At 71.0% G+C, this 57,202-nt stretch carries 47 protein-coding genes, 2 tRNA genes and 2 pseudogenes; 17 read left to right on the top strand and 34 right to left on the bottom strand.

Going from position 1 to position 57,202, the window contains the following annotated elements:
* Nucleotides 1-8: 8 nt before the first annotated feature.
* Entirely contained in the window at nt 9-1,085 is a 1,077-nt protein-coding gene (locus tag AB4Y83_RS19935) for an IS30 family transposase (protein ID WP_442297928.1), read from the bottom strand.
* Between the two features lie 147 nt (nt 1,086-1,232).
* On the opposite strand from AB4Y83_RS19935, the gene AB4Y83_RS19930 reads away from it, so the two are divergent.
* From AB4Y83_RS19930 to AB4Y83_RS19905, 6 genes are all read left to right on the top strand, one after another.
* Entirely contained in the window at nt 1,233-1,781 is a 549-nt protein-coding gene (locus tag AB4Y83_RS19930; protein ID WP_442297927.1) for an NUDIX domain-containing protein, read from the top strand.
* A gap of 171 nt (nt 1,782-1,952) precedes the next feature.
* Complete coding sequence (locus AB4Y83_RS19925; protein ID WP_442297926.1) at nt 1,953-2,456, top strand: SigE family RNA polymerase sigma factor; 504 nt, start codon at nt 1,953-1,955, stop codon at nt 2,454-2,456.
* Entirely contained in the window at nt 2,453-3,334 is an 882-nt protein-coding gene (locus tag AB4Y83_RS19920) for a hypothetical protein (protein WP_442297925.1), read from the top strand. Before AB4Y83_RS19925 ends, AB4Y83_RS19920 begins: the two co-directional genes overlap by 4 nt.
* 38 nt (nt 3,335-3,372) lie before the next feature.
* Nucleotides 3,373-4,419, top strand: coding sequence for a PHP domain-containing protein (locus AB4Y83_RS19915; protein ID WP_442297924.1), 1,047 nt, complete (start codon nt 3,373-3,375; stop codon nt 4,417-4,419).
* A 116-nt stretch (nt 4,420-4,535) separates the two neighbouring features.
* Nucleotides 4,536-4,608 (top strand) — tRNA-Glu (locus AB4Y83_RS19910).
* 99 nt (nt 4,609-4,707) lie between these two features.
* Nucleotides 4,708-5,664, top strand: coding sequence for a D-2-hydroxyacid dehydrogenase family protein (locus AB4Y83_RS19905; RefSeq protein WP_442297923.1), 957 nt, complete (start codon nt 4,708-4,710; stop codon nt 5,662-5,664).
* A 119-nt stretch (nt 5,665-5,783) separates the two neighbouring features.
* Here the strand turns inward: AB4Y83_RS19905 and AB4Y83_RS19900 are convergent, their stop codons facing one another.
* Entirely contained in the window at nt 5,784-6,974 is a 1,191-nt protein-coding gene (locus AB4Y83_RS19900) for a PucR family transcriptional regulator (protein ID WP_442297922.1), read from the bottom strand.
* A 99-nt stretch (nt 6,975-7,073) separates the two neighbouring features.
* Here AB4Y83_RS19900 and AB4Y83_RS19895 point away from each other — a divergent pair, with 99 nt between their 5' ends.
* Genes AB4Y83_RS19895 through AB4Y83_RS19885 form a run of 3 tightly spaced genes read left to right on the top strand, consistent with a single transcriptional unit; the run spans nt 7,074 to nt 10,135 of the window.
* The gene (locus AB4Y83_RS19895; protein WP_028785341.1) at nt 7,074-8,144 is read left to right on the top strand and encodes a ferredoxin reductase; all 1,071 of its coding nucleotides are present in this window, start codon (nt 7,074-7,076) and stop codon (nt 8,142-8,144) included.
* A gap of 13 nt (nt 8,145-8,157) precedes the next feature.
* Nucleotides 8,158-9,444 (top strand): fatty acid desaturase family protein, encoded by a 1,287-nt coding sequence (locus AB4Y83_RS19890; protein ID WP_442276336.1) that lies wholly within the window; start codon nt 8,158-8,160, stop codon nt 9,442-9,444.
* On the top strand, nt 9,434-10,135 hold the full coding sequence (locus AB4Y83_RS19885) for an HAD family hydrolase (protein ID WP_442276337.1): 702 nt from the start codon (nt 9,434-9,436) through the stop codon (nt 10,133-10,135). Before AB4Y83_RS19890 ends, AB4Y83_RS19885 begins: the two co-directional genes overlap by 11 nt.
* 163 nt (nt 10,136-10,298) lie before the next feature.
* Here AB4Y83_RS19885 and AB4Y83_RS19880 read toward each other — a convergent pair whose 3' ends face one another.
* Nucleotides 10,299-11,735 (bottom strand): GuaB1 family IMP dehydrogenase-related protein, encoded by a 1,437-nt coding sequence (locus tag AB4Y83_RS19880; protein ID WP_256796109.1) that lies wholly within the window; start codon nt 11,733-11,735, stop codon nt 10,299-10,301.
* Between the two features lie 199 nt (nt 11,736-11,934).
* Between AB4Y83_RS19880 and AB4Y83_RS19875 the strand changes: the two genes are divergently transcribed.
* Nucleotides 11,935-14,073, top strand: a complete 2,139-nt coding sequence (locus AB4Y83_RS19875) for an MMPL family transporter (protein ID WP_442276338.1) — start codon at nt 11,935-11,937, stop codon at nt 14,071-14,073.
* Nucleotides 14,074-14,144: 71 nt separating this feature from the next.
* On the opposite strand, the pseudogene AB4Y83_RS19870 reads toward AB4Y83_RS19875, so the two are convergent.
* A pseudogene (locus AB4Y83_RS19870) lies at nt 14,145-14,306 on the bottom strand (dihydrofolate reductase); the annotation flags it as partial.
* Nucleotides 14,307-14,496: 190 nt separating this feature from the next.
* On the opposite strand from AB4Y83_RS19870, the gene AB4Y83_RS19865 reads away from it, so the two are divergent.
* Nucleotides 14,497-15,519: a M12 family metallopeptidase gene (locus AB4Y83_RS19865; protein ID WP_442297921.1), complete on the top strand. Its 1,023-nt coding sequence runs from the start codon at nt 14,497-14,499 to the stop codon at nt 15,517-15,519.
* Between the two features lie 159 nt (nt 15,520-15,678).
* Nucleotides 15,679-16,200, top strand: coding sequence for a hypothetical protein (locus AB4Y83_RS19860; RefSeq protein WP_043647959.1), 522 nt, complete (start codon nt 15,679-15,681; stop codon nt 16,198-16,200).
* Nucleotides 16,201-16,225: 25 nt separating this feature from the next.
* Here the strand turns inward: AB4Y83_RS19860 and AB4Y83_RS19855 are convergent, their stop codons facing one another.
* Complete coding sequence (locus AB4Y83_RS19855) at nt 16,226-16,792, bottom strand: YceI family protein (protein WP_442276340.1); 567 nt, start codon at nt 16,790-16,792, stop codon at nt 16,226-16,228.
* Between the two features lie 238 nt (nt 16,793-17,030).
* Here AB4Y83_RS19855 and AB4Y83_RS19850 point away from each other — a divergent pair.
* Nucleotides 17,031-17,107 (top strand) — tRNA-Phe (locus AB4Y83_RS19850).
* Between the two features lie 667 nt (nt 17,108-17,774).
* Here the strand turns inward: AB4Y83_RS19850 and AB4Y83_RS19845 are convergent.
* The gene (locus tag AB4Y83_RS19845) at nt 17,775-18,596 is read right to left on the bottom strand and encodes a hypothetical protein (protein WP_442297920.1); all 822 of its coding nucleotides are present in this window, start codon (nt 18,594-18,596) and stop codon (nt 17,775-17,777) included.
* 43 nt (nt 18,597-18,639) lie between these two features.
* Nucleotides 18,640-19,491 (bottom strand): hypothetical protein, encoded by an 852-nt coding sequence (locus AB4Y83_RS19840; protein ID WP_442297919.1) that lies wholly within the window; start codon nt 19,489-19,491, stop codon nt 18,640-18,642.
* 208 nt (nt 19,492-19,699) lie between these two features.
* Between AB4Y83_RS19840 and AB4Y83_RS19835 the strand changes: the two genes are divergently transcribed.
* Both AB4Y83_RS19835 and AB4Y83_RS19830 read left to right on the top strand, forming a co-directional pair.
* Complete coding sequence (locus tag AB4Y83_RS19835) at nt 19,700-20,452, top strand: AfsR/SARP family transcriptional regulator (RefSeq protein WP_442297918.1); 753 nt, start codon at nt 19,700-19,702, stop codon at nt 20,450-20,452.
* A 24-nt stretch (nt 20,453-20,476) separates the two neighbouring features.
* Nucleotides 20,477-20,680 carry a hypothetical protein gene (locus AB4Y83_RS19830; protein WP_442297917.1) on the top strand — a complete coding sequence of 68 codons (204 nt, stop codon included), beginning with the start codon at nt 20,477-20,479 and terminating at the stop codon, nt 20,678-20,680.
* Nucleotides 20,681-20,705: 25 nt separating this feature from the next.
* Here the strand turns inward: AB4Y83_RS19830 and AB4Y83_RS19825 are convergent, their stop codons facing one another.
* From AB4Y83_RS19825 to AB4Y83_RS19715, 23 genes are all read right to left on the bottom strand, one after another.
* Nucleotides 20,706-22,904 carry a DUF6861 domain-containing protein gene (locus AB4Y83_RS19825; RefSeq protein WP_442297916.1) on the bottom strand — a complete coding sequence of 733 codons (2,199 nt, stop codon included), beginning with the start codon at nt 22,902-22,904 and terminating at the stop codon, nt 20,706-20,708.
* On the bottom strand, nt 22,901-24,895 hold the full coding sequence (locus tag AB4Y83_RS19820) for an ATP-binding protein (protein ID WP_442297915.1): 1,995 nt from the start codon (nt 24,893-24,895) through the stop codon (nt 22,901-22,903). Before AB4Y83_RS19820 ends, AB4Y83_RS19825 begins: the two co-directional genes overlap by 4 nt.
* Before the next feature lie 59 nt (nt 24,896-24,954).
* A complete protein-coding gene (locus tag AB4Y83_RS19815; protein ID WP_442297914.1) occupies nt 24,955-26,646 on the bottom strand; it encodes a hypothetical protein in 1,692 nt (563 codons plus the stop codon).
* Nucleotides 26,647-26,656: 10 nt separating this feature from the next.
* Nucleotides 26,657-27,118 (bottom strand): hypothetical protein, encoded by a 462-nt coding sequence (locus AB4Y83_RS19810; protein ID WP_442297913.1) that lies wholly within the window; start codon nt 27,116-27,118, stop codon nt 26,657-26,659.
* Entirely contained in the window at nt 27,115-28,239 is a 1,125-nt protein-coding gene (locus tag AB4Y83_RS19805) for a hypothetical protein (RefSeq protein ID WP_442297912.1), read from the bottom strand. The genes AB4Y83_RS19810 and AB4Y83_RS19805 overlap by 4 nt, the downstream gene beginning before the upstream one ends.
* The gene (locus AB4Y83_RS19800; RefSeq protein ID WP_442297911.1) at nt 28,236-29,765 is read right to left on the bottom strand and encodes a hypothetical protein; all 1,530 of its coding nucleotides are present in this window, start codon (nt 29,763-29,765) and stop codon (nt 28,236-28,238) included. The genes AB4Y83_RS19805 and AB4Y83_RS19800 overlap by 4 nt, the downstream gene beginning before the upstream one ends.
* A 158-nt stretch (nt 29,766-29,923) precedes the next feature.
* Nucleotides 29,924-31,147 (bottom strand): hypothetical protein, encoded by a 1,224-nt coding sequence (locus tag AB4Y83_RS19795; protein WP_442297910.1) that lies wholly within the window; start codon nt 31,145-31,147, stop codon nt 29,924-29,926.
* Between the two features lie 5 nt (nt 31,148-31,152).
* Nucleotides 31,153-32,847 carry a phage tail protein gene (locus tag AB4Y83_RS19790; RefSeq protein ID WP_442297909.1) on the bottom strand — a complete coding sequence of 565 codons (1,695 nt, stop codon included), beginning with the start codon at nt 32,845-32,847 and terminating at the stop codon, nt 31,153-31,155.
* A complete protein-coding gene (locus AB4Y83_RS19785; RefSeq protein ID WP_442297908.1) occupies nt 32,844-34,856 on the bottom strand; it encodes a baseplate J/gp47 family protein in 2,013 nt (670 codons plus the stop codon). The genes AB4Y83_RS19790 and AB4Y83_RS19785 overlap by 4 nt, the downstream gene beginning before the upstream one ends.
* Nucleotides 34,853-36,751 carry a hypothetical protein gene (locus tag AB4Y83_RS19780; RefSeq protein ID WP_442297907.1) on the bottom strand — a complete coding sequence of 633 codons (1,899 nt, stop codon included), beginning with the start codon at nt 36,749-36,751 and terminating at the stop codon, nt 34,853-34,855. Before AB4Y83_RS19780 ends, AB4Y83_RS19785 begins: the two co-directional genes overlap by 4 nt.
* Complete coding sequence (locus tag AB4Y83_RS19775; RefSeq protein ID WP_442297906.1) at nt 36,748-37,152, bottom strand: GPW/gp25 family protein; 405 nt, start codon at nt 37,150-37,152, stop codon at nt 36,748-36,750. The genes AB4Y83_RS19780 and AB4Y83_RS19775 overlap by 4 nt, the downstream gene beginning before the upstream one ends.
* Nucleotides 37,149-37,553, bottom strand: coding sequence for a PAAR domain-containing protein (locus tag AB4Y83_RS19770; protein WP_442297905.1), 405 nt, complete (start codon nt 37,551-37,553; stop codon nt 37,149-37,151). Before AB4Y83_RS19770 ends, AB4Y83_RS19775 begins: the two co-directional genes overlap by 4 nt.
* Before the next feature lie 30 nt (nt 37,554-37,583).
* Nucleotides 37,584-38,117: a phage baseplate assembly protein V gene (locus AB4Y83_RS19765; protein WP_442297904.1), complete on the bottom strand. Its 534-nt coding sequence runs from the start codon at nt 38,115-38,117 to the stop codon at nt 37,584-37,586.
* A gap of 4 nt (nt 38,118-38,121) precedes the next feature.
* A complete protein-coding gene (locus AB4Y83_RS19760) occupies nt 38,122-39,273 on the bottom strand; it encodes a phage late control D family protein (RefSeq protein WP_442297903.1) in 1,152 nt (383 codons plus the stop codon).
* Entirely contained in the window at nt 39,270-39,953 is a 684-nt protein-coding gene (locus AB4Y83_RS19755) for a CIS tube protein (RefSeq protein ID WP_442297902.1), read from the bottom strand. Before AB4Y83_RS19755 ends, AB4Y83_RS19760 begins: the two co-directional genes overlap by 4 nt.
* On the bottom strand, nt 39,950-40,129 hold the full coding sequence (locus AB4Y83_RS19750) for a hypothetical protein (protein WP_442297901.1): 180 nt from the start codon (nt 40,127-40,129) through the stop codon (nt 39,950-39,952). Before AB4Y83_RS19750 ends, AB4Y83_RS19755 begins: the two co-directional genes overlap by 4 nt.
* Nucleotides 40,129-40,638, bottom strand: coding sequence for a phage tail protein (locus AB4Y83_RS19745; RefSeq protein WP_442297900.1), 510 nt, complete (start codon nt 40,636-40,638; stop codon nt 40,129-40,131). Before AB4Y83_RS19745 ends, AB4Y83_RS19750 begins: the two co-directional genes overlap by 1 nt.
* On the bottom strand, nt 40,635-42,233 hold the full coding sequence (locus tag AB4Y83_RS19740) for a phage tail sheath subtilisin-like domain-containing protein (RefSeq protein ID WP_442297899.1): 1,599 nt from the start codon (nt 42,231-42,233) through the stop codon (nt 40,635-40,637). Before AB4Y83_RS19740 ends, AB4Y83_RS19745 begins: the two co-directional genes overlap by 4 nt.
* A gap of 10 nt (nt 42,234-42,243) precedes the next feature.
* A complete protein-coding gene (locus tag AB4Y83_RS19735; protein WP_442297898.1) occupies nt 42,244-42,699 on the bottom strand; it encodes a phage tail protein in 456 nt (151 codons plus the stop codon).
* A 31-nt stretch (nt 42,700-42,730) separates the two neighbouring features.
* On the bottom strand, nt 42,731-44,962 hold the full coding sequence (locus tag AB4Y83_RS19730) for a phage tail sheath family protein (protein WP_442297897.1): 2,232 nt from the start codon (nt 44,960-44,962) through the stop codon (nt 42,731-42,733).
* Between the two features lie 25 nt (nt 44,963-44,987).
* Nucleotides 44,988-45,635 carry a hypothetical protein gene (locus tag AB4Y83_RS19725; RefSeq protein WP_442297896.1) on the bottom strand — a complete coding sequence of 216 codons (648 nt, stop codon included), beginning with the start codon at nt 45,633-45,635 and terminating at the stop codon, nt 44,988-44,990.
* The gene (locus AB4Y83_RS19720; protein WP_442297895.1) at nt 45,632-46,213 is read right to left on the bottom strand and encodes a DUF4255 domain-containing protein; all 582 of its coding nucleotides are present in this window, start codon (nt 46,211-46,213) and stop codon (nt 45,632-45,634) included. The genes AB4Y83_RS19725 and AB4Y83_RS19720 overlap by 4 nt, the downstream gene beginning before the upstream one ends.
* A gap of 35 nt (nt 46,214-46,248) precedes the next feature.
* On the bottom strand, nt 46,249-46,839 hold the full coding sequence (locus AB4Y83_RS19715; protein ID WP_442297894.1) for an AfsR/SARP family transcriptional regulator: 591 nt from the start codon (nt 46,837-46,839) through the stop codon (nt 46,249-46,251).
* A gap of 945 nt (nt 46,840-47,784) precedes the next feature.
* Here AB4Y83_RS19715 and AB4Y83_RS19710 point away from each other — a divergent pair.
* Entirely contained in the window at nt 47,785-48,540 is a 756-nt protein-coding gene (locus AB4Y83_RS19710) for a hypothetical protein (RefSeq protein ID WP_442297893.1), read from the top strand.
* 190 nt (nt 48,541-48,730) lie between these two features.
* Here AB4Y83_RS19710 and AB4Y83_RS19705 read toward each other — a convergent pair whose 3' ends face one another.
* The 3 genes and pseudogenes from AB4Y83_RS19705 to AB4Y83_RS19695 form a co-directional block, all read right to left on the bottom strand.
* Nucleotides 48,731-49,792: an IS110 family transposase gene (locus AB4Y83_RS19705; protein WP_442297892.1), complete on the bottom strand. Its 1,062-nt coding sequence runs from the start codon at nt 49,790-49,792 to the stop codon at nt 48,731-48,733.
* A gap of 450 nt (nt 49,793-50,242) precedes the next feature.
* Nucleotides 50,243-53,458 (bottom strand): MobF family relaxase, encoded by a 3,216-nt coding sequence (mobF, locus tag AB4Y83_RS19700; RefSeq protein ID WP_442297929.1) that lies wholly within the window; start codon nt 53,456-53,458, stop codon nt 50,243-50,245.
* Nucleotides 53,459-54,186: 728 nt separating this feature from the next.
* Nucleotides 54,187-55,445, bottom strand: a pseudogene (locus AB4Y83_RS19695) (IS256 family transposase).
* Nucleotides 55,446-55,771: 326 nt separating this feature from the next.
* On the opposite strand from AB4Y83_RS19695, the gene AB4Y83_RS19690 reads away from it, so the two are divergent.
* Entirely contained in the window at nt 55,772-56,605 is an 834-nt protein-coding gene (locus AB4Y83_RS19690) for an Ltp family lipoprotein (protein WP_442297891.1), read from the top strand.
* Between the two features lie 229 nt (nt 56,606-56,834).
* Here AB4Y83_RS19690 and AB4Y83_RS19685 read toward each other — a convergent pair.
* Nucleotides 56,835-57,202, bottom strand: a 368-nt coding sequence (locus tag AB4Y83_RS19685) for a transposase (protein ID WP_442297890.1), incomplete at its 5' end; no start/stop codon positions are given.

Raw genomic sequence — 57,202 nt, 5'->3', positions numbered from 1 at the left:
CGGCGGTTTCAGGGCGTGTGCGCAACGTTGAGTAGTTCGTTGAGTTTATGGGCGGGGGTGTGGAAGCCGAGGGTGGCTCGGGGGCGGGTGTTGAGCAGTTGTTCGACGTGGGCGATCTGCTCGTCGGTGACGGTGGTGAAGCTGGTGCCTTTGGGGAAGAACTCTCGGATCAGGCCGTTGGTGTTCTCGTTGGTGCCGCGTTGCCAGGGCGAGTGCGGGTCGCAGAAGTAGACCTTGCAGTCGGTGGCGACGGTGAACCGGGCGTGGTCGGCGAGCTCGGCGCCCTGGTCCCAGGTCAGGGTCTTGGCCAGGTGGGCGGGCAGCGTGGTGATCATCGCGGTGAGCCGGTCGGTGACGGTGGCGGCGTCGCGCCGGCCCGGTAGCCGCGCGAGCATCACGTACCGGGTGGCCCGCTCGACCAGGGTGATCAGGGCGCTGGAGCCGCGGGCGCCGATGACCAGGTCGCCTTCCCAGTGCCCGGGGACGGCGCGGTCGGTGGCCTCGGCCGGTCGGGCGGTGATCGTGGCGTCCCCGACCCAGGACTTCCCGCGGGGCCGGGCGGCCAGCTTCGAGGCCGGTACGCGCGAGGTGCGCCCGCTGCGCAGGGCTTTCTCCCGGGCCAGCTCGGCGCGCAGGCTGCCGCGGCCTTGCACGTAGAGGGCCTGGTAGAGAGTTTCGTGGGAGATCCGCATGGAGTCATCGTGGGGGAACCGCGCGAGCAGCTCGCCCTGGATCTGCTGCGGGGACCAGTGCGAGGTCAATCCCTCGAGGACGACCGTGCGCAGGCCGGCGTGCTCGGGCCGGTCCAGCTTCCGCGGCTGCGGGCGGGCCCGGTTGGTGACGGTGCGTGCCTGGGCGACCCGTACCGAGTACACCCCGGCGACGCGGTTGCGGCGCAGCTCGCGGGTCACGCTCGAGCGATGCACGCCCAGCTCGGCCGCGATCCGGGCCGGGCAGCGGCCCTCACGTAGCCGCAGCGCGATCAGGACCTGCCGGGCCACCTCCAGTCCCGACACGCCCGCCTCGAGCAGCCCCAACGCCTGCTCCCGCTGACCTACCGAATACCGCCTCAGCCCTGCAGTCATCGTCCCGCCTCACACGACATCCGTGTTGCGCAGACGATCTGAGACCGCCCCCACCCGTCCGGGACGGGGCGCTCACTCGTGTGGGACGGGGCGCTCACTCGAGGGGAACGGGTGGCACGATCGGGGCATGCGCCTCGGAGACCCGTCGTGAGCTGGCCCGTGCGAGCGACGACGGTCGTCTACGAGAACCCGTGGATCCGGGTCCGGGAGGACGCCGTGACCCGGCCGGACGGCACCGACGGCATCTACGGGGTCGTCGAGCTGCAACGCCCCGCCGTCTTCGTCGTCGCCGTCACCGAGGCCGACGAGGTCGTCCTCGTCACGGTCGACCGGCACACCGTCGGCACCTCCGTCGAGGTGCCCGCCGGCGGCACCGACGGTGAGGACCCGCTCGTGGCCGCCCGGCGGGAGCTGGCCGAGGAGACCGGGCTCGTGGCCCGGGACTGGAGGGAGATCGGCACGATGAACGCCCTCAACGGCGTGTGCCGCGCGCCCGAGGTCGTCTACCTCGCCACCGGCCTCGCGCGGGTCCCCGGCGCCCCCGCCAGCGCGGCCCGCGCCGAGGAGGGCATCCGCGGCGTCCGGCGCGTCCCGTTCCGCGAGGTCATCGGTCTCGTCCGGGACGGCGCGATCACCGACGGCGAGACGATCGCCGCGCTCATGCTCACGCTCGTCGCCCTCGGGCGGGTCTCCTGAGCCCTCCCGGGAGCCCGCGACGCCCCGACGACCGGGCCACCCGGCATACGCCATCGCGGTGGATCGAGACCCGAGTGCAACGGTTCGCCGTGCCTTGGTGTCTAGGGGGTGTACGACACTGACAGCCAGACGATCGGCACCACAGATGACGACCGGGACCGGCGGGAGCACATGAGACGGAGGGACGAGGCGGCGTTCCGCAGCTTCGTGGAGGAGCGGCAGACGATGCTGCGCCGACGCGCCTACCTGCTCTGCGGCAACTGGGCCGACGGCGACGAGCTCGTCCAGGAGGCCCTGGCGCGGGTCTACGTCGCCTGGCCTCGCATCGCCACGGGGGCCGAGACCGCCTACACGAGACGCACGATGATGAACCTCTACCTCAACGACCAGCGCAAACGGCGGCGCGAGGTCCTCACCGACGAGGCGCCCGAGCCGGAGACGACCGACCACGACCGCGAGCTCGCGATGACCCTCACCGACCTGCTGCACGACCTCCCCGAGAAGCAGCGTGCCGTGCTCGTCCTCCGCTTCTGGGAGGACCTCACGGTGCCCCAGATCGCCGAGTGCACCGGCGTGGCCGAGGGCACCATCAAGAGCCAGATCTCGCGCGGGCTCGCCGCCCTTCGCGACCGGCTCGCCGAACCACCACTGACCGGGGCGGGAGCGTTTCCATGAGCGACGACACCACGAGCGGACCCGGCGCTGCGCCGGAGGAAGGTGAGCTGCAGCTGCGAAAGGCGCTGTCCACGATGAACGACCTCGAACCACCCCGCGACGACCTCTTCGCCCAGCGCGCCCTGATGCGCGGACGGGCGCGCACCTCACGCCGGCGCTCGACGCTCCTCGGCGCCGCTGCCGCACTCGTCGTCGTCGGTGCCGTCGGCGCCTCCTGGGCGGCCGGCAACCACGGCGCGTCGTCGAGCACCGCGAGCGCCGGCTCGGCCCCCGAGGTCATGAAGGACGCGACCGGGAGCGCCGGTGCCGACAACGGCGCTCGCGGACCCGGGACCCTCAGCGGCAGCCTGCCTCCGACGGCCGTCGACCTCGTGCCGTCGGCGCCGCCCGCCCGCGACACCACGCGCTGGTTCGGCACCCTCTCGACGCGGCAGACGAACGCCTTCACCGCCGTCGAGCCCACCGTGGCCGCGCGCTGGCCCGACGTCTTCTCGGGGGCGTATGCCGCCGACGCCCCCGGTGCCCGCGTGGCCGTCGTCGTCACCCGGCACGACCCCGACCTCGAGGCCTTCGTGGCCGCCGCGATGCCGTCACCGACCGATGTGGAGTTCGTCGTCATGAAGCACACCCTGGCCGAGAAGGAGAAGGTCGCCAAGGAGATCGTCGAGCAGCGAATGCTCTGGCGTTCCAAGGGGATCGAGATCATCGCCGTCACCCAGGACGCCCGCACCGACCGGGTGCTCGTGATGGCCGACGAGGGCTCCTCGGCCGGCCTCATCGCGCAGCAGTACGGCGACATCGTCCGGGTCGTCCCGGCGACCCAGACGCCCCCGGGCAAGTTCCCCGACGGGAGCACGCTGCCGCCCCTGCAGCAGTAGCAGGCGCCGCGTCGGCCGCCGCGGTTAGGCTGCTCGACATGGAGCAGCCGACCCCTCCGCAGGCACCGATCAGCCCGCTCGACGCGCTGCGACGCATCTGCTTCCTCCTCGAGCGCGGCCGCGAGAGCAGCTACCGCGTCGACGCGTTCCGCAAGACCATCGAGGCGATCACACTCATCAGCGACGATGAGCTGAAGGAGCGCGTCGAGGCCGGAACCCTCAAGCAGATCAAGGGAATCGGCGACTCGAGCGCCGCGATCATCGGCCAGGCGGTGCGCGGCGTCCTACCGGCCTACCTCGTCTCCGCCGAGGAGAAGCACGGCGCGCCGCTGACGACCGGGGGCGCCGAGCTCTACGCCGCCCTCCGCGGAGACCTCCACGCGCACTCCAACTGGAGCGACGGCGGCAGCCCCATCGAGGAGATGGTGCTCGCCGCCGTCGAGCTCGGGCAGGAGTGGATGGCGCTGACCGACCACTCGCCGCGCCTCACCGTCGCCAACGGCCTGAGCCGGGCCCGCCTCACCGACCAGCTGAAGCGTGTCGACGCCATCAACGCGAGCCTCGGCGACGCGTTCACGCTCCTTCGGGGCATCGAGGTCGACATCCACCTCGACGGCACGCTCGACCAGGACGACGACCTGCTCGACCAGCTCGACGTCGTCACCGCCTCGATCCACTCCAAGCTGCGGCAGCCCTCGTTCGAGATGACACCCCGCATGGTGGCCGCCGTGCGCAACCCGCACACCAACGTCCTCGCCCACTGCACCGGCCAGCTCGTGACGGGCAACCGCGGCAAGCGTCCGCCGTCGCAGTTCGACGCCGAGAAGGTCTTCCGCGCGTGCCTCGAGCACGACGTGGCCGTCGAGATCAACTCGCGTCCCGAGCGGTGCGACCCGCCCGACGAGCTCATCGAGCTGGCGCGCGACCTCGGCTGCCTCTTCACCATCGACTCCGACGCGCACGCCCCGGGGCAGCTCGACATGAAGTCGCTCGGCTGCGAGCGCGCCGAGCGCCTCGGCATCCCGGCCGAGCGCATCGTCACGACGTGGCCCGTCGACGAGGTCCGGGCGTGGGCCAAGGGCTGATCCGAGAGACCGCCCCGGAGGCGATCCGGCCGCCCCCGGACGGGGGTTCGGAGCCGATTTGGACGGTGCCAGAATCTCCCATATAGTTTCGACGTCCCAACGGATAGGTCGGGCAGGTCCCCATCGTCTAGCGGCCTAGGACTCCGCCCTTTCACGGCGGCAGCACGGGTTCGAATCCCGTTGGGGATACGCAGTACAGTTCGACACGCACCACCCAGTAAGGCCCCGTAGCGCAGTCATCAGAGAGCGGCGCTTCTCGCAGGTGAGGGTCCTCGTAGGCTGGGGTCCGTGCGGATCGCGGTGCTCGACGACTACCAGGGCGTCGCCCTGTCCAGCGCCGACTGGTCTCCGGTCACGGACCACGCCAGCACTCCGTCCACCGTCGACGTCTTCCGCGACCACGTCAGCGAGGTCGGCGCCCTCGTCGAGCGACTGGCCGGCTACGACGCCGTCGTCGTCATGCGCGAGCGCACCCCGCTCCCGGCCGCCGTGCTCGCCTCGCTCCCCCGCCTGCGGCTGGTGGTGACGACCGGCCGTCGCAACCCGAGCATCGACGTCGCCGCGGCCAACGCCGCCGGCATCACCGTCTGCGGCACCGAGAGCCTCGCCACCGCCCCCGCCGAGCTGACGTGGGCCCTCGTCCTCGGGCTCGCGCGGCAGCTCGTCCCCGAGGCCACCGCCGTGCGCGAGGGCGGCTGGCAGACGACGGTCGGCCGCGACCTCGCGGGGCACACGCTCGGTCTGTTCGGGCTCGGCCGCATCGGCACGCAGGTCGCCTCCGTGGGCCGCGCGTTCGGGATGGACGTCGTCGCCTGGAGCCGGAGCCTCACGGCGGAGCGCGCCGAGCAGGCGGGAGTCCGGGCGGCCTCCCTCGACGACGTGCTCTCCGGGTCCGACGTGGTCTCGATCCACCTCGTCCTGGCCGAGGGGACCCGCGGCCTCCTCGGCGAGCGCGAGCTGGCGCTCCTGCGCCCGGACGCTCTGCTCGTCAACACCTCCCGTGGCCCGATCGTCGATGAGCGGGCCCTGCTCGCGGCCCTCCGGCGCGGTCACCTCGGGGGCGTCGGCCTCGACGTCTTCGACGAAGAGCCTCTCCCCGTCGACCACCCGCTGCGCACCGCACCGCGCACGCTCCTGACGCCCCACCTCGGCTACGTGACGCGTGACGTCTACGCGACGTTCTGGGCCGGCGTCGTCGAGGACGTGACGGCATACCTCGACGGCTCCCCCATCCGCACGCTCTGACCGCTCATCGGGCGCGAGGTCGCGCGGCGGCTGCGCCCCGGCGACCCGAGCCGCGCGATCTCGCGCGCGACCTGCCCACGGGCGTATGCCGTCCGGCCGGCCCGAGCGCGCCCGTGGCCTCAGCGGTGGCCGGCGCGCAGCACGAGCTCGAGCTCGAAGCGGACCTCGGGGTCGTCGAGCGCCTCGCCGAAGAGCTCCTTGAGCTGCGCCACGCGGTAGCCGACGGTCTGCTGGTGGACGAAGAGCTCTGCCGCGATCGGGGCACGCTGGCCCTGGTGGCGCAGCCAGGACAGGAGCGTCTCGGTGAGGCGCTCGCGCACGGCCGGTCGCAGGCCGTCCAACGGCGCGAGGCGGGTGCGGGCGAGGTCGTCGGTGGCGAGCGGCTCGGCGAGGACGACGAGCTCGRCGAGGTGGTCCTCGACCCACACGGGGGCGCCGTCGGCGTCCGGCCGGTCCGGTCCGGGCGCGACGCCGTGGGCCCCCGCCGCCGTCGCGAGGTGCAGCGACTCACCCGCCTGCTGCCACGGGCGCGCCGGCCCGACGATGGCGCGCCGGCCCCTCAGGGCGCGCTCGAGGTCGCGACGGCGGGCCTTGCGGCTGAGGAACGGGAAGACGATGAGGACGTCCGTGCCTCGCTCGGTGACGAGGCCGTCGGGACCGAGCGCACCGCGCAGCCCGTCGACGTGCGGGAAGGGCACGAGGGCGACGACGACGACCTCGGGGAGGGTCCAGCCGACGGCCGCCGCGAGACGTGCCACGCCCCCGTCGCTCGAGTCGCCGCGCAGGATCATCTCGAGCAGCTCGCCGCGCAGCCGCAGCTGCTCACCGGCGCGTTCGGACTGCTCCTGAGCGTAGCCCTGCGCGCTGGCCGCGGACAGCTCGTCGATGTAGGCGAAGAGGGACTCGCCGAGGGAGAGGAGCACGTCGGGCGGCAGCTGCGACACGTCGACGGTGCGCGAGATCGCGCGGAAGGTGACCCGCGCGCCGTAGCGGTAGGCGGCGAGGAGGGACTCCAGGCTCCGCCCGGAGCGCACCTCCCCACGACCGAGGTTCTCGTAGACCCACTTGCCGTCCTCGGACAGCGCCTGGAGGCGGGTGCCCGGCAGGTCGAGGAAGCGGTTGAGGGCGACCGTGACACCCCGCCGGACGCCCTGACCGAAGCGGCCCTCCATCGGCATCGCGTAGACCGGGACGTCGCGCGGGATGCCCTCGATGATCGCCTCGACGATGTCGGTCACGACGGGACGCAGCACGGTCGTCACTTCGGCGGGGAGAGACAACCACGGCGGGTCGGACGTGGCGTACGCCACTTCGGCCTCCTGCCTTTTGTCGTCACGCAACAGTTTCCTACCCCAAAGAGTACGCGCCACCCCAAGATCCGGAAGCCCCTCGGCGAGGACCATAGGAGGATGACCCAGATCAGAGCTCTCCGGCGTGTGGCGTCGATCCTGACGACCCCGCTCGCGCCCGAGGACATCATCAATCTGGTCAACCCGCTGGCCTCGGCCCGGCAGCTGCGCGGGGTCGTCACGAAGGTGGTCCGCGAGACCCCCGACTCGACGACGATCCACTTCCGTCCCGGCCGCGGCTGGAACCCCCACGCCGCCGGCCAGTGGGCCCGCATCGGCGTCGAGATCGACGGCGTGCGCCAGTGGCGCAGCTACTCGCTGTCGGCCGCCGTCGGCCACGACCCCGCCATCACCGTCACCGCGATCGGCTTCGTCTCGACGGCCCTGGCCCGCAGCACCAAGGTCGGCGACATCCTCTTCCTCGACACCCCGCAGGGCGACTTCGTGCTCCCCGAGCACCCCCGCCCGCTCCTCATGCTGACGGCCGGCAGCGGCCTGACCCCCGTCATGTCGATGATCCGCACGCTCGTGCCCCGCCGACCCGACGCCGACGTCGTCCTCGTCCACTCGGCGCGCACCCGCGACGACGCGCTCTTCCACGACGAGCTGCTCGAGCTCGCCGACCAGTTCCCCGGCCTCACGGTCCGTCACTGGTTCACGCGCGAGGAGGGCGGCCGCCGCCTCGACCTGTCGGACGTCACCGACCTCGAGACGCTCTGTCCCGACTGGCGCGAGCGGGCGGCATACGCCTGCGGACCCACCGATTTCCTCGACGCGGCCACCGAGCTGTGGGAGCGCGACGGCGACGACGCGACGCACGCGGGCCTCACGATCGAGCGCTTCGCGCCCGTCCTGCTCGAAGGCTCCGGCGGCGAGGGCGGGCTGCTGACGTTCGAGAAGTCCGACAAGGAAGTGGAGGCGGGCGGCGACGTCCCCCTCCTCGAAGCCGGCGAGGACTGCGGCGTCGTCATGCCGAGCGGATGCCGCATGGGCATCTGCCGCAGCTGCCTCGTCCCGCTCGTCGCGGGCAAGGTCCGCGACCTGCGCACCGGCGAGGTCCACGGTGACGAGGGCGAGCTCATCCAGACCTGTGTCAACGCGGCCGCCGGACCCGTCCACCTGGACATCTGAGAAGGGAACCACCATGACAGCCACCACGAACCGACCGACGACGACGACCCTCGAGGCCGCCGCCACCGGCGTCGCCGAGGGCACCGCCCCGACGACCCGGAACCGGAAGCCGGTCCTCGCGGCGTCCGGCGGACCCGCCAAGCGGCCGAGCGCCGCCGCGCACCTCAGCGACGCCGACGTCGAGCAGCTCGGCAAGGAGCTCGACGCCCTGCGCGACCGCGTCATCGCGACGCGTGGTGCTGCCGACGCCGCCTACATCCGCCGCGTCATCCGCGTCCAGCGCACCCTCGAGGTCGCCGGCCGCGCCACGCTGCTCTTCTCGAAGAAGCGCACGGCGTTCGTCGCCGGCACCGCGATGCTCAGCGTCGCGAAGATCCTCGAGAACATGGAGATCGGCCACAACGTCCTGCACGGCCAGTGGGACTGGATGCGCGACCCCGACATCCACTCCACGACGTGGGAGTGGGACTTCGTCACCCCGGCGGCCGCCTGGAAGCACACGCACAACGACCTGCACCACACGTGGACCAACGTGCTGGGCAAGGACAAGGACGTCGGCTACTCGATCCTGCGCATGGACGAGGACCAACCGTGGCACCCCGGCAACCTCGGCAACCCGCTCTACAACATGATCCTCGCGCCGTTCTTCGAGTGGGGCATCGCCATCTACGACCTCGAGCTCGAAGCGGTCAAGGACGGGGAGAAGTCCAAGGACGACCTCAAGAAGGATCTCAAGGCCATGGGCCGCAAGGTCGTTCGCCAGTTCACGAAGGACTACGCCGCGACCCCGCTCGCCGCGGTCCCCTTCGGCTCGGGCAAGCAGGCGCTCATCGGCACCTTCACGGCCAACGCCATCCGCAACGTCTGGGCGCACTCGGTCATCTTCTGCGGCCACTTTCCCGACGGCGTCGACACGTTCACCGAGGAGGAGATCGAGGGCGAGACCCGCGGAGACTGGTACATCCGCCAGATGCTCGGCTCGGCCAACATCTCGGGCAGCAAGCTCATGCACCTCATGACCGGCAACCTCAGCCACCAGATCGAGCACCACTGCTTCCCCGACCTGCCGAGCAACCGCTACCACGAGGTCGCGGTCGAGATGCGTGAGATCTGCGAGCGCTACGGCCTGCCGTACACGACCGGCCCGCTGCCCAAGCAGGTCTACCAGGCGTGGGCCAAGGTCTTCCGCCTCGCCCTGCCGAACCGGCCGCGACCGCTGCCGAAGAACGCCGCCCGCGCCGTCAACGCCCCGGTCCCGCCGCGGCGTCCCGCCCAGCCGATGGTGGCCCGTGTCGGCTGAGGCGGGGGCACGACCGGTGCCGACGGCCGCCTTCTTCGACCTCGACCGCACCCTGATCCGAGGTTCCGCCAACTACCCGCTCGCGATCGCCGCCTTCCGCGGCGGTCACGTGCCGTGGAAGGACCTCGTCAAGGACACCGTCAACGCGATCTCCTTCCACCGCAAGGGATCCACCGACGAGGGCTCGGAGGCCCTGCGTGAGCGCATCCTCCGGGCGGTGGCCGGCATCCCGCAGTCGGACATCATCCACCTCACCGACGCGATCACGCCGGGCATCGTGCGCAAGGCCATCCCGGCCTCGATGGGCCTGCTCGCCGAGGCGCGCGCCACCGGCCACGACCGCATCGTCGTGTCGGCCTCCCCCATCGAGCTCGTCAGCCGCATCGCGGCCGCGCTAGGGCTCGAGGGCGCCGTCGCCACGCGCAGCGAGCTCGACGAGGAGGGCCGCTACACCGGGCACCTCAGCGGCGAGTTCTGTTACGGCGCAGGCAAGGTCATCGAGATCGAGAAACTGGCAGCCGAGCGCGGCTACGACCTCGCGCGGTGCGTCGCCTACAGCGACTCGGTCAGCGACCTGCCGATGATGGAGCGCGTCGGCGAGGCCGTCGCGGTCAACCCGGATCGTGAGCTGCGCGAGCTCGCCCGCGAGCGCGGCTGGCGCATCGTCGAGGTCGGCCGCAAGCGCCACTGATCGTGTATGCCGTCGCCTCCCGAGCGGTGACCGCGTGACGATCCGCGCTTCGGTGGGGTGATCACCGCACTGGACGGCGGATCATGCGGCAGGTCCCGTGCCGATCGTCCGCCGCTGACACGGGCCGCCGTCGGGCGCCGTCGGCCGCCGTCGGGCGCCGGCGTCACCAGGAGGTGTGGAGTGGGCGCCCTTCGGCGAACCCGGCCGTGCTCTGGAGCCCGACGACGGCCCGCTCGTGGAACTCCTCGAGCGTGCGCGCACCGGCATACGTGCAGCTGCTGCGCAGCCCGGCGACGATCTCGTCGATGACGTCCTCGACGGAGGGGCGTGCGGGGTCGATGTACATCCGGGCCGTGCTGATGCCCTCCTCGAAGAGGGACTTGCGGGCGCGGTCGTAGTCCGTGTCGGTCGCGGTGCGGTTGCGCACGGCCCGGCTGCTCGCCATGCCGAACGACTCCTTGTACTGGCGCCCGTCGTTGTCGGTGTAGAGGTCCCCGGGCGACTCGAGCGTGCCTGCGAACCACGAACCGATCATGACGTTGGACGCGCCTGCCGCGAGCGCGAGGGCGACGTCGCGCGGGTGCCGCACTCCACCGTCAGCCCAGACGTGCTTGCCGAGCTCCCTTGCGGCCGCGGCACATTCGAGCACGGCCGAGAACTGTGGCCGACCGACCGCAGTCATCATCCGGGTCGTGCACATCGCCCCCGGGCCCACCCCGACCTTGACGACGTCGGCACCGGCCTCGATCAGCTCACGCGTGCCGGCAGCAGACACGACGTTGCCGGCGACGACCGGCACCTGCGGGTCGAGCGCGCGCACCGCACGCAACGCGTCGATCATCTTGTCCTGGTGCCCGTGGGCGGTGTCGATGACGAGGACGTCGGCGCCGGTGTCGAGCACCTCGGCGGCCTTGGCCGCGACGTCTCCGTTGATGCCGACCGCGGCGGCCACGCGCAGGCGCTGCCTGGCGTCGACGGCCGGCTGGTAGAGACCGGCTCGGATCGCACCACCCCGGGTCAGGATGCCGACGAGCTCGCCGTGCTCGGAGACGACGGGGGCGACCTTGCGCCGCGCAGCCGAGAGCCGCTCGAAGGCCTCCTGCGGGTCGATGGAGTCGGGCAGCACGACCATGTCCTCGTGCATGACGTCGTGCACCTGTGTGTAGCGGTCGACGCCGGTCAGGTCCTTCTCGGTGACGATGCCCACGGGCTTCGGACCGTCGACGACGACTGCGGCACCGTGGGCCCGCTTGCCGATGAGGACGAGCGCCTCCCCGGCGGTCATGTGCCGCTCTAGGGTGATCGCCGTGTCGTGGACGAGGTGGCGCTGCTTGACCCAGCCGACGACGTCGCGGACCACCTCGACGGGGATGTCCTGCGGGATGACGGCGATGCCGCCACGTCGGGCGACGGTCTCGGCCATGCGCCGACCGGCGATGGCGGTCATGTTGGCGACGACGAGCGGGATCGTCGTGCCCGAGCCGTCGACCGACGACAGGTCGACGTCGAGGCGGCTCGTGACCGACGAGCGGCTGGGCACCATGAAGACGTCGTCGTAGGTGAGGTCGAGCTGGGGCTGGAGACCGTTGAGGAACTGCACGGGAACCCATGGTAGGCGGTTCCGGGGCGAGCAGCGGTCAGCACCCGGCCCTGACGGGGCCCCGAGGTCAGGGTCCTCCCCCACCTGACCCTGACGTGGACCCCCAACCTGGCCCCAACCCCTGTTCGCGCGGCCGTCGGCGGCCCTAGCGTTGATGGGGCTGCGACTGCGCGGCAGACTCCGGTAGGGGGCAAATGCCATGAATGACAACAGGATCGGCGATGTCGGGCGGCTTGCGCGCATCCCGTCCTCCCGGGTGACGAAGTGGCTCGTCGTCGGCTTCTGGATCGTCGTGGTCGCCTTCCTCGCCGGCCCGTCGTCGAAGCTGCAGTCGGTCCTCAACAACGAGGCCGCGTCCTGGCTTCCCGCGGACGCCCAGTCGACCCAGGTCGTCGACCAGATCTCGGCGTTCCAGAGCACCAACGAGTTCCCCGCCGTCATCGTCTACGAGCGGCCGAGCGGCGTCACGCCGGCCGACCTCGCCGCCGTGACCGCGCAGGTCGCGCGCTTCAACGCCCTCGAGCCGGTCAAGCGCGACTCGGTCGGCCCGATCCCGTCCGCCGACGGCCAGGCGCTCCAGGTCATCGTCCCGGTCGACGCCGGGGAAGCCGGCTGGGACTCCCTCAGCACCACGGCGACGCAGATGCGCGACATCGCCGCCAACGGGCCCGCTGGTCTCTCGATGCACGTCACCGGGCCGGTCGGCTACGGCGCGGACTCGTCGGAGGCGTTCTCCGGCATCGACGGCAAGCTGCTCTACAGCGCGATGGCCGTCGTGATCCTCATCCTGCTCATCACCTACCGAAGCCCGATCCTCTGGCTCCTTCCCGTCGTCTCGGCGGGCACCGCCCTGTTCGTCGCGCAGGGCGTCATCTACTTCCTCGCCGATGGCGACACCCTCACGGTCAACGCACAGAGCTCCGGCATCCTCACGGTCATCGTCTTCGGCGCCGGTACCGACTACGCGCTGCTCCTCGTGGCGCGCTACCGCGAGGAGCTGCGCCGTCACGCCGACCGGCACGAGGCCATGGCGGTTGCCCTGCACCGCGCCGGCCCGGCGATCCTCGCCTCGGGTGCCACGGTCGTCGCCGGCATGCTCTGCCTCCTCTTCGCGTCGATGAGCTCGACGAAGGGACTGGGCCCCGTCGCCGCGATCGGCATCGCCGTCGCCCTGCTCGTCATGCTGACGCTGCTGCCGGCCCTGCTCGTCGTCCTGGGCCGCTGGGTCTTCTGGCCCGTCCGCCCGACCCCGGGCTCCGTCGACGGCACCCGCGACGGGGTCTGGGCCCGCATCGGCGCCCGGATCGCCCGGGCACCGCGACGCACCTGGGTGGTGACGTCGCTCCTGCTCGCGATCGCGTCGCTCGGGGTGCTCCAGCTCAACGCGGTCGGGCTGCAGAACAAGGACTCCTACTACACGACGCCGCCGTCGGTGATCGGCGAGCAGATCGTCGCGAAGCACTTCCCCGCCGGCGGGGGGTCCCCGGTCCTCGTCCTCGCGAACGAGGCCGCCGCCGCCCAGGTGCGGTCGTCGCTCGAGGCGGTCGACGGCGTCGACACGGTCGCCGACCCGGTGACTCGGGACGGCCGGTCGCTCATCCAGGCCACCCTCGCCTCGGCCCCGGACTCCGACGCGGCGACCGCGACGCTCGACCGGATCAGGACGGCCATCGCGGCCGTGCCGGGTGCGAACGCCATCGCGGGTGGCGACACGGCGACCCGCGTCGACACGCTCCGGGCCAGCTCCGACGACAACGAGCGGATCATCCCCGTCATCCTCGGCGTCGTCCTGCTCATCCTCGTGCTCCTGCTACGCGCCCTCACCGCACCGATCGTCCTCATCGGGACGGTCCTGCTCTCCTTCGGAGCGGCAATCGGCCTGTCCGCGTTGGTCTTCCGGCACGTGCTGGGGTTCGCCGGCGCCGACTCCTCGTTCCCACTCTTCGTCTTCGTCTTCCTCGTCGCCCTCGGCATCGACTACAACATCTTCCTCATGACCCGTGTCCACGAGGAGGCGAAGAAGGTCGGGACGTGGCGCGGGTCGCTCGTGGGGCTCGCTGCGACGGGCGGGGTCATCACGTCGGCGGGGCTCGTGCTGGCCGGCACCTTCGCGGTGCTCGCGACGATGCCGATCGTCGCGTTCGCCGAGATCGGCTTCGCCGTGGCACTCGGCGTCCTGCTCGACACGCTGATCGTCCGCTCGGTCCTCGTCACCGCCCTCAACCTCGACATCGGGGCACGGATGTGGTGGCCGAGCCGGCTCGCCCGCACCGATGCCGCGACCACCGCAGCAGCCGAGCGTCCCGAGCCCGCCGCCGAACCGGCTCTTCAGGGTTGAGAGCTCGTCGCCAGCTGGATGTCGGGTGGCGCGTCGGGCACGGGGCAGCGACGCGCAGGCGCAGCCGGGGGCCCGATCCGGTGCCACCCGCTCGGCGACACCTGCAGCTCGCCACTCTCGTCCGACGGGACGTCACCGYCGGACAACCAGTCGAACAGCGGTCCGGGCTGGTCGTTCTCGTCCACGACGAAGCCGTCCACCGACACCGAGCCGTGCAAGACCACCGTGCCCACGGCGCTCTCCTCTGCTTCGGGGTGCCCCAAATCATCCATCGTGGGCTGTCGCTCGCGCAGGAGTCAACCGGCCCGCAGCGGCCCACGAGGGCAACCACACGGCATACGCCCGTTCGGCTGTGCGCGAGCGCGCGCGGGAGGACGATGGACGGTGGACGCGACTGCGCCCCGGACCGATTGGGGGAACGCCATGACGGATGCACCGCACGTGTGCTTCGACCGGATCCTTCCCAAGGACCTGATGCGCCCTCACCGGCGCGAGCGCGGCCCGGACGGTGCGGACCGCGCGATCTCGCCCATCGGCAAGGCGTGGATGAACGGCACGACGCTCACCGTCCGCTTCCTCGAGGGCACGCCCGCGCAGCAGGCCAAGGCCCGTGAGCAGGCCGCGTGGTGGCAGGCCGCGTGCAACATCTCCTTCGACTTCGGCAACCACCCGAACGCCGACCTCCGCGTCTCCTTCGACCCGAATGACGGCGCGTGGTCCTACGTCGGCACCGACAACAAGGGCATCCCGAGCAACGAGGCGACGATGAACCTCGGCTTCCTCGACGGTGGCACCGCGGGGCACGAGTTCGGGCACGCCATCGGGCTCGCCCACGAGCACTCGAACCCGGAGGGTGGCATCCAGTGGAACGAGCCGGTCGTCATCGCGGCCCTCGCGGGCCCGCCGAACCGCTGGGACGAGGCGAAGGTGCGCCACAACGTCTTCATGAAGTACGCCGTCGACCAGATCAAGGGGACGCAGTTCGACCCCGACTCGATCATGCTCTACGCGTTCCCGGCGACGTGGACCCTCAACGGCGTCGCGACGCACGCCAACGACGACCTGTCGTCGCTCGACAAGGCGTTCGTCGCGGGAGCAGCCATGTACCCCAAGGGAGCTCCCGTCGTCACCGACGCCGCGACGCTCACGGTCGACGGCCCGAAGGTCGAGGGCTCGATCGGCGCCGCGGGCGAGGAGGACCTCTACGCCTTCGACGTCGCGAGCGACGGGCTCTACGAGGTGACGACCCGCGGCTCGACCGACGTCTACCTCTCGCTCTTCGGACCGAACAGCGACACCGACCTCGTCGGCGAGGACGACGACAGCGGCTACGGCGTCAACGCGCGCGTGCGCGCCGGGCTGACCCCCGGCCACTACGTCGCCCAGGTGCGCCACTACCGGCCGAGCGGGACCGGCGCCTACTCGATCCGGGTCCGCCGGCGCTGAGCCGGCTCGCACCACAGAGCCCCCACAGCCCCGCGGGTCAGGCCACGCCGCTCCCCGAGGACGTATGCCGTCCGCACGCCACGCGACGGCATGCGTCCTCGCGCTCTGCCTCCGGCGTAAGGCGTTGACGACCGCCCGTAATGGAGTAATCCTGATTACATGATTACGAACGAAGCACTGGAGCGGGTGCGCGGCTGGTTCGTCGGCCGCCTGCCCGAGGAGTGGCGCAGCACGCCGCCCGAGATCACCGTCGACCGCGAGGAGATCACCGTCGTCCTCACCGTCACCGACGTCGACCTGCCCGACGGGTCGAGCGACGCCGAGCGTGACGAGGCCCGCGCCGGGCGCGCCAAGGCGTTCCGCGAGGACACCCGCGGTCGCCGCATCGAAATCGCCCGCGAGGCCGAGCACCGCTTCGAGCGCAAGGTGTCGTGGGCCGTCCGCGTCGGCGACCGCACGGAGCTGTTCACCCACGTCGCTGCGCCGGCGATGACCCGGCTGCGTCAGCCGGAGCGACTCGTCCTCGACACGCTCGTCGATGCCGGCGTCGCCAGGTCCCGCGCCGAGGCGCTGGCCTGGTGCGTCAAGCTCGTCGGGCAGCACGAGAGCGACTGGCTCGGCGAGCTGCGCGAGGCGATGTCGCACGTCGCCGACGTGCGCACGAAGGGTCCGGGGGCCTGATCAGCCCTGCTGATCAGCCTGCTGGTCAGCCCTGCTGGTCGGTGCCGCGCTTGACGGCGGAGATCTCGAACTCGAGCGAGATCTTCTCGGAGACGAGGACGCCGCCGGCGTCGAGCGGCATGTTCCACTCGAGGCCGAAGTCGCGACGGTTGATCCGGCGCGAGCCCTCGAAGCCGGCCCGCAGGGCACCCATGGCGTCGGTCTGCACGCCGATGAGCTCGATCGGGATCGTGACGGGCTTGGTGACGTCGCGGATCGTCAGGTTGCCGGAGACCATGTAGGCGTTCTCCTCGACCTCCTCGATCTGCGTGCTCTCGAAGCGGATGTCGGGCCACTTCTCGACGTCGAAGAAGTCGGGGCTGCGCAGGTGGTCGTCACGCTGCTGGTTGCGGGTGTCGACGCTCGACGCCTTGAGGACGACCTCGGCGTAGGACTTGGCCATGTCGTCGAGGTCGGCGTAGAGGCGGCCGGTCACGTCGTTGAAGGAGCCGCGCACGGTCGTCACCATCGCGTGCCGGGCCGAGAAGCCGATACGGGTGTGGGCCGGGTCGAAGTCCCAGTCCCCGCTCAACGCGGATCCGTGGTCGGTCATGGTCTCTCCCCTGCAGGTCGATGGATGAGTCGCGGCATCCTCTCACGACCCAGGGTGCTTGAATCTTTCACTATTGCCTCGTTCGTTGGCAAGTGCGGAGCACGGAGTCCCGGCCCTGAGCCCCCGCCGGCCGTCCTTCCCATACCCCCCGACGATCCCGCACACGCACGCGATGCGCCAGCCGCGGGCGGCTTGCCTGATGCCCCGAGGGGTCGGCTATAGTTCCACTCGTTGTCGCGGCCAGGTAGCTCAGTTGGTACGAGCGTCCGACTGAAAATCGGAAGGTCGGCGGTTCGACCCCGCCCCTGGCCACCACCCAAAACCGCAGGTCAGAGCCCTCTGACCTGCGGTTTCGTCGTTTTTGGCGGCCCCGTTCATGGCCCCGAGCAGGGCCGGCAGCTGACCGTCGATGACCGCGACACGCCGCGAATCCCCGGGAGTTATCGCACGAGCTATCGCACGAACTCTCGATGTCAAGAGAGTTGAGGCGGTTAACCAGGCAGCTCGCCACGGTTGTCGGCACGACCGCCGAACGGCTCGACGGCATGAACAAGTTAGAGCGGATGGAGTTGCAGCTTGAGTCCGTCGCCGGCTCAGTCATCAACCGCAGCATCCGCTCCATTCAAACGCTCGAAGACATCAACCGGAACCACCTCGAGAAGCTGAAGGCTGAGGGCAAGGTCGTGCGTCTAGGACGACACGGTGGTGCCGCACAATGCGTTGCAGAAGCTGCAGCGCATATACGGCCTTCACCCATACGCAGGCTTCGTGTCAGGAGGGCAGCTGGGACGCCATGGCGTGCCGCACGTCAGTCTCTTCGCGGCTATCGAGCATTCGGGTAGCTTCACGAGTGGTTCGCTGCGCGCCAAGGCTCGCGTGGACGCCCTCCATTGCGACTACATGTGCGCGAGCTTGCATGACCTCCCGATCGATCCAGCGCTCTCCCTAAGCAACCGGTTGAATCAGTGTCATGGCTCTTCGCTCACGGCCACGCGTCGATGCCGGAAACGCTGGTGTCGGCCTCCTCGGGCCCGGGCCAACGCGGCATCGTCAGGAGCATCAGGCGGAGCGGCCCCACCCCGGTCGAGCAGAACTGGAAGGGCACGCCGGTCGGGATCTCGACGGACACCCCGTACGACAACGAGGTCAGAAGGGGTGCTGCCTGTAGACCGTCCCCCCAGCGCGCCAGCTCCCCCGTCCCGTCGAGGGTCGACCAGAGCTCCACCACACTCCGGTGGCGCACCGCTTTGGTCTTGGCACCAGCCGGCAGCGTGCAGTGCGACAGCCCCCCATCCCTCACCTCCGGCAGAAGCCGGATCTCCGAGCCGTCGGGTGCGGCGTAGTCAGCCAGCAGCGGCAAGTCACGGGTCTGGACTTCCCTGCCGGCCACCGCAGGCGCCTCGACGAGGCCGAGCGGGCCAGCATCGGCCGACCACGGACCGCCAGTGCTCCCGTGGTGCCGGTCGGCGGAGAACCGGGGCACGACCGCGACGAACAGCGTCAGGTCGTGGTGCGGTCCGGCGCGGTACTGGTACCGCGCCCGCGGAGGAATCAGGGTGGCGCGGCCCGGCCGCAGCTCCGAGATGGTCTCCTGCCTGCCGTCCGCAACCCAGAGCTCGCCTCGCCCGGAGTGCGTGTACAGGGTCTCGGTGAGCCCCTCGTTCCACGCCGTGCCGGCCACCCGGCCCCGGTGGACGATGGCGTGCGAGATCTCGCCCTGCGGGGTGTTCACCAGCTCGCGCACCTCGGTGCTGCCACCGGGGGTCAGGTGGTGCGGATCGGCAGGCAGCATCGCCGTCTGCATCACGCGCTCCCTCGGAGCCGTCGGTGGCACCCGACATGCACTCTCATCCCGCGGCCGCCTGCTCCGCACCTTTCTCGCAGTCCTCTGGCGGCGGGGGCTGCGTAGGCGACCCGGCATCGTCCATGCAGCACTCGTAGGCGTCTAGGATGGTGACCAGCACGCCGGTCGTCTTGCGCTCGCACTCGGCCGTGGCCGCCTCCTCGAGGCACACCAGCTCGGCACGCACACCCTCGAGCACCGCGATCTTGTCCCACCCCGCGGCGATGCACTGCAACGCCTTGCACAGGCAGTCGCGATAGGCCGCGGCCGTCGCGAACCCGTGGCCGAGGCGGCTCAGCTCCAACCCGTGGTTGGCGATCAGCCAGCGGGCGTGCCACTTCGGCCGAGTCTTGTCGTCCACCGTGGGCCACTCCGCGGCCAGCGCCGTGACCTCCACCTTGATCTTGGCCACCTGGTCGTCGCGGGTCTTCACCTCGTCGAGCAGCGACAGGAAGCAGGCGACGTTCGCCGTGGTGTCCCGACGGTAGGCGTCGATCCGCGACCCGATGGTGGTGGCGTCGTCGTCCTCTCCGACCTCGTTGCTGAACTCGCAGTTGCCGACGCAACAGCCGGTGGATGGCCTGCACGCGTCGACGGCCTGGAAGGCCTCCTGGGCCGCCTTCTCCAGGCACGTCACCATCCCCGGGTCGGGCTTCTCGCAGTCGAACTTCCGCTTGAGGTCGTCGAGCGCCTTGCGGGTCCCGTCGATCTCCGCACCGGTTGCCGCCCACGCATCGGAAAGGGTCTGGCAGACCCCATCGAACTTCTTCTTGTAGCCGTCCAGGTCCGCCGCGACCTGGGTCATCACCTCGGCCTGCTTCGCGTAGCGCTTGGCCTTGCAGGCGATGGCGCCCACGTCACCGAGGTCGCAGGTTGTGCAACCCGTGCCCGTCTGGCCGTGCTGATCTGCGTCGTTGCTCATCGTGGCTCCTTTCGATGACGCCACATGACAGCGTGGTCGGCCGTTGTCACGGCGGCGTCGCACGGCCGGTGACGCACCTGTGACGCTGGCGTGACAACGGCCCGGCTATCGTTCCGCAATCTTCGGACGAACCTGATGCCACGTGTCCTCACTGATCACCTCGCCCCCGCCGTCGACCGAACAGCCGGTCGGCTGCCAGATGCTGTGCCTCGTGGGTGGCCCGTACGTCGTCCGCGGGGGGCACCGGCTCAACGTGCCGGAGGGCAGCAAGCGGCTGTTGGCGTTCATCGCGCTGCACGGGGGCCGCGTGGACCGGCGACAGGCCGCGGGCACTCTGTGGCCGGAGGGCTCGGACGAGCGGGCCGCCGGCAACCTGCGGTCGGCGGTGTGGCGGCTGAAGTCGGGGGGCATCGACATACTGCTCACCGACAAGCAGACCCTCGCCCTGCGTCCGGGTACCCAGACCGACGTGAACGCGCTCTGCGAGTGGGCCGGACGGCTGGCGGACGGGTGCTCGTCGATCGCCGACCTGCGGATCCTGGCTTGGGACCCGGAGGCGGCCGACATCCTGCCCGGGTGGTACGACGAGTGGGTGATCTGCGAGCGGGAGCGGATCAGGCAGCGGCTGCTGCACGGTCTCGAGGCCGTGGTGCGCGAGCTGATCAACATCGGCCGGGTCGGTGACGCGGTCGAGGCGGCGATGAACGTGGTGCGCTTCGAGCCGCTGCGCGAGAGTGCGCAGCGGGCGCTCATCGAGGCGCACCTCGCCGAGCACAACCGGATCGAGGCCAGGCGGGCCTTCGAGCGCTACAGCCGGTTGCTGGCCGAGGAGATGGGACTGATGCCGAGCACAGAGCTCGCGGACCTGGTGACACTGCCGGTGACGTCCCTGTGACTCGACCCGCGGCACAGTTACCGGGTGAGTCGTCGTCCCCGGACTGGCACCGTCGTCGTGCGAGCATGGCTCGAGCCCGAGAGCACGATCCGCGACATTCGAGCCCGCGTGCTGGTCATCCGCGGCACGGCCGCGGAGACCGACGAGGTCGGGGCCGCCGCCGGGATCGACGAGGTGCTGACCCTGGTCTCCGACGCGCTGGCCTTAATTGCCGAGCCGCCGGTCTGACGGGGTCAGTTGATCCGCACTCCCGTCACTTCCGAGGCGTCGTCGGTCCGGCGTCCAGGAACACACCTCGGCCATAACGTGCGCCGTACTTGCGCAGGTGGGCCTGCCAAGACCCAGTGGTCGTGGCATCGAACCAGTCGTCACCGGGGGTCTTCAGTGCGGAGTCGATAAAGTCAGGCTCAGGGATGAAGTCTGGCGCCGTGATCACAGACGCGAGGTCGGGGTCGTTCATCACCGACTCCTTGGCGAAGGCATCGATCCGTGACCCGCGATGCATAGCCGCAGAGCGAGGGTTGGCCCGGACGTCGAGCTCCTGCTTCGGTGTGTAGCCCTCGGCTTCGAAGCGTTGACGGGCCGCGTCGACATGCTGTTGGAGCCTTCGCCGCAGCCACGCCCGGCGCGCCCCCGGCGGGGCCTTCGGACCCGGCGGAGGCGTTGCACCCGAAGGCCGGGACGGGCGACGCGGCGCACTGAGGCCCGCCACGTCCTCGTCTCCGACCAGGCGCCGATCCGGGCTGGCGCTCAGCTCCTCCGGATCCGAGGGGCTGCGGCCACCTCTGCCGGTGTGCTCGGTGGCCTCGGCGTGAACCGAGGCAACGTCTTCCGGCGTGCTTCCGCGGGTGGGTCGCGGGGGCGGCTTGACAGCCTGCTTGGTCGGCGTCGTCGTGGGTCGGGTCGGGCGAGCTGTCCCCGGTCGCGTCTCAACCACGGGTTCGCGCACCGTGGGGTGGTCCTCGAGCTTGAAGTTCTCCCCGGTACCGGATCCGGAGGCTCCCCGACTCCGGACGACCGGGGGCACGGTCCCCTTGCCACCCGTCGTCGGTACGGGCTCCTTCGGGGCGAGGGCCTCATTGGTCGACTTCATGTTCGCTCGGTCGGACATGTACTTGGCGAGCTCCGTCTGACCAATCGTCTTCGCGAACTTCGTCTTGGCCAGGGCCTCGCCGCCCTTCTTCATCAGGTAGGCGACAGCGGCGAGAAGTGCGGCCACTGCCAGGACGCCGATGGCCTCCGCCAAGGTCTTGCCGGCGTCCTCGATCTTCTTGGGATCGCCGTTGGCCTCCCAGGCCTGCCTGACGAAGCTGCCGAGCTGGCCGAGCAGCTGGCCGGCCATGGAGAGGATGAGCTCGATCAGCATGGCCAGTCCGTAGGCCTCAAGGATCAGCAGGCCGATCTCGAAGCCGATCTCTGCGCCGGGCAACGCACCTGCCCCACCGAACAGGGCGCCGATCAGCGCACCGACGAGGGTGCTGATGGCCAGGATCTTCACAGCGTCCAGCGCGAAGTCGACGAGACCGTGGATCAGACCAGAGGCGGCCTCTCCGACGTGAGCGGCGACCGCGGCCGGGATGTACTTGCCCGCCGCCGCCCCGGCGTCCCGGAAGTCCTTGAGCTTCTGCTCGATCTTCTTGATCAGTCGGGCGATCTCCCCCGTCACGGTCCCGCTGCCGACATCCATGCCTGCGGCGACACCGAAGCTGGGGATCCACAGGTCATACCCCGCCCGCAACAGTGTGTCCGAGGCATCCCGTCCGCTGATCGCCCAGTTTCCGAAGGCGTCCATCCAGTCGGTCTCGATGGTGAAGGCCTCGGACTTGTTCACGGCCCGGATGGCGTTGATGAAGTGGTTCATGTTCTGGTCGGCCGTGCTCTCGTTGCCCTGGATGCCGTACTGCTGCCTCACCAAGCCCCACATCGTCTGGCCCGGCTGAACGCGGATGAGTCTCAGTCCGGGGTCGCGCGCAATGAGATCCGGGGGCGGGAAGTGCACCTGCTTGGCGTACAGATATCCGACGTTGCCCGTCGACGTGGTCACCTTCTGCCAGTCCGCTTGCCGGGCCTCGTCCTCCAGCACGTGGACCCGGGTGCCGAATGGCAGCTGCCCCATGGACGACGTGGTCTGGCTGGGGCCCGAGCGCAGGTTCAGTCCCTCCTCCCGGACGAACGCGACGCGGGAGACGTGTGCGCTCGAGACGTCCGGAGTCTGCCTGGCCCTACTCTGCGACTGCTCCGCCGCCGGTGTGGCGAGCTCGGGTCCGATCGAGAGCGGCTGCACCTCGGACCGTCCCCCCCAGGCACCGCCCGTCTCGTCGCTCTCCTGGTCGGGGGCCGCCAGGGCGAACAGGCTCATGGGGATCGGCTGGGCGCGGTCGTCCAGGCCGACGGCCCGCTGCTCCTCGGGGAGCGCTTCGGGGACGGGGCGGTCGAGGCCCTGCTCGATCACGACAGCTCCGGGGCGTACGTCGCCACCAGGTCGCGCGGGACCAGGCGAGCCTCGCGTTGGAACAGCCGGGCCACGGCACGCACCAGGTCCGCCATCGTCAGCGCCCGGCGATGGTCGTGGTGTGCCGCCAGGGCTGCCGAGCGGACGATGGCCGCCACGCCCGCGCCCGTGAGGTCCAGCGAGGTGAGCAGGTCCAGATCCACCTCGCCGTCCAGCACGACGGGCGCACCGAGGACCAGCTCCCAGAGGCGTCGGCGCTCGTCCGGACCGGGTTTGGGGAAGTTCACCACGTGGTGGAAGCGGCGGGTGAACGCGTCGTCGAGCTGGTCGCGGAGGTTGGTGGCCAGGACCACAAGGCCGTCGTATCGGTCGAGCCGCTGGAGCAGGAAGCCAACCTCGAGGTTGGCGTAGCGGTCCGAGCCCCGGTCGACGTCGCCCCGACGCCCGAAGAGGGTGTCGGCCTCGTCGAAGAACAACACGCAGTGGGAGCTGCCAGCCTCGGTGAACACCACGTCGAGGTTCTTCTCCGTCTCCCCCACCCACTTGGAGACCAGGAGCGACAGGTCGGCCACCATCAGGTCCAGCCCGATCTCGGCAGCAACCACCTCGGCCGCGAGCGTCTTGCCGGTTCCGGGCTCGCCGGCGAACAGAGCCGTGACGCCAGAGCCCCCGAATCGGTCCAGCCGCCAGGACTCAGCGACCCGCGGCCAGGCCCGGAAGTCCTGCGCCACGCGCAGCACCCGGGCCTCGTCGGCGGCGGGCAGCACCAGCAGGTCACGTCCCCGCCGGGGGGTCACGATGCTGGCGAGTGACGGCGACCGTGGGCGCGACATCCGGGTGGCGAGCTCGTCGATGCTGGGCCGGTGCCCGTTGGCCCAGGCCCCGGCGGTCGCGTCCTGGACCGCCAGTCCGCGCAAGTCCTCGTCGCCGAGGCCGAATCGCCCGGCGAGGTCATCGGCCGCGTCACCGGAGAGTTCCGGGAACGCGGCCGCCCAGGCCCGGCTGCGCTGCAGTCGGGAGGGTACGTCGACCCGCAGCTCAGCCACCCGCCGGGACGACCAGAGCCGGGCCAGCGGCAGCGGCTCCGGCGCGAGCACCAGCACGGGCGCGGCCGACCGCGCGAAAAGTCCGAGGAGGGTCTCGCGATCAGCGTCTGACGCCTCGTCGCCGAGGTCGACCACGCAGACCGAGTCGGTGATCCGGGCGCGTTGCAGCCCGGCGGCAGCCCGTTGCGACGGCACCCGAACGAACGGCCTTCCGCCACACAGCACGGTCGCGACGGCGTCGCCGCCGTGCGGGCCGGTGCCCCACACTCCTACGAGGTCCACGGTCCGGGCCTCGATCGCATCGGCCAGCCGATCGAGATCGTCCGGGTCGAGGCCGCTCGGAATCGGCCCGGCGCCCGCGCGCACCCCCGGGAGTCCCAGGAGGGCCAGATCGACGTGACTGCCGCGGAGCAGCTCGAGGACTCCGGGCGCCGGTCGCAGCAGCGGGCCGACCAGCCGGTCGGGGAGGCTGACGTCGAGGAGGCCCGCCGTACGGAGCAGCCCGAAGGGTCCTGCCGCCTCGGTGACAGAACGCTCCTCCTCGGGCGTCCGGGCCAACAGCTGAACGGCGAGCCGGACGCCCGGCTCGATGGCGTCGAAGGAGTCCTGCAGATACGCATACAGCCCCCCGAAGGCCGGCTCCACCATCGGTGCGCATGCCACGAGGAGGACGTCGAGATCGGTCGGCCGGAGGCCCCGCGCCCGCAACGTCAACCAGGGGACCTCGATACCCGCTCGCGCGGCCTCACTTGCCAGGTGCGAGATCCGGTCCTCCTCGGCCGGTGTCGGACGCACACCCGGACCATGGTCGTCACCCCCTGCGGCCATGGTCGTCGCCCGGTCCAGCAGGAGACGCGCGTACTGCTGGAGGGCGCTCCCGGGTCCTCGCATGGGCTCGAGGTGATGGTCCACCGCCCAGGTCAACGCCCTGGCGAGCCCGCCCAACCGCAGCTGGAGGTCGGACCTGGCCACGCCAGCAAGCGTCGGCGCATGCGTTGCGTTAGTCACCATGTCACCAGCTCCCACACCCCGCCCGGCGCCCAGGCGGCCGGCCAGGCATCGACGAGACCGGCCCGCTTGAGGTCCAGCCAGCGCTGCCCGCGGGGGATCGCGATGGTCATCCGATCGTGGACCTCGACCCGCGCCTCGAGGTCACCGAGCCGGTCGAGCGCGACCATGGGGTCGGCCGAATTCCCCCACAGGTCCTCGGCCAGGCTGCCCAGGCCGGTGCCGACGGCGGCTCCGATCAGGCGCTCCAGCTCCTCGGCGTCGGTCCCGGGCAAGGCGCGCCGCGGGGCGAGCCGCTCGACCAGCCCGGTGAACACGGTGCTCTCGAGCACTGGCGGATCGCCCAGCTGGGCGAGCACCGCGACCAGCTCCTCCGGGTCGGAGGTCCAGCCGATCGGCAGTCCTCCCACCGGCTCGCCGACCACCGTGCCGTCGTCCGGCGTCCGGGTCACCGCTACGTCCGCGAACCTGCTCCGGTCAGCGGCGTAGAGACCGACGAGCGCCGAGCCGAGCGGCGCCAGCGCGTGTCGGGCCTGCGGCTCCCAGGCCTCCACGGCAGCTCGCAGGTCCTCGTCGTCGAGCCCCGAGGCGAGTTGTACGGCGTCCCGCTCGGCCGGCGAGCGGAGCCAGCCGTGGGCGGGTGGCTCGAGGACCTTGCCGGCCACCATTGCGGCCAGGGCCGCGTCCGGTAGCTCCAGCCCGGACACGGCGAGGACAGCGGCGGCTCCGTCGAGGTAGCCGAGACGACCGAGCTGGACGAGGACCAGGAAGGGCAGCGCCGGCACCACCCACGGGCCGGACCGGACCGCGTCGCGCACTGCAGGTGCGGACGGCATCGCGGCTGCGGACGGCGCCGGATCCACGGCGCCGATGTCCGTGGCGACCGTCGTGGGCGATGCGAGGCCAGGTGCTGCCGCAGTTCCCTCGGCCAGGATCCCCGCCCCGGCGATCCGGAGGACCGCGTCGAGGGTGTCCCGGTCCGGGAGGCGACCGCCCGCGGCGGTGATCACGGCTCCGACGAGCGCGAGTGCGCGTACGTCCGGGGTGCTGGTCGCGGCAAAGCTCGGTGTTAGCACCGCTTCCGCGATCCTGGAGACGGTCCGGTCGCCGAGGTGCTCCCCACCACCCGCCGTCACCGCGCCGCGCAGGGCCCGCATCCACGACGCGCGCGCCGCCGGGCTCCATCCGGACACGACGACGCCGAGCCGCCCGGCGCGCGACCAGGCGGCGAGGGGGGCGGCAAGGGTGGCGGCAAGGGCGGCGCCGTCCAGGGCGGCGCGGTCCAGGGCGGCGCCGTCGAGGGACCGTCGAACGGGCAGGGCGCCCGCCTCGAACATCGGCTCGATCCTGGTGCGTCCGGGTTCCGGCGGTCGGGCGCCCGTCGCCGGCGCATCGACGAGCCCGCCGGCCGCGGCCCGGACGACGTGGGCCAACGCGCGCGTGTCATCGACGCGGACCACGCCGTCGGGGCCGATGTGCAGGGTGACCGGCTCCGTCACCACGGCATCGACGCCGGGAGGGATTCCCGCCTCGGCGGCGGACTGCACCAGGGCGCGCTCGATCGCCCGACTGACCTGGTCCAGGTAGGCCTCCGGGTCGCCCCAGGCCCACCCACCCCGGCGACGTACGTGCACAGTGCACCGCCGGACCGTGATGTCCTGGTCGTCGAGGCCTCCAGTCGCGCTCATCGCATGTCCGCTAGGTGGCGTAGTGCAGTGGCTTGCCGGGAATCGCGATCAACCGCAGCGTGCCGCCCTGTGGCGTGAGGGACGTCAGCTTGCCGTTGCCGTCGAGCTTGTCGCGAACCACCTCGAGCTGGTGCCCGATCTGCCACAGGGAGAGCACCTCCACCCCCGGATCACCTACCTGGGTCGCGGGATCCGGCAGCTCCGTGGGCGGGCCGACGTTGGCGAGCGGAGGCACCGCCTTGACCACGCGGAAGCTCGTCGGGGCGGACAGCACGTCGTTGTCGACGGTCACCGGCAGCTCGGTCAGCAGCTCGGTGGTGACGTGGACGAAGAGGTCACCCGGATCCACCCGGACGGCGACGAAGGACCCTCCCGTGAGGGCCGCTGCTGTCGGCATCGTCTCACTGGCTGTGGCGGCCGCCAGCACGTGACCCGTGCTGAGGTGGAGGACCACCATCTTCGGGGTGGTCACGGCGTGGCCTCGGCGACGCTCACGAGCACGAGGAAGTCGCAGCTGGCCGCCTCGTCGGTCACGGTGTTGGCGGCCAAGTCGACCCAGCCCCCCGTGGCGCTGACGCGGCGATCGGCGTCGACCTCGCAGGTGCGGGGGACGAAGAACGTGGTGGCGCGGGGCGTGGGCAGGTGCGGGCTCACGACGACCGAGACGACCAGTGCCCCCGAGTCCACCGCGGCCTGGTCGACACCGTCGGGCAGTGGCAGGACGGTGCCGTCCGACGCGGTGCCGGAGAGGACCCGGAGTGATCCGACGGTCTGCAGGCCACGCAGCGTGCCGCTCGCCGTGACGTTGCCGGAGGCGTCGACGCTCAGCAGCGGGGCGACTCCCCCAGTGCCGTCGTGCGTGCCGAACGTCAGCGACGCGGCGGGCACGCTGTCCAGGAGGACGACCGGCACTCCGGCGTCCGCGGTCGACCGGGTGCGGAGTTCGACCCGGCCGGCGCCCGCCACCAGCGAGGCGGCGGCTCCGGCGCGGCTGACCGTCACGCCGTCGGCCGTGCTGCCGACGGCGGTGAACCGCCTGATGCCGGGGTCGTAGCGGACGAAGCCGACCAGCACCCGCCAGGCACCGCTACCCGGCCCTGCGTCCGGCGCCGGAAGCGGTTGGTCGCGATCCGGGTCGCCCGGCCGCCCGAACTCCACCTCGACCAGCTCCTCGACCCCGCCCCGCCCAGGTCCGTTGGCGCACTGCCCCTGGGCAGGGGACCCGGCCAGGGGCTGGTCGAAGCCACGCACGAACACCGGGTGCCAGACGGAGAAGGTCTCCCCCGACTCCAGTGGCGGGTTGGGGTTGTCGTCGAAGAACCGGTCCGGCGACAGCTGCACCTCGTTGGCCACGACCAGCTCTCGGCCGGTGCCGTCGACGGCGTAGCCCAGGCCCAACGTGACGTCGACGTAGTCGCGCCCGTCCGCTGTCTTCGCGTCCTTCTTCTCCAGGGCCATCCCGGCGCAGACGCCAGGGGTGTGCAGGTTGCGGGCATGGCGGGCGTCCCGGTCGCGACCGATCGTCTCCAGCGAGCCGAGGTCTGCCGCTGCCAGGATCGCGCCGTCGAGGAAGGTCGGCCTGGTCGTGGTCACGACGTCCTCCCGCGTACGGCGAACTCGTCGCCCAGGGCTTTCATGATGGCCGCGAGCTCCTCGGACTCCTCGGGCGGGCGGACCAGCTTCGCCGACGCCATGGCGCGATCGCGCAGGACGTCGATCTCGCGCTCACGGATCACCTTCTTCTCGTAGCGCTCCTCCGGGCAGCAGCGGCTCTCCAGGACTTCGCGAACCACCTCCACGACGGGGAACCAGTAGGCCAGCGCTCGGGGCGAGTGCACCCAGTGCCGTTCGAGGTCGCAGACGCTGACGACGTCACAGCCCTCCACGCGGACCCGGGCGATCGGCACGAGCACGTCGGTGCAGGTGGGGCATGGCGGGTTCGCCGCCGAGCACGGGCAGCGGGCGAAGAGGGACAGGAAGACCCTTCCCAGGACCCGCGCCTCCGCCGGGGAGCGCTCGTCGAGGCGGTCGAGCTTGAGGCCCGACACGTCGCGATACTCCCGACAGCCGGCGCGTCCCGAGTCCACCAGGCCACGCAGCACCCGCGAGCGCAGCATCGTGGCGTCGCGGACGTAGGCCTCCTCCGCCTCCGGTGCGGTGAACCCCTGCCCGAGCACCGCCTGGTCGGCTGCAGGCACCGCGGCCAGATCGTGCTGCCCCGCGGCGGTGTTGAGGATCCGGGTCACCCGCTCCCGCTCGTCCGGCGACAGCGCGGCGAGCTCGTCCGAGGCCAGCATCCTCGCGGCCAGCGCCCGGCTGCGCGTCTCGAGCATCCGGCGGCGTTCGGTGTTGATGGCCAGCGCGTGCCCGTGGCCCGCCCGACCTGCCGCGTCGCCGGCCAGGGCCGCGGTCGCCCGCGCCACCAGCCGAAACGCCGGCATCAGCTCCACCCCGTCGCCCTCGAGGTCGTCGAACTCGCGCTTGAGCGGGATGTCCTCGACTGGCTGTGCCTTCTCCGCCTCCTCCGCCTCCTTCGGTTCCTCGCGGGCCTTCGTCATCGCGAGCGCGATCACCCGGGACATCGACCTCGCCTCCTCCTTCGACGTGTCGTCGTCGATGTCGAGGCAGTCGCGGAGCACGTCGACGATGGTCGGTTGGGCCTCCGCCGCGTCACAGCTGATCTCGAACCGGTAGCCCTCGCGCACCCGGGAGAACTCGCAGTCGCCGGCGGCACAGTCGTCCGCGGCGTACGGTGCCACCGGGTCGGTCGGCTGCTCGGCGTAGACGATGTTCAGCACGTATTCCTGGCGCGGGTGCTTCTCGCACGGCTCGCCGCAGTCGACGCCCTGTCGGTCCCGGAGCTCGCGGACCAGCGCGATCACGTCGACCTCCTCGGGGCAGTCCACGACGATGTCGTTGCCGCAGCAGTCAAGGGCGTAGCCCGGTGAGACCGCGACCGAGCCCGACTCACACCGGTTGCAGCCGACCTCGAGCCCGCACACGACGCCCGCGCCGAACACCGACCGGTTGGTGAGCCGCCGCTTGGCCAGCATGTAGTCGCTGATCGACTGGAGGTCGTCCTCGCCCAGCAGCTGCCCTGCGAAGAACCGGGCGCGCACGTACGACGAGCCGCGCGTCGGCGTCGAGCCACCGCACGCCCCACCGCACGATCCACCGCAGCCGCAGCCACCGCCGCCACCACTGCCACCGCTAGATCGGCGGCCGCCTCCGCAGCCGCAGCCACCCTTGCTTGAGGCCTTTGCGGCCAGACCGGTGGTCATCGCTTCTCACGCTCCTCCACATAAATCCAGGACACGAACTCGCCGCCCTCGACGCCGTCGCCCGACGGCCGGGGTGGGCACCGGCGCACCGGCTGCTCGCCGACCGGGGTGTATTTCGAGTCGCAGGCCTGCGGCACGGCTCCGCCGAGGTGGTCGGCGTCGAGCGCCCGACAGCACTCGTCGAGGATGAAGTCCCCGCGAACGATTATCAGCACCCGGTCGCCGTACTGCAGGGTCTCGTCGGTCCTACGCCGGTACCTGACCCTGTCGACGTAGGGCTCGGGCGGGAGGTCCACGAATTCGCCCTCGATGTTGTAGGAGCCGGCCGAGCGCCCGGAGCCGGACTCGATGCCGGTGAGGTCGAGGACCCCGGGGCGCAGGGTGGCGACGTCGACGCCTCGGGAGAACCACAACTCGAGGCCGTCGTCGAGGAGCGCGTTGGCGTCCTCGCGGGTGTAGGTCGCCCCGTGCACCCAGTTGATGCCCACGATCTCGGTCAGCTCGCGCAGCGCGAGCTGTCGTCGCCCGCCCAGGTCGATCTGTTCCTGGGTGAGCGGCTTGGTCGGGTCGAAGTCGCGGATCGCCGCGAGCTCCAGGCAGGTGTCGCTGCAGGCGCCGCAGCACGGCTCGCAGTCGGGCCCGGTGTCGGGACGTTCGAGGGTGGCGCAAACGCGATAGGTCTCCAGGACGCGTGCGTGCTCACACGCGGGGGCCGGCACGCAGCGTCCGACCAGCATCGGTCTGGACGGGTCGATGGGGACCTCGTGGAAGCACAGGGTCAGGTAGACGGTGCCGGGCCGACCTGTGAGCCGCTTGAGGTCGGCCTCGGTGAGCAGGCTGTCGACGTACACCGGACGCGGATGCCGTACGACGATCTCGTCGCCCCTGCAGTCCAGTGCAGCCCCCGGGTGCACGATCACCTCGGCCGACGTGGGGTCGCCCTCGCACTCGAGCGGGTCCCGGCGCGGGGCCACCTCCACCTCGAGGCCGCAGACGAGGCCCCAGCCGTGCAGCAGCCGGTTGTGCAGCCGGGCGTGGTCGCGGTGGTAGGCCTGCTCGCGGCGCAGGTCGTGGGCGCTGAGCGGCTGACCGTGGAAGTAGCGCAGCCGGGCGAGCTTGGGCACGTCACCGCACCCACCGTGCTCGCTGCAGCCGCAGGAGGTGTGGTGGGCGTGCTTCTCCTGCTGGGCAGGGGGTGCTGCCTGGGTTGGCTGACTCATCGTGCTCACTCCGTTCGCAGGGCGGGTCGGACTCGAGTTCGGGACCGGCCGCGGGCCACGACCGCGCGACCGAGGACGGTGGGACCGGCGCCCGGCACCGCCGCGCCGAGCACGGCGGGACCGGGCGGCAGCAGGACGGTGTCGATGCCGAGCCGCATCGCCACGGCCGTCATGCCGGGACGCGCCTGGGCGACTGACACCGCGAGGTGGGCAGGGGCCTGGCTGCGGACGACGCGGGTGACGAGGGCGCGGTCGACGCGCCGCCCGTCCTCGTCGAGGGTGGGCACGTGGACCCGGAGCTTGTGCTCCCCGGACCGTACGGCGTCGAGGTCGGGGTCGCCGTCCGAGACCATGGGCGCCCGGCCGAGCTGCGAGGTGCCCAGGCGGAACCGGGCCGTCGAGCGCCCGAAGAGCCGGACGTCGCCGAGCCGGGCCGTCCCGACGGCGCCCCAGGGGCGGTCTCGCCCGAGCTCCTCGAGGGTGACGTCGATTCCCAGGGCGATCCGGAGCGTGTCGCGCAGGCCCGCAGGGGTCCCGCGCCTGCGGTAGAGCCCCGGTGCGGCGGCGATCAGGTCGCGTCGCCTGCTGGCCGGCATCTCGGCCTCGAACCCCACCCCGATCAGACCGCCCAGCCAACCCAGCGCGTCGTCGGGGAGGGCCTTGGCGTCGAGGAGCGCGGCCCGGCCGTCGATGGCGAGGTCCATCTCGTCGAGGAAGGCGTCGAACAGGCTGACGAACCGTTCGCCGAAATCCCGCGCGCGGGGGTCCTCGGCATAGACGGCCGGCAGGTCGTCCAGGCCCGTGCGCCGGGGCAGGTCGAGGCGGATCCGGTGCACCGTGGGGCTCACCACGCCGTCGCCCGTCAACCGCACGCGCACGAAGGCCCACCGGCCGGGTGGGGTCTGGAGCAGCACGTCCCCCAGGGCGCTGCCCGCGTCGTACCAGTCCGTGGGGTGCGGTTCGTGGCCGTCGGGATCGCCGTCGGTGGTGGCCACCGCGACCGCCACCGACGTGCCTGCCGGCACCTCCGCGTCGACCCTGAGCCGGTGCCACCGGCAGCCCGGGATGCCGGAGTCGAGCGGCTCGGTGAGCAGCTGCCCGGTGGTCTCGTACGTCGGCGGGCGGGGAGTCGCGTCGAGCTCGGCGACGGCGGTGGGGGGATCGCCCTCGGGCCAGGGTGGCCGCGGGAGCGCGATCTCGTGCGGCAGGCAGCTCTCTACCACCTCGCAGACCAGGCCGCTCGGATCGAGGTGTGTCAGCCGGCCGTCCTGGTCGGCGACCACGACCCCGGCGTCGGTGAGGCCGACCGTGACGGCTCGCGCGACGTCCGCCTCGCCGACCAGGTGGCCGTTGACGACGTCGAGCACCTGGACCGTGCCGCGCCCGTTGGCCAGCAGCACCACCACCAGGCCGTCGCCGACCGCCACGGACCGGACCGGGCGGTGGACGACCCACGGCTGGAACTCGTCGTCGCACACGCCAAGCCGGCGCAGGCCGGAGCGCCCGCCGAGCCACCAGGTGCAGTCGTCGCAGGACCAGGCGAGGGCCTGCGGGAGCGGCCTTGGCGTCCCGGGCGCGGGCGTCCCCGGGAGCCTTCGCAACATGACCGTGCCGGCGTCGGTGGTGACGTCGTCGAGGCCACCCGGGCGGGAGTCCCAACCGGTGCGGGCGTCCAGGAGCCGGAAGGCGGGCGCGCTCATGGCGTGCCCTCCTCGCGGATCGTCTGCAGCACGTGACCACCCGGCCGGACGAGCTGGTCGGGCTCGAGTGCGACGTCGGTGCAGACCGGCAGCCGTAGGCCGTCGACCCGGAAGGAGAGCCGGCTGACGGCCACCAGTCGATCCACGGTGGCGAGGAGGTCACGCACCAAGGCGTCCCAGCGCACGGTGCCGCCGAAGGGCCAGCCGGTCCCGTCGGGCCGGAGCGGGCTGAGGAAGTGGTCGATGCGATCCCGCGTGTGGCTCTCGACGGCCGCCGGGTCGGAGTCGGGAGCACCGATGAGCAGCGCGGTGACGGCGAGCGCACGGTAGCGCGGCGAGGCGGTCACCACTCGCACGCCGACGACCCCGACCGAGGAGGCCAGGTGCTGCGCGACCGCGGCCAGCGTCTCCGGCGACGGCGTCGGGGGTGTCCTCGGGTCGGTGGCACGCGGTAGGACCACGACCGTCACGGTGCCCGGGGCGGACGTCGCGGTGCCGCGGAGGTCCCGCGCGGGGAGGCAGTGTGCGCGGGCCACGTCGGCCCCGGGGGTGTCGAGGGCCGACGTGACGTAGTCGCTTGCCGCCACGGCTCGGAGACGGGAGCGGACGGCGGCAGGCCCGCGCAGCAGCAGGCTGCCCGGCGTCTCGGCGTCCGAACCGGTCGTGATGGACAGGACCGTCGCATCGGACAGGTCGGGGATGGCGCGCTCGGTGCTGACCCGGTCTCCGGAGTGCGGGAGGCCGGTCGTGCCGCCACCCGTGGCGTAGGACCGGGCGACGACGTTGCGGTAGCCCGCCGGCACCGCCCGTCCGGCGACACCGTCGCCGAAGGTGAGCAGCCCGTTGGCGGGGTCGAGGGCGAACACGCGCTGGTCGGACTCGGCGGAGCTGAGCGTCGCCATCTCCTCCCAGGTCGTCGACTCGTCGGCGGTGGTCCCGAACGGGTCGGCAGCCGTGTCGGCGATGTCGAGGTCGACGCTGCCGGGCAGCACCGGGACCTGCGAGAGTCGGTAGGTCGACCGGCCCGACGGCGAGCGCCCGACGGGCTCGGCGACCTCGCCGCGGACCGTACGTCGGGCCACGGCAGGCACTCCGTTGAGCGTCACGCTGCGCAGCCGGGGTGCCGCCGGGAACACGCCTGTGACGAGTCGCGCACGGACCCAGGTGAGCGGCGGTTCGCCGGCCCGACCGGGCAGCGTGCTCGCGACCCACGGCGCCGGGGTGTCCGCGCGGAGGACGATCACGCCGTCCCGGGTCAACCCGCGGGACTCGTCGAGCTCGACCGCGAGCTCCACCGGCCCGGCCGCGGTCATCGCCTCCCAGCGCAGCGCGGGCAGCTGCTCCGCTGCCAGCAGACTCGAGGCCTCGGCCGTCTGCCTCCCGACGCCCGGAGCGAGCCGGACCGCGAACGAGAGCAGGCCCTGGGGGGCGACCGTCGTGCCGGTGCCCCACCACAGCTGGGCGGGTGGACGACGCGTGGCGCCGAAGGGTGGAAGGTCGCCGAGGTCCTCAGGGGTGTCGATGACGGTGAGCCCCCCGTCGAAGACCGCCACGGCCACCACCGCGCCCGGCAGGGCCGTGCTGGCCTGGGTCGTCTCGAGGGCCGGTCCGGCGCTGCCGAGCGGGGTGACGAACCGCGTGCCCTTGGGCACGGAGATCGGAGCGGTGGCGTTGTCCGCGGCCGTGACGCCCAGCACCGCGGTCGCGGACGTCGGCGGGCGGGCACGGACACCCGCCAGGTCGAGCTGGCCGAGCGCCAGCCGGCGCGGCATCCGGTTCAGCCGTTGGGTGACAGCGGCCGCGAGCGTGCCGTGCACGCGGAGCAGCGCGATGCCTGCGTCGGCCGTGCTGCGGTCGGTCCACTCCGGGACGTAGCCGGTCAGTCGGGCGGCGACATCGGCCCTGATCGACTCGCGCGAGCCCGGGAGCAGCTCGGGCTCCAGGCCACCCTCGACCGGCGCCGCGAGCATGGTCAGCTCCGCCTCGCGCACGTCACGTCCCCAACTCATCGCAGGCCACCTCCGTCAGGCAGTGCGTCGGTGCGAGCGACGACCACGTCGCCGATCCGGACCAGCTCGCCGGGCCCGATCGCCAGCCCGGCGCAGCTCGTCGGCTCGCCGTCGTCGAGCTCAACGGCGAGGTTGGTCACGGAGACCTCCGGCCCCACGGCGCGGCTGGCGACTCCGGCGAGCTCGGAGGGGCGTACGGCGCCGCCGAACGGCCAGCCTTTCTCGCCGGGCCCACCGCGCAGGGGGTCGAGATAGCGGGTGAGCGCCTCGATGACGCGGTCCCGGAGAATGTCGGTCCCTGCGGACCGGGTCACGTCCACCCGCACCCTGACCGTTCGATAGACGGGGGCCTCGACGAAGACCTCCTGGCCCAGCAGCCGGGCGTTCTCGAGCCGGGTCCGTACGGCACTCAGCAGCCCCTCGTCGGGACGGGGCGCCGGCACCCAGTCAGCGACGGGGCCGTCGCGGTCCACGGTCGGCACGACGACGACGCTCAACACCGCCGGCAGGCTCACGCACGGGAACCCGGGGTGGTGCCCGACCCGGACGTGCGCACGCTCCACGGCCACGCCCCGGGTGCCGAGCGCCAGCTGCCGCGCGTCGTCCGCGGTCACGATCCGGTCGGGGACGGTGAGGGCGTCCGCGGCTCGTTGCCGGGCCACCTCGATCGCCTCCGGCTCGGCTCCACCCGTGGCCGCCACCGGGTTGGTCGCGACGACCGCGCCGCCGTCCTGTGCCCAGGTCCCGCCGCGGCCGAGGTTGCCCACGGTGCCCCCGCCCAGCGCGTACGACGCCGCAGCGCGACCGCCGCTGGCCGCCCGCGGCACCCGACCGCTCAGGCCGTCGCCGAAGACCAGCTCGCCGCGCGCCCGGTCCACCAGGAACACGCGATCATCGGGGCCGACCCCGACCCAGTCCGCGACGGACGTCCAAGCGTGGTCCTGGCCGTCGGGCTCGGACAGCTCGAGGGTGACCGAGCCGGGCGCGTCGTGCAGCACACCGGCGGTGCCGCGGATCGTCAACCGCTGGTGGGGCAGGACCAGGAGGGCGGCGAGCCCGGAGGTCAGGTCGGCCGTCCCGGGCACGAGGTGGCGGGCAGTCACGGCGTTGGGCGTGGCCGAGACAACCCGGGGCGGCTCGGAGAAGAAGCCCGAGGACACCGTCGCCCGCAGGCGGCAGCCACTCCCGCCGACCTGGTTCCAGACCTCGGGCCACGGCAGCCGGAGCAGGCCGCTGCGGCGCAGGCCGCACGTCCCGTCGTCGAGGGTGACCGGCTCGGACGACCCGTCCGGGCCGAGTGCGCGCCACTCCAGAGCGGCCGGAACCGGCACGTCGACGGCATCGACGTCCCACTGCGCGTGGACCGACGCGTCGGTGCTCAGCTCCACGAGCACCGACAGCAGGTGGGCCACCACGCGGGGGCCGACCCGGTCCAGCACCAGCTCGAGCACGTCGCCCGGACCGGAGAGCTCGCCCTGCGCCTCGATGGCCCGCACGGGCAGCACCGACACCGGCTGGACGAGCGAGAACTGCCGGCCGGCGGTGTCACTCTCCAGGGTGAACAGCGCCCCCGCCTCGATCCTCGTCGGCGGCACGTCACCCCCCAGTCCGAGCACCGTCGTCGCCGCTGCTGTCGGCAGGGGGTCGGCGACGCCGAGCAGCCGGAGTCCGGCCCGGGTGATCGACTCGGTGACCTGGTCAGCGGCGTACAGCCGTTGCTCGAAGCGCCACGCGAACAGCTCGAGCAGGGTGACACCGGGGTCGACGGCGCCGTGCAGGGTCCACAGCCCGGACGAGGATCCGGGCACGTCGTCGAGCGCGATCTTGAGCAGATCGGTGAACGTCAGGTCGTCGATCAGCAGCTCGGCAGGCAGCTCGCTGGGCACGGTGGTCACGGCAGTCCCCCCGGTCTCCCGAGGTAGTAGGGAAACACCACCGACGAACGGGTGTTGGTCCGGCGGACGGTGTAGGTCACCTCGATGTCGACGCGATCCGGAGAGACCGGGTCCTCGGTGACCACCACGGCGTCGAGCAGCACCCGCGGCTCGAAGTCGCGGATCGTGTCGCGGACCGACTCCTCGAGCAGCTGGTGGTTGACGGGCGATCCGGGGGCGAACACCAGCTCGGGCGCATCGGAGCCGAAGGTGGGGCGCATCACGCGTTCGCCGGCGCCGGTCGACAGGAGCAGCCGCAGCGACTGGACCACGTTGGCGTTGCCCTCGACGTAGCGCAGCGACCCGCCCGCATCGGGAAGGAGCGGGAAGGGCCAGCCGCGGCCGCGGAAGTCGTCGCTCATCCGATCGTCACCTTCGTCGAGCCGGAGGTGATGGTGCTGGTGTCCGCGTCCGTGGGGTCGTTGCAGGTGCGGACCGTGTCGCCCTGCCTCGCGGCCGCCTTGCCGCCGATGGTCACGCTCGACGACCCCGCGCTGACCTCGCCGCTGTTGCTGGGCGGTGAGGCGAACGAGGTGCCCGGCGGGAGCGGCACGTGGGACGGGGAGTTCGTGGCCTTGGTGCCGACCACGGCCGCGGCCAACCCGTCGATGGTCACGTCGCTGGAGGCAGCGGAGGTCAGGGTGCCCGAGAAGGGGTGCCCCGGCAGCGACGTCGGCACGGACCCGGACGGCGCGGGCACCATCACGATGTGGGTGTCTGAGCCGGTCACCGTGTCGGTGAGCCGGGCGGCCGCTGCACCCATGGCGTGCCTCCTCTCCGTCGGTCTGGTGGGTCAGTTGAGGGCGATCGAGGGACTGGTGACCTTGACGCTGCTGGTGCCCTCGATGACGACATCGGTCGCCTTGAGGGTGAGCGTCTTGCTGGCCGTGACGGTGACGTTCCCGGTGTTCTCCTCCAGCAGCACCGAGGCGCCGGACTTCGTCTTCACCTCGACGGTCTTCTTCGTCTCGTCGAAGCGGATCTCGGAGCCGGTCGGTGACTTCCACGTGCGGACGTCCTTGTCCTTGGTGCGCTTCTCCGGCGGCTTGTCGATCGGGTTGTAGAGACAGCCGAGGACGTACGGCGCCCGCATGCTGCCGCGCTCGAACAGGACCAGCACCTCGCCGTTCTCCTCGGGGATCCACGTGCTGCCGAACCGGTCCCCCGCATAGGGCTGGGCGACCCGCGCCCACTCGCGGTAGCCCTCGGCGAACCAGGGCAGCTGGATCTCGACCCGCCCCAGGCCGCCCTCGTCGACCACGTTGGTGACCAGCCCGATGGAGAGGCCGAGCACCCCCTCGTCGGTGTCCAGAAGTCGGAAGTTCATCGCCCTACCTCCTGCTCACGTCGAACTCGGTCAAATAGCCCTGCTCGTTGATCGTGTGCGTCACCTTGGTGACGTGGTAGGTCCCGCTGAACCGGCGGCCGACGCCGACGATCTCGACGTTCGCACCGGGGCGCAGGTCCGGCAGGCCGATCGCCTTGCCGTGCGCGGTGAGGAATCGGTAGGCGCGCTCGGCCAGCAGTGCCTGGGCGAGCTGGAGCGCCTCCTCGTCGGTGGTGACCAGGGTGCGGACCACCACCTCCTCCCGCCCCGCCGGCCCGGCGATCTCGCCGGCCGCCTTCGGCCCGCTGGTGCCGGCCACCACGGCGACGCCGGGGGTGTTCTCGGGCGTCGCGGTCTGCTTGATCGCCTTCTTGTTCTTGGGGTCCCAGCCGCGCACCGTGACGGTCTGGACCTGGTCGGCGACGGTCATGGTCGGCTTGAACTCGACCAGGCTCGGCGCCAAGTCGGTGTTGCGCAGCGTGCCCCAGGCCAGGACGTACGTCGTGATGGGCCCGCTGCCGCGACCGTCGGGCGGCTTGATGAAGTTGAGCGTGTCCTCGCCCGACGTGGCGTCGGTCTCCATGAAGACGACGAAGCCGATGCCGTCGGCGCGGGTCTTGAGGAAGGTGCCGTCGTCGATGTTCTCCTGACACATCATGGTGTGGACCGGGCCCTCCTCGGTCACCGTCACCCGCAGCCCGTGCCGCTCGCCGATCTCCTGCGCGATCTGCCAGTCGGCCTTGTCGCGGAAGATGACCTTGTCCGGCGGCGGCTTGGATCCCTTGAGCCGCGTCAGTGAGTCGAGCCCTCGGACCAGCAGCGTCGAGGACCCGTCGCCGGGGAAGTCCGGCGTAAGCGTGGTGATGACGCCTCGCATCATCGACAGCGTCCGCTCGGCGTAGCCCATCTGCACGTGGATCTGGCTGCCCAGCCGGAACTGGTCGGCGTCGGACCACTTGAGGTCGAAGGTGGTGTCGTCGTAGTTGTTCAGCCTGATGTCGACGCTGGTCAGCTTTTTGAGCTCCATCTCGACCCTGACTTCGAGCACGTCGCCCATCGACTCGGGATCGAGGGGCTGTCCACCGACCTCGACGACGAAGGCCGGCGCGTAGTAGCGCTCGGGCAGGCCGGGCGCGCGGGTGGAGGTGGCGGTCATCGGCGGTCCTCGGACAGGGCGGGCACGATCAGCACCGTCCCCGGCGCGACTGTGGTCGGGTCGGTGATCCGGTTGGCCCGGGCGATCTCGCGCCAGTGGGAGGGGTCGCGGTAGACCGCGGACGAGATCGAGCTGAGGGTCTCGCCAGTGCGCACGACGTAGCGCTTCTCGACGTCGGGCGAGGTCTGCTCCACCTCCTTGAGCTGCACCTTGACCGGCCGGTACTCCTTGAGCTTGATGCCGAGCTTGGCGCGAAGGGGGGTGCCGTCGGTGTTGAAGAGGACGTAGTTCACCTCGAGCGAGGTCAGCACTCCCGTGAACTTCGGCTGGGGTCCCCACACGAACATCACGATCGGCGGGGCGTGCAGCTTGCCGTCCTTGGCCATGGCGCCCTCGACGGCGGCGACGTACTCAGTGTGGACGCTCTTCTTCGGATCGTCCGAGGTGTCGACCAGGACGTCCATCGCCAGCACCCGGCTCCCGCCGCGGACGTATTGCAACGGCGGGGAGGCCAGGCCGGGGATGGGGATCTCGGCGAAGGCGTTCTCCTTGGTGAGCTTGTAGTCCGCCGGGTTGAAGTGCAGCGGGATCAGCTTCGTCTTCGGGTCCCGCGTCGGCTCGACGATCTCCAGCCGGGCCTCGGCGAACTCGCGGCCCAGGAAGTTGATCGGCAGGCTCATGACCACCCCCCGGAGCCGAGCGAGCGGTCGCTCGCGGCCTGCTGGGCGTCCTCGTCGGCGCCCCGGCGTACGGCGTCGAGGCGGGCCGTGTGCTGCGCGAAGAGCCGCGCGAAGACGGCCTCGTCTCGCTCCCGCTCGGCGTCGAAGAGAATCTGGAGGTGCTCGATGGTGATCATCAGCCAACCCTTGGAGGTGTGAGCGGGACCTGGAGGAGTCCCTCGTGGGCGATCTCGATCGACTCGACGGCGATTGCGCTGTCGCTGCCCTTGAGCTGCGGGCCCTTCCAGGCTGCTGCCAGGCCGCCGCGGAAGATCCAGCCGATCGCGGGGACGCCGCCGGGGGTGAGCAGGATGATCGCGCCGTCACGGCGGGCACCGATCGAGCGGGACAGCCCCGCCTGGTACCAGAAGTAGAGCCCGGGGTCGCGGACCATGCCCCGGCTGAGCACGATCTTGGGATAGCTGTGCCGGACCGGGAGCTGGTGCACGTAGTCGTTGCGGCCACCCTCCGGGTGGGCGAGCACCTCCAGGTCGGCCCCCAGACCGGTCACCTCGCTGAACTGGCCGGCTGCAATCGCGGTGATGATCGCCGACTGCGCGAACGGCAGGTAGGCGTCGGTGGGGTCCAGCGACACCAGGAACCGGTGGGCGGGCAGCGGGTCCTCGACCGAGGGGATGATGCTCATTGCTCCACCACCTCGAGGAGGCCGTCGGCGCCGAGGGTCAGTCGCAGGGTGATGAACTCCATGGGCGTCGCCGGCGCGACCTCGACCAGGCACACGACCTGGCCCTCGTCGATCGTGTCCGGCGGGTTTGTGGTCTCGTCGCACCGCACGCGGTAGGCCTCCGCGGGCGTCTCACCTCGCAGCGCGCCGCTGCGGTAGGCCTCCATCAGGATCCCGCTGACGGCCCGGCTCACCGAGAACCACAGCAGCTGCGTGTTGGGGTCGAACACCAGCGGCTCGAGGACACGTCGCACGGCTCGCACGATGCGGTGCACCAGTCGGCGGTGCGCTAGGTAGCGGCCGTCTCCCGGGTCGAGCGTGTGCGCCCCCCAGATCTCCAGGCCACCGCCGACGCGACCGCGCAGCAGGTTGGCGCCGCTGTCGAGCACCAGGGCCTGCAGGGACGGCGGCAGCGGCACCGCGGTGTCGACGGCGTCGCTCACCAGGACATTGGCCGGGCTCCAGCCCGATCCGCGTTCACGGTCCAGCCGCGCCATCACCCCGGCCACGTGCCCCACCGGGTCGGTCGGTGGGTAGTGGTCCGGTCCGCTCGAGGCCACGTCCTCCGCCAGCAGCCAGGGGAAGTACGCCGCGACCGCGCGCTGCTGCGCCGGGTCGGAGACCCTCGTCCGGGTGCGCTCGCACCAGGCCGCGAACGACCCGGAGTCCGTGCCGACGGCGGAGACGACCGCGAGGCGGTCCTGGCTGGCCGCGCAGCTCTGCGCGAGCTCGGCGACGACCTCGGCCTGGTCCTGCTCGGTCAGCCGGAGGGCGAGCGAGGGCACGCAGACCAGCGCGATCTCCTCGACGTCCGCCTGCACCTCCACCGCCCGCCGGAGGCAGGCGGCGTCCAGGATCGGCTCGGTGCCACCGCGCAGACGCAGCTCCCACCTGCGTACGGCGGGGCCGGTGGCGGCCAGGTCGCCCGGCACGGGCTCCCCCTCGAAGGCGAGGACGACGAGCCCACGGGCGGCCACGGCTGTGGGCAGGTCAGCGGCGGAGAGGCCCGCCCGGCGCAGCGGAGCCAGGCCCGGCACGTCGACCGCCACGTCGAACTCCGCCGACCCCGTGATGCCGAACGGGCGGTAGGTGATCCGAACGGCCGTGTCGTTGCCCCACGTCCCGGCGCTGGAGGCGGTCACGCGGACCCGGTTGCCCGGGAGGTCGGCCCGCAGGCGCTCCCGGTCGTCGTCCCCGTCGTCGCTGTCGACGCTGTCGACGCTGTCGACGCTGTCGACGCTGTCGTCGCTGTCGTCGCTGTCGGGCAGCAGGGCCACCACCCGGCTGGCGGGTGCTCCGCCGCGTCCCGCCCGGACCACCCAGGCGACCTCGCCGCCGTTGGCGTAGTAGGCCGAGACGGCCCTCGACACCGTGCCCGGCCCCACATCGCCGTAGGTCGCCACGAACTGCTGCCACGACGCGAGCCGACGGGGCACGCCGAGCGGACCGCGCACCGTCGAGCCGAGAAAGGCAGCGACGTCATTGCGCAGCCCCTCGTCCTCAGGGGGCATCGCCGCGTCGACGACGCGGAAACCGGGGAGCGCGGTCGTGGTCATGGCAGTGGGCTCAGACGTCCAGCTCGAGCTTCTCGACGCAGATCTCCAGCGACTCCATGGCGATCTCGTTGTTGGCGGCGTTGAAGGTGGGCGCGGTGTACTTGCAGGGCCAGCCACGGGTGAAGTTCCAGCGCATCACCGGCACATGGTTCTCGTCCTGGAGGATCACCGCACCGGAGGCGCGCTGGATGTCGCCCTCGACGGCCTTCTTGATCCAGTTCCAGAACTCCACGTGCCCGGTTGCACCGCGCTTGCAGGTGATGTTCGGATAGGTGGCCAGCCCCTCGATCTTGCGCACCGTGCGTGCCTCGCTGCCGCTGCGGTACTCGATGGCGTGGACCTGGACCTCCAGCCCGCTGATCTCGCTAAAGGACCCGCTGACGGCGCTGCCGTCGTCGCTGATCCCGGTGACGATCAACTGGAAGTTGTGCCCCGGATAGGGATCGGGTCGTGTCTTCGTGGGCATCGTGCCCTCCTTCTGCCTTGCGGGTCGGTGGTCAGGCGGGCACGGTCTCGAGCGTCTTCTGCTGGATCCTGAAGATCACGAACTCCGCCGGCTTCACCGGGGCGATCCCGACCTCCACGATCAGTCGGCCGTTGTCGATGTCGTCCTGGGACATCGTCGAGCGGTCGCACACGACGTAGAACGCCTCGGCGGCGGTGAGGCCCTGGAGTGCTCCGATGCGCCACTGCGAGGTGAGGAACCCGTTCACGGACTGCCGGATCCGGTCCCAGAGCGGCTCGTCGTTGGGCTCGAAAACGACCCACTGTGTTGCCTCGTCGATGCTCTCCTCGATCATCAGGAAGAGTCGACGCACCGGAACGTAGCGCCAGGCCGAGTCGGATGTGAGGACGCGGGCGCCCCACACCCGGTTGCCGCGGCCCGGGAAGGCCCGCAGCACGTTGATGTTCTGCGGGTTGAGCAGGTCCTGCTCGCGCTTGGAGATCGCTAGCTCGAACCCGCGGATGGAGCGCAGGGTCTCGTTGGCCGGCGCCTTGTGCACCCCGCGGAGCATGTCCGTGCGCGCGTACACCCCGGCCACGAAGCCGGACGGCGGGGCCGGCATCTCGGCCCCTCCTGGTCGCGGATCAGTGATCGTCACCCACGGGTAGTAGAGGGCGGCGAACTTGGTGTCGATCGGGCTGCGGAACTCTTGGATCCCAGGGATGTCCTTGCCTGGTGGCGAGTCGAGCACGGCGAACCGGTCGGCCAGCGTCTCGCAATGGACGATCAACGCATTGCGCACGTCGTCGGCCCAGATGCCGGGCACCAGACAGATCGCGACCTGATCGATGTCCTCCAGCGCCTGGATGCCGGTGCGGCGGCCAGGCCCGAGGTCCTGCCCGACGAAGTCGCCGACCGCAAGGCTGTCGAGCGCGTCGTCGCCCCCACCGAGTCGCGCCCACGCGCCGGTCGACACTGCAGGGAACGCCTGCAGGACCGTGCCGTCGAAGTTCGCGCCGGTCCGCACCTCGACGAGCCGCGACGTGGCGTTGACCTTGCGGGCGATCGAGTCCGGGTGGGTGTCGGCGGTGAGCCTCAGACCTGAGTGCCTCTCGAGGACCTCGTCGCCCCCGGCCGGTCGGTAGCGGACGGTCAGCTCGGCCTCGAGCACGCTGAGCTTCTCTCCCTCGACGTGCGGGTTGCCGGGCGGTGCGCTCAGGGTGACCACCCCGTCCCCGACGCTCACCACGGTCAGCCGCTCGGTGCCGGCGCCGCTCTCCAGCTGCACCAGTGCGTTGGGGTAGAGCCGACCGGCGCCACCCACGGCCACCGTGGCGCCGCTCACCGCCGTCCGCTGCTTCGACAGGGTGCTGCCGGAGGGTACGAGGCGCGCGAGCGGCGTACCGAGCGTCAGGCCCAGCCCACCTGCCGCGGCGGCGACGGCGGTGACGGTCGAGATCGCGCCCCCAACCTTCACCGAGAACGGCACGGGCGTCGCGGCCTCCAGGCTGCCGGGGACCGGCGTGACGACGACCGTCGCGGCACCGGCGGCGGCGTCGGCGGTGGTGGCGGTCACAACCGGCGCGCCGCTGACGGCGCTCGCGCCCAGGTCGAGCGGGCCACCGGCCACCGGGAGCAACCGGACGCTCAGGTCGTCTCCCCACGCGCCCGCACTGGACGCGGTCACGGTGAGCACGTTGAGATTCGCGTCCACCGCGAGGATCGAGGCCAGGTCGCGCCCGCGGCGCAACGAGAAGCCCGTTTCGGCGGTCAGCGTGACCACCTTGCCGGCGTGGTCCACGGATGCGATGACAGCGTTGCCGATCGGTGTCGCGGTTTCGCTGACGAAGGTCAGGTTGCCCCCGGCAGCGAGCCCGAAGGTGTGTGAGAGCGTCACCGTGGTGGATACCGGGCTGACGTCGCTCTGCACCAGCGCCTGCAGGCCACCGTTGAAGCCGCGGCTGGACGCGGCGGCGCCTTTGGGCACGACGCGCTGGAACCACATCGTGGCGCCGCCCTCGTCGAAGAAGGCCTTGACGGACTCGGCGGCGTGCCAGTAGCGGCCGTCGTCGTCCCAGCGACCCTGCGCGGCCTCGTCCGGCAGGTCCAGCGGACCGCCGTACATCCGGGTGAATCCGCCATAGCTGGTGAGGGGCTGCGGGGTGTCCGGCCCGCGCCGGGTCACTCCGACCACTCCGGCGGTGCTGGTCGCGACGGGGGCGATCGGCTTGGGCCCGGCGTCGACCTCTTCGACGTAGACCCCTGGGCTGAGGTACTCCGGCATGCCGTTCTCCTTCGATCGGTGGGGTTCAGGTCAAGGTGAGGTCGAGGACGTCGTCGAGGTCGTCCGGGACGATGAGGTTGGCGGAGCCGGCCAGCACGCCCTTGGTGGCGTCGACCTGTGTGGCGCCCGAGGACCACCGCAGCGGGAGCCGGAACCAGCCGTCCGCGTCGGTCAGGGTGCGTTCCAGGACCGGCGACCCACCGATCAGCTCGGTGACGCTGACCATGGCCCGGAGAACGGGGTCACCCGCAGCGGTGAGCGCGCGACCCGAGAGCAGCGGCGTGCCCGGGCCGAAGGCGTACGACGGCAGGGGGAAGAACCGGACCACCACGGGCACTGGCACCGGCGGCGCCTGCGCGCTCCACAGGTCGATCGTCCGGATGACGCTCGCGGAGCCGCCGGCCGTGGCGCTCTGGGTGTGGGGGGCGCTGACGCTCACGCGCACCTGGACGCTCCCGGCGACGCCCGGCTTGGCCCGTCCCAGGTCGAGGAACCCGAGGTCGCCGCGCGACGAGATCTGGTGGGCGCACTCCAACGCCACCCAGGCGGTGCCCTCGCGACGCTCCAGCAGCACCTCCAGCGGGCCTGCCGGCCGCCGGCCGGTGAACTCGTCCACGAGTCTCACCCACAGCGGCGTCGCCGCCAGTCGCTCCTCCGGCGAGACGAGCCTCATGGCGCCTTCACCCCGAACCGTTCGCGACGCGTCAGCACCGGGGTGTCGCTGGTCGTGCGCTCCGCGTCGAGGTCGACCACGCGGACCTCGTAGTTGACCGAGAGCCGGTAAGGCTTGCCGATCGCCCACCAGATGCGCGCCCGGTCGTCGATCTGCATCCGCGAGAGGCTGACCCGCAGCTCCACGGCGGTGCCGGCCAGGTCACCGGTCAGCTCGGGGCCGTCGATGATCGCGTCGTCGTACATCACCTGCATGACGCGGCCGAGGATCTCCTGCTCGGTCTCCCGCGAGCCGCCCCACGCCGTCACGAGGTAGTAGAGGCAGAGGCCCAACGGTTGCTTGCGGCTGATGAGGGTGCCGTTGACCAGCTCGGTCGTCCGGGGCCGGTTGCGGGTGGCCGCCTCCTCCACGACGTCGTAGAGGAAGAGGGTGGCGAGCGGCCCCGCCGCCGTCGACGGGCTGGTGGTCAGGTCGTGCAGCTCCGCGCCCGGTGCCGGCGGTCCCAGACCGCTCAGCCCGGACCTGAGACGATCGCGGAGCGTCGTGGAGACCGCCACAAGCACCTCGGACCCTGCCATGTTGCGAATGCTCGTAGGGTCACGTCACCCGAGCGTCACCGTGCGAGGATGTTCTCCACCTGAAGGTCGGCACCGATTTCGCACACCAGAGCCCGCATGAGGGGTGACGGCGGCAGCCCGAGATCGCTGTGCATCAGCTCGCGATAGTCGGCGTAGGCGCGGCACACGTCGGCGAGGTTGCCGAGGTCGCGGTGCGCGGAGATCGCCAGCCGCCACGTCGACTCGCGCAGTGGTTCGGCCCGGATGGCCGCGAGCGCGAACTCCAGCGCGCGCGTGGGGTCGTGGGCGTCGAGGCACGCCGTGGCCGCCACCTCCAGGGCCCCAAGCCGCAGCAGGTGAAGCCGCTCCCGCTCGAGCACGACCCAGCAGTCGCTCCATCCCGGGAGCAGGGGCGCGTCGGCCATCAGGGCGCGGGCCGCCCTGCCGTCGCCCGGGCTCGCGATGACGTCGCTGGCACAGGCCTCCACGTCGTCGACATCGACGTGGAGGCGGTCACTGAGGACGAGGCTGCTGTCCCGTCGCTCCACAAGGTGGGCGCAGTCCTCGGGCAGCCGCCACAGGGTCGTCCGGAGGCTGGCGGCGGACCGCTCGTGGGTTCCGGAGGGCCACAGCTGCCCCGCCACCACGTCTCGGGACGCACCACGGCTGAGGGCCAAGTAGGCGAACAGCCGTTGCGCGTTAACGCCCACCGAGACCGGGGCCCCCGAGACGCTCAACCAGAACCGCCCGGTCAACGACAGGAGTGCGGGCTCTCCTTGCTGCGGGCGAATTCGAGTGACCATAACCTCACCTGCTGCCTCGCGGCCGAGCCGGTTGTCCTGCTGCCCTTCGCTCAGGTGCCATACTCACTCGGGTTCCGGTCAGCCAGGTGTCGTCGGCCTGAGGCCCCAGCCCCGACCCCACCCTCTACCGTACGTTTCTAGAGTCCTCGCGTCCCGTCGAATTGTCGACGCCTGGGCGCGACCAGTTGTCCGACCTCACGCGAGCACCGAGCACCAGCCCGGTCGGCAGCACCATCTCACGAGGTTTGTCGGTGTTCGCCGGGACGTCCACGACATGCTTGCGTCGGCGAGCGGTCGCCGGGCCCCCGGCCGAGCCGTTGCTCCCCTCGAACGCCCACACCCGGTCCGGGTGGAGAGCGCGTGCTTTCGCATCGCGCGCACCCGGCCTTGTCCCTGTCGGAGCGCCCTGTGGCCATTACCGTCTCTCGTTCGTCGACCACCCCGATCGTCATCGCAGGTTGTGTTGATCGCATCCCAATGAACACCCTCGCCATGGCCGCGCACCTTCCAGGCGTCACCCAAGAACGCCGGGCGGGCACTGCAACTTCGCGCTGGGTAGGCACCTCTTCAGCCACGCACCGGTACGACACGCGACAGAACGCCCTCCGCTGAAGAGCACACCCACAACACCTGTGGTAGTTCCGAGGAGAGCATCCGTCGAGCACCTGTACCGACTCTGGCCGCACGACCGTCCTACCGAAATCGTCAAGTAGGGGCATGAAGGTGACGACGCCGTGACGTGCGTCGATACACGATGGAGGCTGTACGTCTTCATCCCCGGAGGTGGCCATGACGATCAACCACGATCGACCCGTAATCGGTGTCTTCGGCAGCGCGATCGGCCACCACAGCGAGCGCGACGCTGTTGTGCTACTGGCCGAGGCCATCCACCGGGCGGGCGCGTTGCTGCTGTCTGGGGCAGAGCCACCGGACGGTGGCTACCCGGCTGACTTCAAGCCGACTGACGTGAAGGACGTGGCGGTCCACGCCCTTCACAGCCTCACCAGCGAGCAGGAGGTCCTCTGGATTGGCGTCGGACGCCACCACGACACCCGGGAATCGAAGCGCCACGGCGACAGGGGCATCGGGGTAACACCGGGCTGGGACCACCGCCGCAACTTCGTCGAGGCGGCGATCTGCGACGCCGCCTTCGCGATCGGCGCGACGAGCCCCGGCACGGCATCCGAGGTTCTGTTCTGCCTCTATCTCGGCCGCCCTGTCACGGTCATCAGCCGCAGGCCCCACCTCATCCTGTCCGCTGCCAACCTGAAAATCACCAACGGCAACCGCGTGCAGCCGAGCGTTGAAGGGCGACCCGTCGACGTCGGGGTCAAGGGCGCTCTGGACTGGGCCGACAAGATCCACTCGCAGGTCATCACGGTGGCGCTGCCCACGAATTCCTTGGAGGCCGACGCGCTGGTGCAGAACCTGCAGGATTCATTGCCACAAGGCCGCACGCGCAGGGCCTTCGAGAAGCTGACCGACGAGGACGGCTGGGACGACTACTTGCGCACTGAGATGGACATCGCGGACCGCGGGTGGTGAGGTGCGCCCCTCGCTTGCGTTGCCCATCGCGAGGAGTGCGCAGGCCAGCGTCCTGGCGATCGGCCACTCGCACGCCTTGGCGTTCCCGCGTGCTTCGTCGACGTCTTTGACATCCATGCGGACAAGCCACAGATCCAGCCGGTTCCGGTGGAGCCGGACAGATCGGCCTCACAGACGCTCCTATGCTTCGTCAAGCCCCTGTCGTGGTGTTCTCGAGTAGGCGATAGAGGTCGCGGGCGACGTAGCGGGCTAGACAGCGTTTGATCTCTCGGCCGGTCTTGCCTTCGGCCGTGCGGCGAGCGACGTAGTCGCGGGTGGCCGGCCGGTACTGGATCCGGCTCTGGACCACCGTGTGCAGGGCGTTGTTGAGCTGGCGGTCGCCGTACCGGTTGAGCCGATACCGGGTGGTGACTTGACCACTGTTCGCCGGGATCGGTGCCACGCCGGCGAGCATCGCGAACGCCGCCTCGGAGTGGATACGGCCRGGGTGGGACCAGGCGCACAACACCGTCGCAGCCACGATCGGTCCGACACCGAACTSCTCGAGCAGGTCAGGRCGCCAGCTGCGGATGATGGCCACCATCGCCTTCTGCAGCTCCCGCGCCTCTTTCAGCATCGCGTGCGCGCGACGAGCCAAGGTCCGCAGCGCCACCACGGTGCTGGTCGTCTCGACGTCCCAGCAGGAGCGCACGCGCAGGTTCGCGGCCGTGTTGAGCATCGCGGCRAGCTTCTGGCCGCGGAACCGGGCTCGGATCGGTTCGGGTGCGGCGATGACCAGGSYGAAGACCTGCTGCTGGGCCTCGGTGGAGGCATTGATCGCGGAGCGGCGAGCAGTCAGAAGCACTGACAGTGCTTGGCGTTCACCCCCAGTGCGAGGAGTCCCCAGCTGGGGTCGAGCCACTGCTTCACGCGCGGCCCGGATCGCGTCGAGCGGATCCGACTTCGCCCCGTTGCGGCGCGCAGCACGCTTCGGACGATCCAACTCGATAACGAGCTCCGACAACTCCAGCAGGTGACGACTCAGACCGGCGCCATGACCGCCGGTCCCCTCGATCGCCCAGGCCCGCAACGTCGCGTGGTTGTTGGCGAACTCCACCAGCTCGGCATAGCCCTCGGCTGTCGCCTCGACGGTGATCTCGTCGAGGACACCACCGGTCGCAGCATCGACCACCGCCGCGGAGTGGGTGTTCACGTGGGTGTCGACGCCGATGACGACATCGACCACCTCGCGCAGATCGGTCAGACTGGTCATGCGTTCTCTCCTTCGCCGGRWCGGACGTGGTTCCGGTCCGGGACGGAGGCTCGGCAGGACTGTGATGAGACACGCCAGGCGCCGCTAACGCCAAGCGGTCAAGCTCCTGATCAGGCCAGCTCCTCCAACCGGGCCGGGGCCGGCGACCACGAGCGGACAAGTCGCAACAAGGCACGARGCCAGTCMYWYCGGGGGTCACACTCGCGGTCACCAACCACAGCCCAGCACCWTCAGGCCGCGTTGGCGATCCTCACAGTCTCTTCGCCGCGATTCGCTCACCGAGCGCGGTGCGCGTGGCCGACGGCTTCGTTGGCCCGGAAGGCTCCGCCGCGTCCCGGGGGAAGGCCAGTGAGGGGATCACCCGGACCGCCGTAGCGTCCTGGCTGTGCCGAACACACCCATCGTGTCGCGCAGGTTGCCCATGCGCTCGAGCGAAACCCGGGACTCGCCTCAGGGCCGTAGCCGCTCGTGGTCCAAGGCGTGGCTGAATGGGCCGGACCTCCAACTTGTGCCCTGGAGCATGTCGGGTGGATCGGCCTTGCTCAAGTGCTGGACCAGCATCCCTTCGAACGCGACCAACCCTTTAACGCGGTCTTCCGGTCCTCGAACTGCGCTGGGACTGCGAGGGCATGCAACAGGGGCGACGCCGAGTCGTTCGGCGTGATGCATGCGGGCCAGGAGGGGGCGCCACCAGTCAGCGCCCTTGGCGGCCTCGATCTCGCCCGACGTGACACCGGCAGCGAGGAGCATTTCGGTGTAACGCTGCTCGCGCGCTCGAGCGTGGATCGCAGCTCCCTCGGCCTCAAGCCGAGCAGAGCTGCTGGCGGCGGCGAGCTCCTGGTGGCGGGTCTCGGTGGCTGACTTATCCGCGCCGGAGCGGGCGAGAACCTGGGTGAGGACGTCGACTGGCTGCACCTCGAGCGGCTGCTCGTGGGAGGTCGCGCTGTCGGGTTCGTAGTGGGTGTCGACGTAGAGCCGGTTGCTCTCGCGGCCCCGGGTGGCCATCACGTAGAGCGGCTCCCGGACCGTCGTCGCGCTGACGAACGCGTGCGCCGTGTCCACGGTCCGGCCCTGGGCGCGGTGGGCGGTGGTGGCGTAGCCGAGTTCGACGTGCTCACGGACATAGGCAGCGGGCAGGAGCGCCGCTCCGCCACCGACGGCGCGCCGGACCTGCACGGAACCGTCGTCGTAGATGGCGCTGACGACCCACTGGTCGCCGTTCTTGACCCAAGCGCCGGAGGCGGCGAGGGCGCGCTGGTTCAGCCGCGTGACGACGACGTCGCCGACCCCGAGGGTGGACCCGTCCGCGACCAGCACCCCGTGAACGGTGACGTCCCCGGTCGCGACGCGGTCTGCTCGGGCCCTAGCGTTGAGATCGGCAACGGTCTGCGCATCAGCAGCCATCATCAGGGACCAGTGTCCGGCCCGGGTGTCTGCGCGCCAGGCCCCGAAGAGGACATCGAGCATCGACTCGCGGTCCCCACCCTCGACCCGTCCCTGCGCCACATATTTCTTGGCAGCCTCGGGGCTGCCGGAGCGCAGGCCGAGCGAGGCGTCTCGTTCCCACTCGTGCCGGAACCGGCGCACGTCAAGCAACTGCGCGGCGTCGTGCCGGTCGGTCGCGAGGAGCTTGAACGCCCCCCCGGCAGAGACCGGGGAGAGCTGGGCCCAGTCCCCGACCAAGAGCACCTTCGCACCGGCGGTGCGGGCGTGCGAGGTGAGCGAGTCGAGCTCGAACGTGCCGGCCATCGAGGCCTCGTCGACGATGACCAGCTGCCCCGGACGCAGCCGCCACCGGTCCGCCTCGGCCGCCACCGTCCGCGCCCGATGCCGGAGCACGCGGGTGCGAAGCGACGGGCCAGCACGGTCCAACCGTGCCGACAGTCGCTCGAGCTCGGCGTGCCGATCGAGCTGCCGGGACGCTTCGGCGAGCCATTTCGCGGTGTTCTCCGTCGGCACCCCGACCGCCTCAGCCAACACCTCCGCCGCGGCCGCGGACGGCGCCAACCCGACCACCGACCCCGGACCGTAACGGGCTTCCCAAGCGGCGCGGACGCTGGCCATCGCGGTCGACTTGCCCGTGCCGGCAGGCCCGACGAGGACGTCGAGGACGCGCCCGGAGGTCAGCACCCGGCATACGGCATCGGCCTGGTCCGCGGACAGTGGGTGGTGCCGGCCCGGCACGTCCTGCGCCACCACCGCGACGGCCGTCTCCGCGGGCACGGCGGGCCCGTCGGTGGCCCGCCCGGCCGCGAGGAGGCGCTCCTCCGCGTCGAGCAGTTCGGCCGTCGTGAACAGCTCCGAATCGCGGGCGCGGAACCGCGAGGACCCATCCGGGCGACGCATCGCGGCAGGGACGACGCCAGCATCGGGCGGCGTCAGCTGCAGCGACACGCCCAGGGCGAGGTCGGACACGCGCTCGGCGACGGCCACCCGCTCGGCCGGGGCCGCGAACCGCACCCCGGCGATCTGGCGCAACACCTCGGCGAACACGTTGGCCCGGGTGAACGTGGCCCGCTTGCCCGACACCACCGTGACCGCTACGCGGGCGGCGTCGACCAGGATCTCCTCGGACAGGTCCCCGACGCGCAGCAGCGGCAGGTCGTTGCGGCCCGCGAGGGACGCGACCCACGCCTCCGGCTCGTCCCCGACATGGGGGGCGGCCCTCTTCCGCCACCCGACGGCGAGCTCGGACAGTGCGTGCTGGTGCTTGTCCGGGCGGGTCGCTAGGGTCGCCTGCTGCCGCAGTTGGAGCACCTCCCGGGCGGTCGGCTGCCGCCCATGCGAAGCCACGAACCGCTCGACGAGGACGTCTTTGGCGACCTCGATCTCCGTGCTGCGCTGAGAGAACTCCGCTCGCAACGCCTCCCCGACCCCGGTGACCTCCCACTTCTCCACCCCGGAATGCCGCCGGGCCTCCGGCGCCCACCCATACCCGAGGTCGGCCGTGACCAGATCGGAAAGGACGCCGATGTACAGCTCCGACAGCCCGACCGCAGCCCGGAACAACGCTTTACTGTCGAGGGTGCGCCAGCCGCCGTCGGACACCGCCTGCACTCGGTTGAGCACGACGACATGGGTGTGCAGCTGCGGGTCCCCGGCGCGGGAGTCCCAGTGCTCGAACGCGGCAGCGACCACCCCGCGTACGTCGTCCGAGACGACCCCGCCGCGTCCGGTGCGCGTTGCGATCACCCGCTCCTCCGCGTGCCCGATCACGAACTCCAACGCCGCCTGGTGCGCCGCCCGGATCCGGGCCCGGGTCGGCTCGTCCGCGAGCGCCCAGGCCACCGATACCGACTTCGGCGCGGAGAAAGTCAGGTCGAACCCGGCCACCGTTTTCGGCGCCTTCCGTGTCCGGCCCAGTCCGTCCACGTATGCCGCCCGGCTGGCTCCCGGGGGCCGGCCCAGCGGTGCGCCGGTCGCCGGGTCCTGAAGCATCCCGAGCATCCGCCACAGCTGCTCCTCGGTCACGACCGAGCCGGGAGCGATGCCCCTACCGACGTCCAGGCCAGCCAAGCCGCGGCCGAGGAACCGGCCGCGCGGAGTCCCCACCTGCGTGTAGTAGTCGGTCAGCGGCGACGCCGTCCGGCCATCGGCGTCGCCGCGGGCGACCGAGGCCATCAGATAGCGGTAGCCGGAGCCCAGCGTCATACGGCGGATCGACATCGTCACCTCGGGCGAACCCGGCCCACGGGGCACCCGCGGGCCCGCGGACACCTCGGTGCCAGACGTGTGGAGCGGAAAGGGGCGCAGTCGAGCCGGGTTGCGAATGGGGCTTCGGCGGCGTCGGGCGACATCGGGAGACGAGTGGTTGAGGCGGTGCTAGGGGCCGATCAAGGGCGGGGAGGGGCGCTGGTGGTTGCGACAACGTGGTACGTCAGCATGCCTGGTTGGCGATCGCTGACCGGAGGGCGCCTGCGCACGGTATGTAGTCGACGGCGCCACGGGCCCTATCCTCGTGGAGCCGGCGCTCGCTCCCCCTGTGCGGGCGCCGGCTTCTCCATTTCCGTCGCCGCCTGAAGGTCGATTGGGGTCTTCGAACAGACGTTCGACGGTGCGGGATAATGGGCAGATGGCTGGTGGGTCGGGACGAGGGCATGAGCACCCCATACCGGTGCCGCCTCCAGCTCGCCGGCACTGCTGGGTCACCGGTCCAGAGGCGTCGCGGGGACCGCATCCAGGGCTAATCGTCGAGTGGTCCCGTCGCGACGACGGGTGGTGGGCGTTGGTCACCTATGTCATCGAGGCGGACGCCGCTGTCGTGCAGCAGTGGCTGCCGGCGAAGCTGCTGACTCCGACCGTGTCGCGCCGACGGTGACCCAATCGCTCCGTCCTGCACCTGCGGTCAAGTCCGTATCGGTGGTGTACGACGGTGATCCGTCGTGGTCGTTCGGTTAGGCGGTGATCGCCGCGGCGATCAGGTCGTTGGTCACCTCCTCACGATCGTCGTCGGTGGTGCGGTCGGTCAGGACGGCTCGGGCGTTCTTCAGCGCTTCCAGGCCGAGGTAGCGGCGCTGCTCGGCCCACTCGTCGTGCTGCTCCGCCAGGACGGCCCCGACGAGGCGGATGATCGCCTCCCGGTTGGGGAAGATGCCGACGACGTCGGTGCGGCGGCGGATCTCACGGTTGAGGCGCTCGTTCGGGTTGTTGGACCAGATCTGGCGCCAGATCTCCTTCGGGAAGACGGTGAAGGCGAGGATGTCGGCGCGGGCGAGCTCGAGGTGCTCGGCCACGGCGGGAGCTTCTCGTACAGGCCCTCGAGGACCCGGTCGAACTGGGCGTTCACGGCCTCGGAGTCGGGCTGGTCGTACACCGAGTGCAGTAGCGCCTTGACCCACCCCCACTGCGACTTCGGCGTCACGGCCATCAGGTTCGCGGCGTAGTGGGTGCGGCAGCGTTGCCAGGACGCGTTCGGCAGGGTTGCCCCTATGGCCTCGACGAGGCCGGCGTGCGCGTCGCTCGTGACGAGCGCGACGTCGGTGAGGCCGCGGGCCGTCAGGTCCCGGAAGAACCCGAGCCAGCCGGCGCTCGATTCTGTTGTGGCGGTGTGGATCCCGAGGACCTCACGGTAGCCGTCGGAGTTGACGCCGGTCGCGACCATCACCGCCACCTTCACGACCCGGCCGGCCTCGCGGACCTTCATCGTCAGCGCGTCGGCCGCGACGAACGTGTACGGCCCCTCGTTCAGGGGTCGGGTGCGGAACGCGGCGACCTGCTCGTCGAGGTCCTTGGCCATCACCGACACCTGCGACTTGGACAGGCCGGTGATCCCGAGCGTCTTGACGAGCTTGTCCATCCGCCGGGTGCTGACGCCCAGCAGGTAGCAGGTCGCGACGACCGTCGTCAGCGCCGCCTCCGCACGGCGGTGCCGCTCGAGCAGCCAGTCCGGGAAGAAGGTCCCCTCACGCAGCTTCGGCACCGCGACATCCAAGGTGCCGGCGCGGGTGTCGAGGTCACGGTGCCGGTAGCCGTTGCGCGTGTTGACCCGGTCGGGGCTGCGGACCCCGTACTCGGCGCCGCACACGCTGTCGGCCTGCGCGGACAGCAACGCGTTGATGAACGTGCCGAGCAGCTCACGCATCAGATCAGGGCTCGCCTGGGACAGCTGTTCGTGCAGGAAAAGGGCAGGGTCGATACTGGTGTTCGCGGTCATCGCGATGCTCCATTCGAGGGTTCTGTGAGAGGTTCACTCGAAGGATCACGCGGTGACCGCACCTGCATGTGCAGGGACACGCTCACCGGTGTCGTCGTACACCAACGCTATGGACTCAACTGGACCTGCTGGGCGTTGGCCTTTAATAGGGACGGATTCGGGATCACCGTCGGAGGACGGGGACGGAGCGGTCCACTAGGGCTAAAACCCCTAAACATCTGACAGCCCCCCCATCACAGCCGACACTGGCCGAACAGGGGGACCGCGACGAAGGTCCAATGTCCTGGAACACGAAGACGTGACGCGAAGACAGGGACCAACGCCACATGAGTGATTACTACAACACCCAGCCCATGCCTAGCTCCGAGGGTGACCCGCACCTGCCGCCCCCAGTTGGCCAGCCCATCACCGGACTCACCGATGCACCATCACCGAAGCAGAAGATGAGCCGGGGCAAGAAGGCCGGGCTCTGGTCCGGCGGCATCGTCGTCGCGCTCATCGCAATCGGCGCCACGCAGGGCAACCAGCCGGCGGCCACTCCGGCGGCAGGCCCTGTCATCTCCTCGAGTTCGTCTACGCCGGTAGCCACCGCTGCGGACACGCCCACAATTGATCCGGCATTGCAGGCATCGCTGGACAAGGCGTCCGCCGACAAGGCAGCAGCCGACGCGAAGGTACAGGCCGTCGAGGACGCGAAGCAGAAGGCCGAAGCTGACGCGGCCGCTAAGAAGCAGGCGGAAGCTGACGCAGCCGCGAAGCAGAGGGCTGCGGCCGATGCCGCAGCCAAGAAGGCGCAGGCTGACGCGGCCGCGAAGAAGAAGGCTGCGGCAGATGCAGCCGCCCGAAAGGCAGCCGAGGAGGCGGCCGCGCGGACTGCCGGGCAAGAACAGGCCATCGGCAAGGCGCAGGAATACTTGGACTTTCAAGCCTTCTCCCGCACGGGACTAATCGAGCAACTGCGATTCGAGGAATTCTCGAAGGCCGAGGCGACCTACGCGGTCGACCACATCACGGTGAACTGGAACGAGCAGGCCGCGAAGAAGGCGAGCGAGTACCTCGACTACCAGCACTTCTCCCGCAAGGGCCTCATCGGCCAGCTGCGGTTCGAGGGCTTCACCAAGGCACAAGCCGCCTACGGCGTCAAGGCTGCCGGCCTCTGACGTCAGGGGTCGGATGTCGCTCGATGGGCGGCATGAGCGCGTATCAGTGCTCAGACGACGGCGGCCCTACTCACGTCGTAAAAGCCCCCGTTGAGGCGCCAGAATGCCTCGAGGCCTTTGCCGTTGATTGATCGTCGGTAGCTGGCATCCGTCGAGTACATGCCGACGAACGTGGTCGCCGCACTTGTGAGCTCCTGCGCGCAACCCGGTGCGACGCTCCTATGCTTCGTCAAGCCCCTGTCGTGGTGTTCTCGAGTAGGCGATAGAGGTCGCGGGCGACGTAGCGGGGAAGGCAGCGTTTGATCTCTCGGCCGGTCTTGCCTTCGGCGGCACGGCGAGCGACGTAGTCGCGGGTGGCCGGCCGGTACTGGATCCGGCTCTGGACCACCGTGTGCAGGGCGTTGTTGAGCTGGCGGTCGCCGTACCGGTTGAGCCGATACCGGGTGGTGACTTGACCACTGTTCGCCGGGATCGGTGCGACGCCGGCGAGCATCGCGAACGCCGCCTCGGAGTGGATACGGCCGGGGTGGGACCAGGCGCACAACACCGTCGCAGCCACGATCGGTCCGACACCGAACTGCTCGAGCAGGTCAGGGC

The organism is Terrabacter sp. RAF57 (genome assembly GCF_052113925.1).
In the GTDB taxonomy this organism is placed as follows: Bacteria; Actinomycetota; Actinomycetes; order Actinomycetales; family Dermatophilaceae; genus Terrabacter.
The sequence above is the reverse complement of the archived record's forward strand: the minus strand, read 5'-3'. Positions and strand labels throughout refer to the sequence as shown.

Excerpts from the sequence above, each read along its gene's own strand:
- AB4Y83_RS19935 (WP_442297928.1), bottom strand. The coding sequence starts at position 1,085 with ATGACTGCAGGGCTGAGGCGGTATTCGGTAGGTCAGCGGGAGCAGGCG.
- AB4Y83_RS19925 (WP_442297926.1), top strand. The coding sequence starts at position 1,953 with ATGAGACGGAGGGACGAGGCGGCGTTCCGCAGCTTCGTGGAGGAGCGG.
- AB4Y83_RS19920 (WP_442297925.1), top strand. The coding sequence starts at position 2,453 with ATGAGCGACGACACCACGAGCGGACCCGGCGCTGCGCCGGAGGAAGGT.
- AB4Y83_RS19915 (WP_442297924.1), top strand. The coding sequence starts at position 3,373 with ATGGAGCAGCCGACCCCTCCGCAGGCACCGATCAGCCCGCTCGACGCG.
- AB4Y83_RS19895 (WP_028785341.1), top strand. The coding sequence starts at position 7,074 with ATGACCCAGATCAGAGCTCTCCGGCGTGTGGCGTCGATCCTGACGACC.
- AB4Y83_RS19890 (WP_442276336.1), top strand. The coding sequence starts at position 8,158 with ATGACAGCCACCACGAACCGACCGACGACGACGACCCTCGAGGCCGCC.
- AB4Y83_RS19875 (WP_442276338.1), top strand. The coding sequence starts at position 11,935 with ATGAATGACAACAGGATCGGCGATGTCGGGCGGCTTGCGCGCATCCCG.
- AB4Y83_RS19865 (WP_442297921.1), top strand. The coding sequence starts at position 14,497 with ATGACGGATGCACCGCACGTGTGCTTCGACCGGATCCTTCCCAAGGAC.
- AB4Y83_RS19860 (WP_043647959.1), top strand. The coding sequence starts at position 15,679 with ATGATTACGAACGAAGCACTGGAGCGGGTGCGCGGCTGGTTCGTCGGC.
- AB4Y83_RS19855 (WP_442276340.1), bottom strand. The coding sequence starts at position 16,792 with ATGACCGACCACGGATCCGCGTTGAGCGGGGACTGGGACTTCGACCCG.
- AB4Y83_RS19845 (WP_442297920.1), bottom strand. The coding sequence starts at position 18,596 with ATGCAGACGGCGATGCTGCCTGCCGATCCGCACCACCTGACCCCCGGT.
- AB4Y83_RS19815 (WP_442297914.1), bottom strand. The coding sequence starts at position 26,646 with ATGAGCGCGACTGGAGGCCTCGACGACCAGGACATCACGGTCCGGCGG.
- AB4Y83_RS19795 (WP_442297910.1), bottom strand. The coding sequence starts at position 31,147 with ATGAGTCAGCCAACCCAGGCAGCACCCCCTGCCCAGCAGGAGAAGCAC.
- AB4Y83_RS19790 (WP_442297909.1), bottom strand. The coding sequence starts at position 32,847 with ATGAGCGCGCCCGCCTTCCGGCTCCTGGACGCCCGCACCGGTTGGGAC.
- AB4Y83_RS19785 (WP_442297908.1), bottom strand. The coding sequence starts at position 34,856 with ATGAGTTGGGGACGTGACGTGCGCGAGGCGGAGCTGACCATGCTCGCG.
- AB4Y83_RS19775 (WP_442297906.1), bottom strand. The coding sequence starts at position 37,152 with ATGAGCGACGACTTCCGCGGCCGCGGCTGGCCCTTCCCGCTCCTTCCC.
- AB4Y83_RS19770 (WP_442297905.1), bottom strand. The coding sequence starts at position 37,553 with ATGGGTGCAGCGGCCGCCCGGCTCACCGACACGGTGACCGGCTCAGAC.
- AB4Y83_RS19765 (WP_442297904.1), bottom strand. The coding sequence starts at position 38,117 with ATGAACTTCCGACTTCTGGACACCGACGAGGGGGTGCTCGGCCTCTCC.
- AB4Y83_RS19760 (WP_442297903.1), bottom strand. The coding sequence starts at position 39,273 with ATGACCGCCACCTCCACCCGCGCGCCCGGCCTGCCCGAGCGCTACTAC.
- AB4Y83_RS19755 (WP_442297902.1), bottom strand. The coding sequence starts at position 39,953 with ATGAGCCTGCCGATCAACTTCCTGGGCCGCGAGTTCGCCGAGGCCCGG.
- AB4Y83_RS19750 (WP_442297901.1), bottom strand. The coding sequence starts at position 40,129 with ATGATCACCATCGAGCACCTCCAGATTCTCTTCGACGCCGAGCGGGAG.
- AB4Y83_RS19745 (WP_442297900.1), bottom strand. The coding sequence starts at position 40,638 with ATGAGCATCATCCCCTCGGTCGAGGACCCGCTGCCCGCCCACCGGTTC.
- AB4Y83_RS19740 (WP_442297899.1), bottom strand. The coding sequence starts at position 42,233 with ATGACCACGACCGCGCTCCCCGGTTTCCGCGTCGTCGACGCGGCGATG.
- AB4Y83_RS19735 (WP_442297898.1), bottom strand. The coding sequence starts at position 42,699 with ATGCCCACGAAGACACGACCCGATCCCTATCCGGGGCACAACTTCCAG.
- AB4Y83_RS19730 (WP_442297897.1), bottom strand. The coding sequence starts at position 44,962 with ATGCCGGAGTACCTCAGCCCAGGGGTCTACGTCGAAGAGGTCGACGCC.
- AB4Y83_RS19725 (WP_442297896.1), bottom strand. The coding sequence starts at position 45,635 with ATGAGGCTCGTCTCGCCGGAGGAGCGACTGGCGGCGACGCCGCTGTGG.
- AB4Y83_RS19720 (WP_442297895.1), bottom strand. The coding sequence starts at position 46,213 with ATGGCAGGGTCCGAGGTGCTTGTGGCGGTCTCCACGACGCTCCGCGAT.
- AB4Y83_RS19710 (WP_442297893.1), top strand. The coding sequence starts at position 47,785 with ATGACGATCAACCACGATCGACCCGTAATCGGTGTCTTCGGCAGCGCG.
- mobF (WP_442297929.1), bottom strand. The coding sequence starts at position 53,458 with ATGTCGATCCGCCGTATGACGCTGGGCTCCGGCTACCGCTATCTGATG.
- AB4Y83_RS19690 (WP_442297891.1), top strand. The coding sequence starts at position 55,772 with ATGAGTGATTACTACAACACCCAGCCCATGCCTAGCTCCGAGGGTGAC.